This window comes from Mesorhizobium sp. M0217 (assembly GCF_040321955.1).
In the GTDB taxonomy this organism is placed as follows: domain Bacteria; phylum Pseudomonadota; class Alphaproteobacteria; order Rhizobiales; family Rhizobiaceae; genus Mesorhizobium.
In genome coordinates this window covers 166,719-221,210 of the sequence record NZ_JAMYSN010000009.1, presented here as the reverse complement: position 1 = coordinate 221,210, position 54,492 = coordinate 166,719, and the positions used below count along the sequence as shown (strand labels likewise).

At 61.8% G+C, this 54,492-nt stretch carries 53 protein-coding genes and 4 pseudogenes (1 of these 57 cut by a window edge); 19 read left to right on the top strand and 38 right to left on the bottom strand.

Going from position 1 to position 54,492, the window contains the following annotated elements; translation table 11 throughout:
- The first annotated feature begins 226 nt into the window (after positions 1-226).
- Positions 227-550 (top strand): nucleotidyl cyclase domain-containing protein, encoded by a 324-nt coding sequence (locus NKJ18_RS17290; RefSeq protein ID WP_352713554.1) that lies wholly within the window; start codon positions 227-229, stop codon positions 548-550.
- Between the two features lie 262 nt (positions 551-812).
- Here NKJ18_RS17290 and NKJ18_RS17285 read toward each other — a convergent pair whose 3' ends face one another.
- From NKJ18_RS17285 to NKJ18_RS17240, 10 genes and pseudogenes are all read right to left on the bottom strand, one after another.
- Positions 813-1,733: a DUF2493 domain-containing protein gene (locus tag NKJ18_RS17285; protein ID WP_023690439.1), complete on the bottom strand. Its 921-nt coding sequence runs from the start codon at positions 1,731-1,733 to the stop codon at positions 813-815.
- A gap of 340 nt (positions 1,734-2,073) precedes the next feature.
- Complete coding sequence (locus NKJ18_RS17280) at positions 2,074-3,111, bottom strand: DUF7146 domain-containing protein (RefSeq protein ID WP_023690437.1); 1,038 nt, start codon at positions 3,109-3,111, stop codon at positions 2,074-2,076.
- Complete coding sequence (locus NKJ18_RS17275) at positions 3,108-7,436, bottom strand: strawberry notch-like NTP hydrolase domain-containing protein (protein ID WP_352758960.1); 4,329 nt, start codon at positions 7,434-7,436, stop codon at positions 3,108-3,110. The genes NKJ18_RS17280 and NKJ18_RS17275 overlap by 4 nt, the downstream gene beginning before the upstream one ends.
- Before the next feature lie 173 nt (positions 7,437-7,609).
- A pseudogene (locus NKJ18_RS33010) lies at positions 7,610-7,729 on the bottom strand (DUF6117 family protein); the annotation flags it as partial.
- A gap of 46 nt (positions 7,730-7,775) precedes the next feature.
- The gene (locus NKJ18_RS17265; protein ID WP_023806499.1) at positions 7,776-9,896 is read right to left on the bottom strand and encodes a ParB/RepB/Spo0J family partition protein; all 2,121 of its coding nucleotides are present in this window, start codon (positions 9,894-9,896) and stop codon (positions 7,776-7,778) included.
- A 75-nt stretch (positions 9,897-9,971) separates the two neighbouring features.
- A complete protein-coding gene (locus NKJ18_RS33005) occupies positions 9,972-10,292 on the bottom strand; it encodes a DUF2958 domain-containing protein (protein ID WP_460221719.1) in 321 nt (106 codons plus the stop codon).
- Positions 10,293-10,361: 69 nt separating this feature from the next.
- A pseudogene (locus tag NKJ18_RS17255) lies at positions 10,362-11,329 on the bottom strand (ArdC family protein).
- A gap of 145 nt (positions 11,330-11,474) precedes the next feature.
- Positions 11,475-12,073 (bottom strand): annotated as a pseudogene (gene ligD, locus NKJ18_RS17250) (non-homologous end-joining DNA ligase LigD).
- 20 nt (positions 12,074-12,093) lie between these two features.
- A complete protein-coding gene (gene ligD, locus NKJ18_RS17245; RefSeq protein ID WP_155927363.1) occupies positions 12,094-12,510 on the bottom strand; it encodes a non-homologous end-joining DNA ligase LigD in 417 nt (138 codons plus the stop codon).
- Between the two features lie 1,146 nt (positions 12,511-13,656).
- The gene (locus NKJ18_RS17240) at positions 13,657-14,406 is read right to left on the bottom strand and encodes a Crp/Fnr family transcriptional regulator (RefSeq protein ID WP_023686036.1); all 750 of its coding nucleotides are present in this window, start codon (positions 14,404-14,406) and stop codon (positions 13,657-13,659) included.
- A 269-nt stretch (positions 14,407-14,675) separates the two neighbouring features.
- Here NKJ18_RS17240 and NKJ18_RS17235 point away from each other — a divergent pair, with 269 nt between their 5' ends.
- A complete protein-coding gene (locus tag NKJ18_RS17235; RefSeq protein WP_023673144.1) occupies positions 14,676-15,137 on the top strand; it encodes a Ros/MucR family transcriptional regulator in 462 nt (153 codons plus the stop codon).
- A gap of 219 nt (positions 15,138-15,356) precedes the next feature.
- On the top strand, positions 15,357-15,548 hold the full coding sequence (locus tag NKJ18_RS17230; RefSeq protein WP_023673145.1) for a hypothetical protein: 192 nt from the start codon (positions 15,357-15,359) through the stop codon (positions 15,546-15,548).
- A 575-nt stretch (positions 15,549-16,123) separates the two neighbouring features.
- On the opposite strand, the gene NKJ18_RS17225 is transcribed toward NKJ18_RS17230, so the two are convergent.
- The 5 genes from NKJ18_RS17225 to NKJ18_RS17205 form a co-directional block, all read right to left on the bottom strand.
- Entirely contained in the window at positions 16,124-16,786 is a 663-nt protein-coding gene (locus NKJ18_RS17225; RefSeq protein ID WP_023673148.1) for an outer membrane protein, read from the bottom strand.
- Positions 16,787-16,995: 209 nt separating this feature from the next.
- Positions 16,996-17,226, bottom strand: coding sequence for a DUF768 domain-containing protein (locus tag NKJ18_RS17220; RefSeq protein WP_023673149.1), 231 nt, complete (start codon positions 17,224-17,226; stop codon positions 16,996-16,998).
- Positions 17,223-17,444, bottom strand: a complete 222-nt coding sequence (locus tag NKJ18_RS17215; protein WP_023673150.1) for a DUF768 domain-containing protein — start codon at positions 17,442-17,444, stop codon at positions 17,223-17,225. The genes NKJ18_RS17220 and NKJ18_RS17215 overlap by 4 nt, the downstream gene beginning before the upstream one ends.
- Before the next feature lie 23 nt (positions 17,445-17,467).
- Positions 17,468-17,617: a hypothetical protein gene (locus NKJ18_RS17210; RefSeq protein ID WP_023673151.1), complete on the bottom strand. Its 150-nt coding sequence runs from the start codon at positions 17,615-17,617 to the stop codon at positions 17,468-17,470.
- Between the two features lie 71 nt (positions 17,618-17,688).
- A complete protein-coding gene (locus NKJ18_RS17205) occupies positions 17,689-18,567 on the bottom strand; it encodes an ATP-dependent DNA ligase (RefSeq protein WP_352462975.1) in 879 nt (292 codons plus the stop codon).
- Between the two features lie 126 nt (positions 18,568-18,693).
- On the opposite strand from NKJ18_RS17205, the gene NKJ18_RS17200 reads away from it, so the two are divergent.
- The 8 genes from NKJ18_RS17200 (at position 18,694) to NKJ18_RS17165 (ending at position 22,436) form a co-directional block, all read left to right on the top strand.
- Positions 18,694-18,879, top strand: coding sequence for a DUF3606 domain-containing protein (locus NKJ18_RS17200; RefSeq protein ID WP_023700484.1), 186 nt, complete (start codon positions 18,694-18,696; stop codon positions 18,877-18,879).
- A gap of 193 nt (positions 18,880-19,072) precedes the next feature.
- Positions 19,073-19,267 carry a hypothetical protein gene (locus NKJ18_RS17195; protein ID WP_023673158.1) on the top strand — a complete coding sequence of 65 codons (195 nt, stop codon included), beginning with the start codon at positions 19,073-19,075 and terminating at the stop codon, positions 19,265-19,267.
- Positions 19,268-19,304: 37 nt separating this feature from the next.
- Positions 19,305-19,532: a KTSC domain-containing protein gene (locus NKJ18_RS17190; protein WP_023673160.1), complete on the top strand. Its 228-nt coding sequence runs from the start codon at positions 19,305-19,307 to the stop codon at positions 19,530-19,532.
- Positions 19,533-19,991: 459 nt separating this feature from the next.
- Positions 19,992-20,624 (top strand): DUF4142 domain-containing protein, encoded by a 633-nt coding sequence (locus NKJ18_RS17185; protein WP_023673161.1) that lies wholly within the window; start codon positions 19,992-19,994, stop codon positions 20,622-20,624.
- A 75-nt stretch (positions 20,625-20,699) separates the two neighbouring features.
- Positions 20,700-21,056: a hypothetical protein gene (locus tag NKJ18_RS17180; protein ID WP_023673162.1), complete on the top strand. Its 357-nt coding sequence runs from the start codon at positions 20,700-20,702 to the stop codon at positions 21,054-21,056.
- A gap of 111 nt (positions 21,057-21,167) precedes the next feature.
- A complete protein-coding gene (locus tag NKJ18_RS17175; protein ID WP_156941436.1) occupies positions 21,168-21,536 on the top strand; it encodes a hypothetical protein in 369 nt (122 codons plus the stop codon).
- 203 nt (positions 21,537-21,739) lie between these two features.
- Entirely contained in the window at positions 21,740-21,946 is a 207-nt protein-coding gene (locus NKJ18_RS17170) for a hypothetical protein (RefSeq protein ID WP_023673164.1), read from the top strand.
- 316 nt (positions 21,947-22,262) lie between these two features.
- Positions 22,263-22,436: a DUF3606 domain-containing protein gene (locus NKJ18_RS17165; protein ID WP_023700486.1), complete on the top strand. Its 174-nt coding sequence runs from the start codon at positions 22,263-22,265 to the stop codon at positions 22,434-22,436.
- Between the two features lie 253 nt (positions 22,437-22,689).
- Here the strand turns inward: NKJ18_RS17165 and NKJ18_RS17160 are convergent, their stop codons facing one another.
- The 14 genes and pseudogenes from NKJ18_RS17160 to NKJ18_RS17095 form a co-directional block, all read right to left on the bottom strand.
- Complete coding sequence (locus NKJ18_RS17160) at positions 22,690-22,857, bottom strand: hypothetical protein (protein ID WP_155927361.1); 168 nt, start codon at positions 22,855-22,857, stop codon at positions 22,690-22,692.
- A gap of 572 nt (positions 22,858-23,429) precedes the next feature.
- A pseudogene (locus NKJ18_RS17155) lies at positions 23,430-23,722 on the bottom strand (Rieske 2Fe-2S domain-containing protein).
- A gap of 27 nt (positions 23,723-23,749) precedes the next feature.
- Positions 23,750-24,844 (bottom strand): fatty acid desaturase family protein, encoded by a 1,095-nt coding sequence (locus NKJ18_RS17150; protein WP_023685252.1) that lies wholly within the window; start codon positions 24,842-24,844, stop codon positions 23,750-23,752.
- A gap of 118 nt (positions 24,845-24,962) precedes the next feature.
- Positions 24,963-26,138: an aldose 1-epimerase family protein gene (locus NKJ18_RS17145; RefSeq protein ID WP_023673170.1), complete on the bottom strand. Its 1,176-nt coding sequence runs from the start codon at positions 26,136-26,138 to the stop codon at positions 24,963-24,965.
- The gene (locus tag NKJ18_RS17140) at positions 26,132-26,929 is read right to left on the bottom strand and encodes an ATP-binding cassette domain-containing protein (protein ID WP_023689425.1); all 798 of its coding nucleotides are present in this window, start codon (positions 26,927-26,929) and stop codon (positions 26,132-26,134) included. The genes NKJ18_RS17145 and NKJ18_RS17140 overlap by 7 nt, the downstream gene beginning before the upstream one ends.
- Positions 26,926-27,930 (bottom strand): ABC transporter permease, encoded by a 1,005-nt coding sequence (locus tag NKJ18_RS17135; protein ID WP_050587792.1) that lies wholly within the window; start codon positions 27,928-27,930, stop codon positions 26,926-26,928. The genes NKJ18_RS17140 and NKJ18_RS17135 overlap by 4 nt, the downstream gene beginning before the upstream one ends.
- Before the next feature lie 61 nt (positions 27,931-27,991).
- Positions 27,992-28,933, bottom strand: a complete 942-nt coding sequence (locus NKJ18_RS17130; protein ID WP_023673173.1) for a sugar ABC transporter substrate-binding protein — start codon at positions 28,931-28,933, stop codon at positions 27,992-27,994.
- Positions 28,934-28,988: 55 nt separating this feature from the next.
- Positions 28,989-29,903, bottom strand: coding sequence for a sugar phosphate isomerase/epimerase family protein (locus NKJ18_RS17125; protein WP_023673174.1), 915 nt, complete (start codon positions 29,901-29,903; stop codon positions 28,989-28,991).
- A 26-nt stretch (positions 29,904-29,929) separates the two neighbouring features.
- Complete coding sequence (locus tag NKJ18_RS17120) at positions 29,930-31,027, bottom strand: Gfo/Idh/MocA family protein (protein ID WP_352671924.1); 1,098 nt, start codon at positions 31,025-31,027, stop codon at positions 29,930-29,932.
- Between the two features lie 35 nt (positions 31,028-31,062).
- Positions 31,063-32,124 (bottom strand): ABC transporter ATP-binding protein, encoded by a 1,062-nt coding sequence (locus tag NKJ18_RS17115; protein ID WP_352758955.1) that lies wholly within the window; start codon positions 32,122-32,124, stop codon positions 31,063-31,065.
- Position 32,125: 1 nt separating this feature from the next.
- Positions 32,126-33,217, bottom strand: coding sequence for an ABC transporter ATP-binding protein (locus NKJ18_RS17110; RefSeq protein ID WP_023669476.1), 1,092 nt, complete (start codon positions 33,215-33,217; stop codon positions 32,126-32,128).
- Positions 33,214-34,170, bottom strand: a complete 957-nt coding sequence (locus NKJ18_RS17105; protein WP_023700493.1) for a carbohydrate ABC transporter permease — start codon at positions 34,168-34,170, stop codon at positions 33,214-33,216. The genes NKJ18_RS17110 and NKJ18_RS17105 overlap by 4 nt, the downstream gene beginning before the upstream one ends.
- The gene (locus tag NKJ18_RS17100) at positions 34,167-35,027 is read right to left on the bottom strand and encodes a carbohydrate ABC transporter permease (protein WP_023669474.1); all 861 of its coding nucleotides are present in this window, start codon (positions 35,025-35,027) and stop codon (positions 34,167-34,169) included. The genes NKJ18_RS17105 and NKJ18_RS17100 overlap by 4 nt, the downstream gene beginning before the upstream one ends.
- 81 nt (positions 35,028-35,108) lie before the next feature.
- Entirely contained in the window at positions 35,109-36,722 is a 1,614-nt protein-coding gene (locus NKJ18_RS17095; protein WP_023689432.1) for an extracellular solute-binding protein, read from the bottom strand.
- A gap of 351 nt (positions 36,723-37,073) precedes the next feature.
- On the opposite strand from NKJ18_RS17095, the gene NKJ18_RS17090 reads away from it, so the two are divergent.
- From NKJ18_RS17090 to NKJ18_RS17080, 3 genes are all read left to right on the top strand, one after another.
- On the top strand, positions 37,074-38,102 hold the full coding sequence (locus tag NKJ18_RS17090) for a LacI family DNA-binding transcriptional regulator (protein ID WP_023689433.1): 1,029 nt from the start codon (positions 37,074-37,076) through the stop codon (positions 38,100-38,102).
- A 419-nt stretch (positions 38,103-38,521) separates the two neighbouring features.
- Positions 38,522-39,412, top strand: coding sequence for an adenylate/guanylate cyclase domain-containing protein (locus NKJ18_RS17085; protein WP_352597443.1), 891 nt, complete (start codon positions 38,522-38,524; stop codon positions 39,410-39,412).
- Between the two features lie 1,008 nt (positions 39,413-40,420).
- Complete coding sequence (locus NKJ18_RS17080) at positions 40,421-40,681, top strand: hypothetical protein (protein ID WP_245260004.1); 261 nt, start codon at positions 40,421-40,423, stop codon at positions 40,679-40,681.
- A gap of 274 nt (positions 40,682-40,955) precedes the next feature.
- On the opposite strand, the gene NKJ18_RS17075 is transcribed toward NKJ18_RS17080, so the two are convergent.
- Positions 40,956-41,927, bottom strand: a complete 972-nt coding sequence (locus tag NKJ18_RS17075) for a DMT family transporter (protein ID WP_023805137.1) — start codon at positions 41,925-41,927, stop codon at positions 40,956-40,958.
- 163 nt (positions 41,928-42,090) lie between these two features.
- Between NKJ18_RS17075 and NKJ18_RS17070 the strand changes: the two genes are divergently transcribed.
- The 5 genes from NKJ18_RS17070 (at position 42,091) to NKJ18_RS17050 (ending at position 46,624) form a co-directional block, all read left to right on the top strand.
- Positions 42,091-42,678, top strand: a complete 588-nt coding sequence (locus tag NKJ18_RS17070; RefSeq protein ID WP_245263761.1) for a CGNR zinc finger domain-containing protein — start codon at positions 42,091-42,093, stop codon at positions 42,676-42,678.
- Positions 42,679-42,951: 273 nt separating this feature from the next.
- The gene (locus NKJ18_RS17065) at positions 42,952-43,155 is read left to right on the top strand and encodes a CsbD family protein (protein WP_023669466.1); all 204 of its coding nucleotides are present in this window, start codon (positions 42,952-42,954) and stop codon (positions 43,153-43,155) included.
- Between the two features lie 174 nt (positions 43,156-43,329).
- Entirely contained in the window at positions 43,330-44,817 is a 1,488-nt protein-coding gene (locus tag NKJ18_RS17060) for an ATPase domain-containing protein (protein WP_023669465.1), read from the top strand.
- Complete coding sequence (locus tag NKJ18_RS17055; protein WP_023669464.1) at positions 44,814-45,854, top strand: sensor histidine kinase; 1,041 nt, start codon at positions 44,814-44,816, stop codon at positions 45,852-45,854. Before NKJ18_RS17060 ends, NKJ18_RS17055 begins: the two co-directional genes overlap by 4 nt.
- 575 nt (positions 45,855-46,429) lie before the next feature.
- Entirely contained in the window at positions 46,430-46,624 is a 195-nt protein-coding gene (locus tag NKJ18_RS17050) for a DUF3606 domain-containing protein (RefSeq protein WP_460221718.1), read from the top strand.
- A 13-nt stretch (positions 46,625-46,637) separates the two neighbouring features.
- On the opposite strand, the gene ligD (NKJ18_RS17045) is transcribed toward NKJ18_RS17050, so the two are convergent.
- The 8 genes from ligD (NKJ18_RS17045) to NKJ18_RS17010 all read right to left on the bottom strand — a co-directional run.
- Entirely contained in the window at positions 46,638-48,407 is a 1,770-nt protein-coding gene (gene ligD, locus NKJ18_RS17045; protein ID WP_023805135.1) for a DNA ligase D, read from the bottom strand.
- Positions 48,408-48,503: 96 nt separating this feature from the next.
- Complete coding sequence (locus tag NKJ18_RS17040; protein WP_032905106.1) at positions 48,504-48,863, bottom strand: DUF4112 domain-containing protein; 360 nt, start codon at positions 48,861-48,863, stop codon at positions 48,504-48,506.
- A gap of 55 nt (positions 48,864-48,918) precedes the next feature.
- On the bottom strand, positions 48,919-49,413 hold the full coding sequence (locus NKJ18_RS17035) for a YidB family protein (protein ID WP_023682271.1): 495 nt from the start codon (positions 49,411-49,413) through the stop codon (positions 48,919-48,921).
- A gap of 35 nt (positions 49,414-49,448) precedes the next feature.
- The gene (locus NKJ18_RS17030) at positions 49,449-49,754 is read right to left on the bottom strand and encodes a DUF6894 family protein (RefSeq protein WP_023689441.1); all 306 of its coding nucleotides are present in this window, start codon (positions 49,752-49,754) and stop codon (positions 49,449-49,451) included.
- Positions 49,755-49,851: 97 nt separating this feature from the next.
- On the bottom strand, positions 49,852-51,825 hold the full coding sequence (locus NKJ18_RS17025) for a D-apionate lactonase family protein (protein ID WP_352758948.1): 1,974 nt from the start codon (positions 51,823-51,825) through the stop codon (positions 49,852-49,854).
- Positions 51,822-52,916 (bottom strand): ABC transporter ATP-binding protein, encoded by a 1,095-nt coding sequence (locus NKJ18_RS17020; RefSeq protein ID WP_023669457.1) that lies wholly within the window; start codon positions 52,914-52,916, stop codon positions 51,822-51,824. Before NKJ18_RS17020 ends, NKJ18_RS17025 begins: the two co-directional genes overlap by 4 nt.
- A 12-nt stretch (positions 52,917-52,928) precedes the next feature.
- A complete protein-coding gene (locus NKJ18_RS17015; protein WP_352758946.1) occupies positions 52,929-53,777 on the bottom strand; it encodes a carbohydrate ABC transporter permease in 849 nt (282 codons plus the stop codon).
- Positions 53,777-54,492 carry the 3' portion of a carbohydrate ABC transporter permease gene (locus NKJ18_RS17010; protein WP_023669455.1) on the bottom strand. It continues 226 nt past the right edge of the window, so the window shows 716 of its 942 coding nt (coding positions 227-942); its start codon lies off the right edge, out of view; its stop codon occupies positions 53,777-53,779. The genes NKJ18_RS17015 and NKJ18_RS17010 overlap by 1 nt, the downstream gene beginning before the upstream one ends.

Genomic DNA, 54,492 nt, shown 5'->3' with positions numbered 1-54,492 from the left:
GCGATGTTCCGTAAGTGAGAGCATTTATCTCAGCCGAAACGAAGAGCTTCGTCAGGCACGCACCCAGTCACCAGTGAGTTGCCCTGTCCCTCGTGCGGAGCGCCAGTTGCTCCGTACGAACGGGTGCGCCCGACATGGTTGACGCGATCCCAAAGAAAACCGGAAGAGCGGACTTGGATCGCTTGACCTGGGCAAATATGATCCTGACGCCTTGCAGAGGGACTGGATGGAAATCGGTCGGGTCGAGCGCAAGCTCTCGGCGATCCTTGCGGCTGACCTCGCCGGGTACAGTCAACTGATGGGCGCTGACGAAGAAGGTGCCCTCGAGCGCTTGAACAGCCATCAACGTGACCACCTCGATCCCTGTATTGCCACGCATCGCGGCAAGATCGTCGGCGACATCATCGAACAGGACGGTCACGTCTTGGGCGCGGGGGTCAACATCGCCGCGCGTCTGGAGAGGATCGCCGAGCCTGGCAGGATCTGCTTTTCCGAACGCGTGCAGGAACATGCAGCGGGAAAGATCGGCCTGCGCTTCGAGGACTCGTGACAGTCCGGCGGAGTGCCCAGAATTTTGCCTGGTATCGTCGCGCCTCATCCATTCGGCCCAGCTGAGCATTTGCCGCGAACATAACAGCCTGAGGGCTGGCCGTTTGGCGACGCCCGCTTTTGGTGAATGGACTGAACCGGGGAACCGACTGTCATGAGGCGCGAAGCCGCCGTTCGCGTCGTGAAAGACATACCTCCACATCGGTGAGATTGTGGAATAGCGGTGACCAACCTGGACTAAGATCTAGGGTCAAAGGGGGCGCTCACGAGCCGCCTAATCGATAGACCGGGATGCCGAGCTTGCGGGCCTTGTCGGCGAGGTTCTCCTGAATGCCGGTGCCGGGAAAGATGATGACGCCGATCGGCATGACCGCCAACATCTGGTCGTTGCGCTTAAAGGGAGCGGCCTTGGCGTGTCTGCTCCAGTCGGGCTTGAAGGCGACCTGCGGCACCTTGCGATGATCGGCCCAGCGGGCGGCGATCTTTTCAGCGCCTTTGCGTGATCCGCCGTGCATCAGCACCATGTCGGGGTGCTTGGCGCGGATTTGGTCGAGCTTTGCCCAGATCATCTCGTGATCGGCGGTATCGCCGCCGGAGAAGGCGATCTTGGGGCCGGCCGGCAACATGACCTCGGTTTCCGCGCGCCGCCTGGCCGCGAGGAAGTCGCGGCTATCGATCATTGCGGCGGTGAGATGGTGGTGGTTTACCATCGACCCCGTGCGCGGTCGCCAGGCAGAACCGGTGTACTGATCGTAGTGTTCGGCGGCCTGGTCACGCATGAGCTCGAAGGCGCCCCGCCGTTCGATCATGGTCTGGCCCTGGGCGGTGAGTGTCTCGAGTTCAACCGCCTTGATCTCGCTGCCATCCTGTTCGCGCTGCAGACAGCGCTGGGCCTGCTCGTTGTCTTCCAGTTGCCGCTCGATCCGTTGTACAGCTCGGTGGAAGACATTGGTGAGGGACCAGAGCAAGTCATCGAGGTCGGGTTCGAGGCGCGTGTCAGCCAGGGTGACGATGAGGGCGTCAAAGATGTCGGCCACGGCTCCGGCCACTTGGTCGCCACCGGGGAGCGGTCGCGGATCGGGCTCGTCCGCAAATGGTCGCCAGCCATAGAGCTGGAGTTCGGTGAGGATGTGATCGGTCGCAGAAGCGGCGTGGTGCGGTTCAGTGTCGTCGTGCTCTCTCATGGGGATGCTCCCGTCGGTTTGACCGCGACCCTCGCGGCCTTCATGGCGACGAGAGCCCACGGGCGGGACGGTCCGACACCCGCAGCGATGCGGAGGGCCGGAGCGCAGCGGAGGATGGCGGCGGCCGACTATTTTGCCTCGCGATGGAAAGGCGTCGCGCCCGATCGCTGCCATTCGCGACCAGTCGCGCGCGCCGGAAAATAGTCGGCCGCCGCCATTGCCTGGCCGGCCAGTTCGTGGGCCGATCGCCCTCTCGAAGGCCGGGTCTCGGGTCTCTGCCGGCGGGTCACTCATCCATGCGCCGCACCGGCACCGTGCGCCGCGCGCTTCCCCTCCCGGCTCATGCCGCCTGTGTCAGATATCGGATGCGATCTTTGCGCATGAGCTGGTCTGCAATCGAGGCCCGGAAGGCCGCAAGTCCGAAGCGGCTGAGGTCTTCGTTGAAGTCTTGCATCGCTGGCGACAGCACGATTGCATCGATTCCGGCGTCCGTCGCGCGCTCGAGCAGGCTGTCGCGGGCACCGTCACCGGCCGGATCGTTGTCGCGGATGACATAGAGCCGGCGCAGGGTTGGCGGGAACAGGATGGCGGCTAGATGGGCTGCCGAGAGTGCCGCAGCCATCGCCATATCGGGCAAGGCGCATCTGAGCGACAGCGTCGTCTCAATGCCCTCGCCTGCCGCCATGACGCTGCCGGGTGCACCGAAGCGGACGGCGTGACCCAGAAGGTCACCCATTGCGCGACGCGGCGTGTCGACGAGCGCCTTCCCGGTGCCGTCCGGTGCGAGCCAGGTGCGGTGCGCGCCGGTCAAATGTCCATCAAGGTCGGTGACAGCAGCGATCATTGCCGGCAAGGTCTCGGTCGGTCCATGATCGCCGGGCCGGTAGTAGCAGCGCGGATGGAACCGCAGCGATCCGGTGCCGGACAAAGTCGCAATGCCACGTCCACGCAAATAGGTTTCCACGAGGGTGCCGATAATGGGCTTCGACATGGCGACCAGTCGGCGAGCCGCTTCCGGAGATCCAATGGGGACCTGCGTGATCGGCGCGGCCGGTCGGGGTGGCATGGCATCTGGCATAGCGAGAAACAGGCGCGCCTCATTGGCGACGTCCCGGAAGTTGACCAGTCCGAGGGATTCGCGGATGACGTCGAGCAGGTCGCCATGCTCGCCGGTAGCGGCGTCGGTCCATTTGCCTGGCGGTCCCTTCGGGGATGGCTGCAGACGCACGAACGTCGAGCGGCCCGGCGCATTGCGGACGTCGCCGACGCTCCAATAGTTGCCCTGGCGACGGCCATTGGAGAGGTAGTGGCGGCACACCGCCTCGGCATGTTCGGCGAGGCGGTGTGCGAGGTCGGATGCAGCGTGACGCGGAATCATGCAGCCTCCCGCTCACTGACCCGCTCGATTGGGAAGCGGTCGAGCACGCGCTCCAGCACGGCGAGCCCGTTGGCGTCGATCGGCACGAACATCCTGAGCTTCCACGAAATGATCTCGTGGAAGAGACCGTAGGCGGTGAGGCGCTCCCGCATCATGTCGGTGAAGCCCGACAGTTCGATGCGCCACGCGCCCATGACGCGGCTGCGGCGAAGCTGGAGACCCTCGGCGAGATCAAGGATCGTCCGCCCGTCGATCAGCGCCGCGAGCGCCTGCTCGGGCGATAGCGATGCGACGCCTGTCACCGTGGCGTTGGCGGCCCAGGCCGGCGTGACAAGGCGACCAACTATGCGCTCGCCCTCGTCGGTCTGAAGTCGAAAAACGCGGGTCGACTCGTTTGGCAGACGCTTCCAGATCGGCAACAACAGGCCCGTCACCATGTGCAGCACGGCATCGGCAAACTCGGGAGTCTCGGCGACCTCCGCATTCCATGCTGCAGCGAAAGCTTCACGGTGGGCCTCGACCCAGCGGGTTTCGCCCATAGCCTTGAGCGGCATGTTCTGGCCTTCCATTGGCCGGATCAGGCGGACCCGCGGCTCGATCTCGCCGTCGTCGAGCATGATGCTGGTGGTTGGGATCTGCACGGCGGCGCGGCCAGATTGCTCGTTGATCAGTAGGATGGCGCGCAAATCGCGAAGGTGATGGAGCGCCGCATCGAGCATGACGGGCCGATTGCGCTTGCGCTGGGTGATCGTCAGCAGCCGCGTTTCGGCGCCGGTGCGCGGATGGGCGTAGATGACCTGCCGGTCGGTGATGACGAAGCTCTCGGCCCGCAGGGTCTCCAGCCCGGTGTCATAGGTGCCCGAGGCGATGGCGCCACCGATCCGAGCGGCCAGAAGCTGCTCGAAGGCGCCGAACAGCACGCCCTGCACTTCGATGGTCAGCGCCAACAGGCGATTGAGGAAGGTGGTGATCGGCGGCAACTCGTCCTTGATGCCGTTGTTGTCCATCAGCTTGAGACCGGTCGCCGCCTCGAAACGCTGGAGTGTGCAACCCTCGACCTTGCCGCGTACGATCAGGAGATAGAGCTGCCGCAAGGCATCGCCGGCATAGTGGCTTTCAAGATTGTCCTCTGGCCGGAACAGCCCTTGGCCACCGGTCTGGCGCTGGCCGCGCGTGATTGCGCCCAACGTGTCGAGACGGCGGGCGATCGTCGAGAGGAAGCGCTTTTCCGCCTTCACATTGGTCGAGATCGGCCGGAACAGCGGCGGCTGCGCCTGATTGGTCCGATGCGTGCGGCCCAGGCCCTGGATGGCGGTGTCGGCCTTCCACCCGGCTTCGAGCAGATAATGCACACGCAGCCGCGTGTTCCGTGCCAAGAGTTCGGCATGGTAGGAACGACCCGTCCCGCCGGCGTCGGAAAACACCAGAACGCGCTTCTGATCGTCCATGAAGGACTGCGCCTCGGCCAGATTTGCCGACCCTGCTCGGTGCTCGACGACCAGGCGGTCGCGCTTGCGCACGATGCGGCGCGAGCGGCCAGTGACTTCGGCGACGAGGTCCGCGCCGAAATGTTGGACGATCTGGTCGAGCGCGCCGGGGACAGGCGTCAAGCTGGCGAGTTTCGCGATCAGCTCGTCGCGCCGGGCGACCGCCTCGCGGCTCTCGACCGGCTGGCCATCGCGGTAGACCGGGCGCGACGACAGATTGCCCTCCGAATCCGTGAAGGGCTCGTAGAGCTGCACCGGGAAGGAATGAGCGAGGTAGTCGAGGACGTATTCGCGCGGCGTGATGTCGACGCGAACATCGTTCCATTCCTCGGTCGGCAACTCGGCCAGCCGCCGCTCCATGAGCGCCTCACCCGTCGAGACGATCTGGACAACGGCCGCATGGCCCTCCTCCAGATCGCCGGTGATGGATTTGATCAGGGTCGGTGTCTTCATGCTGGTCAACAAATGGCCGAAGAAGCGCTGCTTGGCGCTTTCAAAGGCGCTGCGCGCGGTCGACTTGGCCTGGGCATTGAGCGTGCCGGTGCTGCCGGTGATGTTGGCCGCCTGCATCGCAGCATCGAGATTGTTGTGGATGACGCCGAAGGCCCCAGCGTACGCGTCATAGATGCGGACCTGTTCGGGCGTCAGCTCATGCTCGAGCAGTTCGTATTCGACACCGTTGAAAGAGAGCGAGCGGGCGGTATAGAGGCCAAGTGCCCTGAGGTCGCGTGCCAGTACTTCCATCGCCGCCACGCCGCCAGCCTCGATCGCCTCGACGAACTCGGCGCGGGTCGAGAATGGAAAATGCTCGCCGCCCCAGAGGCCGAGCCGCTGGGCATAGGCGAGATTGTGCACGGTGGTGGCGCCAGTCGCCGACACATAGACGATGCGGGCATTCGGCAGGGCGTGCTGTAGCCTCAGGCCGGCACGGCCTTGCTGGGAGGGAGCGGCGTCGCCGCGTTCGCTCTTGCCGCCACCGGCATTTTGCATGGCGTGCGCCTCGTCGAAGATGATGACCCCATCGAAATCCGGACCCAACCATTCGACGATCTGCTTGACCCGCGAAAGCCTCTCGCCGCGATCGTCGGACCGCAGCGTGGCATAGGTGGTGAACAGGATGCCGTCCGCCAGCGTGATCGGCCTGCCCTGCGGGAAGCGGGAGAGCGGGGTGACCAGCAAGCGCTCCATGCCGAGCGCGGACCAGTCGCGCTGCGCATCCTCGATGAGCTTGTCTGACTTGGAGATCCAGACGGCCTTGCGACGGCCCTGCATCCAATTGTCTAGGATTACGGCGGCGGACTCGCGGCCCTTGCCTACACCGGTACCGTCGCCGATCATGAAGCCTTGCCGGAAGCGCACGGCCCGCGCCGCGTCATCTGCCGCCGCGCTAATTACGTCAAAGGTATCGTCGAGCGTCCAGGCGCCGGCGAGATACTCGGCGTGAGCATCGCCCGCATAGATGACGGTCTCGAGCTGCGCGTCCGAGAGCAGGTCAAGGACGTTCTTCGGCAGGCGCGGCCGATAACTCGGCTTGGGCGGCGCGACCGAGGCCATGGCCGCCGATTGCACGAGTTGGGTGGGGTGCGGCTGCGCGCCGGGAATGCGGATCGCCTGAAGCGCGTAGTCCTCGTAGATGGCGTCGCTGATGTGGCCGCCCTCGGCGGCCTTCCAGTCGAGCACCTGATAGGCGAGCTCAACGGCATCGGGATCAGTGAGCGGTGGCCGCGGTGTTATTCTTGCCGTGGGACCAAGATAGCCGCGCACTGTGCGGGGTGCGGCCGACGACGATGTGGGAGTTGCACCTGCGGGTATGGTGACCGGCAGCCGTGCCGGCACATGCTCGCCGACCCATGCGATCAGCGTCGCGGCATCCGGGGCAACGCCCTGATCTGCCGGGAACACGTCCGGATCGTCCGCCGGCACCCGGTCGATGACGGTGAGGCGTGTCGGAAAGGTCGTGCCATGCTTGGCGTAGGCCGAGCCGTCGATGGCGGCGGAGAAGACGATGCGGCCACGTTCCTGCAGGCGAGTAAAGGCGGCGGTCCAGGCCGGGTGGTCGGGCGCGAAGTTCGCACCGGTAATCGTCACCAGCCGCCTGCCGGGCGCAAGGCGCGCCAGGGCCGAGGCGATGTGCCGCCAGGCCGCGTCGGCCATGCGGCCCTCGACGTTGGCCATGACCGAAAAGGGCGGGTTCATCAGCACCACGCTGGGCACGGCGCCGGGATAGAGATGGTCGTCGATCTGGGCGGCGTCGAAGCGGCTGGCGCAGACGGCCGGAAAGAGGCCGGAGAGAAGTGCCGCGCGGGTTTCGGCAAGCTCGTTGAGAATGAGCGAGGCGCCGGCTATCTCGGCCAGGATGGCGAGCAGCCCGGTGCCGGCGGAAGGCTCCAGCACACGGTCGGCCGGCGTGATGGCAGCGGCCGTTGCGGCGACCATGCCGAGCGGAATCGGCGTCGAGAACTGCTGGAAGGTCTGTGCTTCTTCGGATCGGCGGGTATGCGTCGGCATGAGCCGGGCGATCTTCGACAATGCTGACAGCCGGAGAGCCGGAGACGCGGCCTTGCGGAACAACGCCTTTCCGTACTTGCGCAGGAAAAGGACCGTCGCAGCCTCGCAGGCATCGTAGGCCTGCTTCCAGTCCCAGGCGCCGGCGGCGTCGGAGGCGCCGAATGCGGCTTCCATCGCCGCGCGCAACTTTGGCGCGTCGATGCTGTCGCCGCGCTCGAGATGGGGAAGCAGAAGGCCGGCGGCGGCGAAGATAGCGCCGGCTGCACCGGTTTGGGGGAGCGGGAGCGGCGCGGCTGCGGGAACTGCCACAGCGGGCGAGATCATGTACATGGTGTGAACCTCGGGAGAGCGGGGACAGGATCGAGCCGCGCGGCGCTCTCTCTGGACCGTGCGGATTCAAAACCATCCCGGCTCGCCTCTCCCTCTCTGGCCTCCACCGAAGCCAAAATGAAACAAGCGCCCCGCCATGAGGTGGAGCGCTTGCCGGTATCAACCGATCTCGATCATATTCCGCCGTCAGGCCCCGACTTCTGTAGGAAACCATTGGCGCTGTCGGGATCGGGCGGCAGGTAGGCATCATAGGGATTGCCGTCGGCAAGATGAGCGAACGGCGTGAACTCGTAGTGAAGAAGAAAGGGCCGAGCGACCCGCGCCACTCCGCCGACGGTGCTATCCGGCGGCGACCGCGTGTGCGGCAGTCTCATGGGTGGCCGAGCCGTCCTCGTCATCACCGGCCAGGAATTCGGGGAGGTCAGCTTCCTCGCCCACATTCGGCCGGGCGGCGTCATTGCCGCGAAGGCGGAGCGGTTCGGGTAGCCAGCCACTATCGGCCAGGAGGCGCTCGGCCTCTTTGGCCATGTCGGCCTTCTTGAGATGGTCGATAAGCTGGGCGGCCTGGTCGCCGGCGCCTTCGCGCACGGCTTCGAGAATGCGGGACTTGGTGACGCGACCGAGATAGTTATCCACCGTCGGCCGCCAGCCGGCATCTACCATGTCAAGCCCGGTGGCACGGGACAACCGATCGGCTTCACGCCGGCGCTGATCGAGTCCATGCTGGGAAACGCCGCTGCCGTAGGGATTGGGTCGTTCGAACAAGGCGTTGATCCCATAGCTGACGCAATGCGCCAGCAGCGTCTGCCGGCTTGCTTCATCGAGTCCGTCGAGCCACGCCCATAGGGCCTCGTCGTCATCCAGTGGAATGTCGCTCTTCCATGCCTCATGGCGCTCATGGACGGCCTTGGCCGCAGGGCTGTCCTTGAGACCGACGTCCTGCCACGGCAAGTGGACATGTCGGACGAAGGCCTCGACGCAGCCGATGGCGGAACGCTGACCGAAGGTGTCGAGGACGAGCCGGTGCAAGAGCGCCGTGATGGCCACATGCTGGTTCTCGGCCAGTGCGTTGCGCAGCGCCAACGTGCGATGGGCAGTAAGTTCGATGACCAGGCGCTCGGGTAGCGGCTTGATGGTGTCGCCGTCATCCTCCTCAGGCTCGGACGCCTGCGCGCCGATGGTGATAATCGCGCGGGCCGAAGGATTGTGTCTGCTGTCTTCGTTCTCGGTGGCGCAACCTGGCTCGGCCGAGTGGCCGTCGACCGCCTGCATCGCTTCGTCCTCGGGGCGCACATGGGCCCGATCGACGACGAGATCGCCATCACGATCGATGCTGATGAACACACCGGCGCGGGCGATCTCGGCCCCATCGTAGTGCATCGGCCGGCTCTCGAAGGCCTCAAGCGCGGTCTCGATTTGACCGAGGCGCTGATCGACATCGTCGGGGAGTTCGTCGGATTCGCCATACTCGGCTTCCAGCCGGTCGTACTCCGCCCGCAGGGCTTCGCGTTCCGCCCGCTCCGCGTCGGTCAGACCGACGGGGGTGCCAGCGATTGCCCGCAGACCGTGATTGTACCCGTAGGGCAGATCGGCATCGACCACGATCCACTTCCAGCCCTCCGCCGCGATCTCGTCGGCGATCGACTTCAGCCTATCGCCGACCAAGCGGTCGAGCAGAGCGGGGTCCTGCAGCCAGCCGCCATTGTCGGCCTCGAACAGGTCGCGCAGCACCACGCCGCCGGCAGCGACATACGCGTCGACACCGACGAACAGCGCCCGGCGATCGCTTGCCCGCACAGTGGTCTCCGTCAGCAGGCGCCGGATCTGCTGCGGCTCCTTCGACCAGGAGTTTTCGAGCGCCTCCCAGACCTGCTCCTGACGGGCGTGATCGTCGGTCACGGTGAACGCCATGAGCTGCTCGAGCTTCATGCCATCCTGCTCGTAAATCTCCTGCAGCTTGGCCGAAACCCTGGCCAGCCTGAGGCGCTGCTGCACGAATGTTGCGGAGACGAAGAAGCGTGCGGCAATCTCCTCATGGCTCGCGCCCTGGTCATGAAGTGTCTGGAAGGCGCGAAACATGTCGAGCGGATGTAAATCTTCGCGCTGAAAATTCTCGGCCAGCGAGTCCTCCTCGATCGGGACCGCGCTGTGGGCGTCGCTTATGACGCAGGGAACTGGCTCGGTCTTGCTTATGCGCTTCTGCTTGACCAGCAGTTCCAGCGCGCGATAGCGGCGCCCGCCAGCCGGCACCTCAAACATGCCGGTCTCGTTGCCCTCGCCGTCCAACACTGGCCGGACGTTGAGGCTCTGGAGCAGGCCGCGCCGGGCGATCGACGCGGCGAGGTCCTCTATGGTTTCCCCGCGCTTGATGCGCCGGACATTGGACTGGCTCAGCATCAGCTTGTTGAAGGGGATGTCACGTGAAGCGTTGAGGGTGATCTTCTGCTTGGGCGTAGCCATGTGGACTATCTCCGCGACGGGCGGCCGAAACTCTCTCGTCCTCCAAACCCGTCAAAAAAGACGGGCGCAGCCCTCTCACTCTGAGGACTGAGCCGCACCGAAGATCCAGAGGTGGGGACAGGGCCGCAGACACGACTGCGCATCTGCGGCTTGCGGATTACAAGCTGAGATCTCACTCGCCGTCTCGGCCAGATTGGCCGGCATGGTCGAGTTGCGTTCGGCGTCGCGAAGGTTTCCGCCCCGGCGGACCGCCTCTGCCCAGACGGAAATCGGCAGGTCGGTGCCAAAGAGCATGTCCCGCTCGATGCCGATGCCGAAAGGCAGCCGGATCGACGTCATCTCGAGCGCGGTTGCGAGCCAATTCCTTCGCCGAGTTGATTTGAAGAGCTTCACCACCCGTACGTGTTCGGCGTCGCGATCGCGGCTATTGGCGAGCAGGCACGCGCAGTTCCTCGGTGAGAACGATCATGCCGCCCTCTTCTCGATTTCGACCTCATCGACGCTGGCGGGCCCTGCCCTGGTTCCGTTGTCGGGTTGCGGAAGGAAGGCGAGCAACCAGTCGGCTGCCTTGCTGGCTTGGGAGGCGGCACGCACGATGGCTCGGTTGTCTTCGCGCAGGACGTCGAGCCAGGAGGCCAGGTAATCGGCGTGGCGCACGGTCGGCGCAATACCTCGCGAGGCGCAGCAGAAGGCTGCGTTCATTTCGGCGACCAGTTCCTCGAAAGCATATCGCTTTGTGCCGAAGGCGCAGCCGAGGTCACGGCCGACGCGGGAGGGATGGCCGGTCGCATGGCCAAGCTCGTGCAGGGCGGTGCGGTGCCAGTCAATGGTCTCGAAATACGCCTGCGGAGGCGGCACCTGCCGTAGTCGTGCGCCGGCACATAATAGGCGCTATTGCCGCCGATGCGGAAATCGATCCCTGTCGCCTTGATCAGTGCCTCGACGGCCGGTTCGATCAGTCCGGGCTCTGGTGCGGGCGGAAACACCGCCAGATCGTCGGGCAGATTTTCGCATTGCGCGACGTTGAAGACGGTGAAGCGCTTCAGAAACTGTATGGCCCGTGCTGCCTCGCCGGTCTCCCGCGCGCGTTTCTTCTCGTCGTCAGGGATGAAGCGGTCAGAATAGACGACGGTGGTCCCGTGTTCGCCCTTGCGGACATGGCCGCCCAGCGATAGCGCCTGGCGGAAAGTCAGCCAGCCCTGGACGGGAAAGCCATGCTCGACGACCGCACCCCACAGGATCAGCACGTTGATCCCCGAATAGGCACGGCCAGAGGCGGCATTGGCCGGCATGGCGAGGGGTGCTTGCTCCGCCGCCGTGCCCCAGGGCACCCAGGGAAAGCGCCCAGCCTCCAGCTCGGCGATGATCTTGTTGGTGATGTCATCATAGAGGCTTGCCCGGTCGGCGCCGGCGCGAGCGTAATGTCTGGACATCTGGTTTCTCCGCGACGGGCGCCGGAGGCCTCTCCTCCAGCTCTCAACCCGTCACGGCAAACCGGTCCGTACTCTCGCTCTAGAGGCTAGCCCAGGCCTCGAAGGGGGACGCTCCCGGACTTGGGGCAAAGGCGGTCCGCGCCAATCAGTAGTGTCGCTGACCTATGGTTATTGCTGCCGGACTGCGTGCCGAATGCGGTCGGTAAGCGTTTGTGCGACGTCGAAATAACCTTCCCAGGCTTCGCGCACCTGAGCCCGCGCGGCGGCGGCGAAGACATCGAAGCCGTTGGCGTTTTTCGCAGGTGGGCAACTCATCCCAGCTGACAGGCACCGCGCACGACGCCCCCGCGCGTGCCCGAGTCGACCAGGGGCAGATTGCAGTGGAGCCCTGGCCGTTGCGCAGGTAATCGAGAAACATTCGGCCCTTGCGCTTCGCCTTGCTCATATTGGCGACGAAGCGCGACGGATCTGTACGGGCCAGCAGTTCGGCGAAGTCCTGGCAGAAGCTCTTGACCTCGTCCCAGTCTGCCTCCGGGAGGAGCAGGACGACCACATGAACGCCCTTGCCGCCGGACAGCAACGGCCACGACTGCAATCCAAGCGCTTCCAGAATGCTCCGAATGTCGAGGGCTGCCTGCTTGACGGCAGCAAAGCCCAAGCCCTGTCGGGGTCGATGTCGAAGATCATGCGGTGCGGCAGATCCGGCTGCTGGCGACGGCTTCCCCAGATGTGGAATTCGAGCACGTTCGTCTGGACGCCCGCGATCAGCCCAGCCAAGTCATCGACCACGAGATGCGGCTTTCCTTACCGGACACCTTCTCCAAGTGGCCATCATGGATGGCCCTGGGCACGCCTGGCAGGTTGTGCTTCTGAAAGAAGGTCTGCTGCAGGTCGCCGTGAGTATCGCGCACCAGCGACAGCGGCCGATCCTGAATGTGCGGCAGCATCTTCTCGGCGACCACTGCGTAGTAGGCGGCGAGCGTGGATTTGGTCACCTTGGTGCCTGGATACATGACCTTGTCCGGATGCGTCAGCTTGACGCCGACAGCAGCGGCGATCTCGTTGCCGGATCGAGATTGGCCGAGTCTCTGGGCCGTTTGCGCCTTTTGTTGAGAGTGCCGTCTACTCGGACATGAGGAACTCGGATACATGTCAATACGCTGCCTGGGATTCGGTTCCATGCCCAAGCACCGCGCCGGCGACCGTCGGCGCTCAAGGAAGAACGGCGCATAAGCCGCAGTCCTGCGCGCGGCCGCAACAGCGGACAATTGTCACGCGCAGGACGGAGGAAATTCGCCCCCCGCCGCGGGCGGTGAACAGGACAGCCGTAGGAGCGTCAGCATAGCGCCGGCCGCAGGACGGGACGCGGGACCGACTGTCCCCGTCCGCGGTGGTCCGCATGTTTTGGTTCGAAGCCCACCGGCTGAGATCGCGCAGTTCAGTTCTCGACAGTCCGACCGCTGATCCGCGATGATGCAAACAGGATTGAACCACACCAGAGCCGAGTTTGGCTGCAAGAAATCGATCTGGTCTTGCACCCTTTCGGCTTCTTCCTCAATTGCGTTGCAGCTTGTGAATTCCAAGCCTGACAGGCCCTCCCCTGTCACAACTCGTGCAGAAAGCGCTCGCTCGACCGAACTGAGAATGCGGCTTTTCCATTGCGCTCGATGAGGCGTTTTGCCGTTGCATGGTGCGAACATGATCTGCAACAAGCTCGCAACACATGCCACTCGCGAAATGTCGAGCGCCCATACAGGCCACCGTGAACGCTGCCAGGCGCTCTCAAGCGTCAACGCCGGTTGCTGTTTAGCTGGCGACGTCCTTTGGCACGCTTTCGGTCGGAGAAAAGCGAATATCCGCCGTCCTCCCGAAATCTGCAGCGACGCATGAGCCCCGGGCTTGACCCATTGCGTCGCCGAGATTTATTCCCTTGGGCGCCGGCATGGTGTGCCCCAGGAACCTCTTCCACAGTCGCTAGCCAATAGCGGGGCTCGAATTGATGCGGCTGAGCCCACAAATTGGTCGATCGCGCGGCCAATCGAAAGCCATGAAGAGAGGTGGAAACCCTGTAGTGCCGAAGTATCACGTTGAGGGGATGGATGGTGCTACGCAGACGGCCATACGGACAGTCAACGCCCATGTGGGCCGGTAAGCATCCGAATGCACTCTGCGCGCAAGTGAACCCCTTGCGCTAACGCTTCGACGCGCCATCAAAGCATTGACCATGTTGGGGGGCGATCGCACCGCTGATGGCCAGCGAAGGCCAACAAGTGGTCCGGCTACCCTTGGAGCCAATCCGCATTTCTGGCGATTTTTCCCTGGAGCAATCAGTGCATTGACATGAACTCGGCCGTTTTATTGTTCCTTGCTGAGTGCAGGTAATCGTGCCGGAACTCAGCAAGAAAGGCCAGTCCTTCCCAATCATGGATGGTCAATTGGCCATTCACAAGTGATGTAAGGTGCTTCTCCCGAAGAGACTTGAGCGTGCGGTTGATGTGGACTGCCGACAGCCCTGTCGCCTCGCCAAGGTCAGCTTGAGTCACACCAAAAGCGCAGGTTTGATCGGACGCAAGTCCGGCATCTTCCATACGTAGCATGATTTCACAGAGAAGGTGGGCCACTCGGCCAAGCGCTTGGCGCTTCCCGACATTGACCACCCATTCGCGAAAAATCGATGCATCAACCAGTGTCGTTCGCCAAAGATTTGCCGCCAGCCTGGGGTGGCGTTCGCAGAGCAGCCGGATAGCCGAGTGATCTATGAAGCCAACACTGCAAGCGCTCACCGTTCGAACGTCGCTATCCAACAGATCGAGGTGCAGGCTCAACAGATCGGGCATGTCGCCAGGCACATGATAAGCAGTGACCTGACGCTTCCCGTCTCCTGTTACCTTCGAGGTGCTGGCTAAGCCAGCCAGGACCATTATGCACCGGGACGGCTGGTCGCCTTCCCGGACCAAGTTCTGGTTTGCGCCAATCGCAACGATCCTTATTCTTACCGCGTCGAGAGCTTGACGCTCACCTGACGTGAGGGTGAAGGCACGATGGAACTTGGCGGTTAAGGGGCTTTGATAAAGCATGTCGGCTCTCCGTTTGGGCGGGAGCGCTATGGTCTCTCAGTCACCCGCGGCCAGCAGAACGCGAATGATGCCCGACCTTATATCATAAACACCGGACCGACTTAACCTGTGATAAGTCTGGCACTGCTTCCGATGGTCCTTTCCCCATCGGCAAACACAGGCTCAACAGGATTGGTGCTTACGAGGGAAGCGGCCCATCATCGGGCCTCGAGTTGCGCAGCTGCGGCAGCAGCTATAATAGATCGTTCTCAAATTCGAGGACTCACACCATGACCGACGCCCCCGACCACGCCGCTGAACTGGTTGAACTCACGGCGGATGTGGTATCCGCGTACGTCAGCAACAATCCCGTGCCGGTCGCGGGCTTGGCGGACCTGATAGCCTCAGTGCACGGGTCGCTGTCTGGGATTGGCCATCGCGTGGCTGCCGCGACCGAAGAACCAGTGCCTGCGGTAAATCCAAAAAGGTCAGTATTTCCCGATTACATCATCTGTCTTGAAGATGGTAAGCGGTTCAAAACCCTTCGGCGACATCTGCGCGTGGATTTCGGTCTCACTCCTGACGCGTATCGAACGAAGTGGAACTTGCCATCCACTTATCCGATGGTCGCTCCCAACTATGCGGCCTCACGGTCTGCCATGGCGAAGTCGATCGGTCTGGGTAGGAAGGCACCGCAGCCCACGGCAACTGCAACGGGCAAGGCAAGGCCGACGGCTAAGGCTAAAGCGTAGCTTCCGCGATCACACCATTACCACCGCGGCACCAATCGGCGATGTATGCATCGCGGCGGACCTGTCCGCTCTTGGCCGGTGCCCACCCAGGTTCCCCAACCCATGGCGCCGGCCATTTGTGGCCCACACCTCAGCTTCGTATTGCTGCCCAATCTTTTCTTGTTGTAGGCCGCTTACGACGTTAATCTCCGCTTGGCCTGATTGCTGGGAGGCAACGCCATGGCTGACATAATTCCAATTCGCAAAGCACGCCCTTGTGTCGAAGTTGGCAAACCCTGTGGCGAGTGGTTTGTCCGCGTGATCGAGGAAGACCAGGAACTCACCCGATCATTCAAGCTCGAATCCTATGCCGTGGCCTTTGCAGAAGGCCAAAGGTCGCGTCTGCATCTCAACACGTTTTCGCGGCTGTAGAGCAAGCCTATGCAGAGGTCCGCAGGGTTACTGGCGAATTTGGGCGATAGCATCGAGCCATCGCCGGCCACATTGCGACCATGGAAACGCGACAACTGCACCAATAGCTCAAGTCGTTGCCATCGAGATCGGAAATCGCCAGCGCGGAAATGGTGATGGGCATCCTCGTCTATCGAGAGGTTGAACTGCGCCGCCGGCGGGGGACGGGCGGCAACGTGCTGCCCTTCCCCGGTCTCGGGACTCCACCTATCCAGCACTAGGCAGCGACGCCGGACCTGTAAGAGGCCATCGGATAGCGCATCCCTGTCGGTGATTGTTCACGTTCTTGAGCAGCACTTCATGCGGATCCTGCACGGCCTGGTGATTGTCGCAGATCGGCGACAATCGGGCCGACGATTGCCTTGTGCAGCCGTTCCGCCTCGATCTTGAAGCGGGCGAGCTGTTCCTGCGAAACGTGTTGTGAGGGGTTTTCGTCTTGACCATGGTAGCGAACTCCGTTGAGGGGATCGCCGCAAACGGTTCTTGCACAAAAAAGCCCGTCGCGGTGAGCGACAGGCTATTATGACATCAGGGGATTAGAACTTGTAGGCGATGCCGAAGCGAACCTCGTTGGTCTTCAGATCAACGTCGGCATTGACCAGACCACCAAAGGATTCTGTACCGAAGTCGGTATAGCGATACTCGCCTCGCAGCAGCAGATTGTCGGTCATGGCATAATCCAAGCCCACGCCTATCGTCCATCCTGTGAATGTATCTCCGAACGAAGGTCCGCCTCCATTATTACTTATGTCGACATCGCCAAACGCAACGCCACCCGCAATATAAGGAAGAAAGCGATCAACGGCATATCCTAGGCGCAGTCTTGCCGCCGCACTCCAGTTGAGTTCTTCGGTGGCGATGCCGCCCGGGATCGGGATACCAGGAGCGCTGAAGACTTGGCCGCTGCCATCAACATTCGCATATACGACGTCCAGCTCCGCGCCAATCACAATGTTATTGGACATCTGATAGTTGTAACCGGCGTAGACGCCACCAAGGAACCCGTCGGGATCTGTGTCGACAAAGCCCGGCCCACCGATTTCGTCTATGTTGCCATTCCCCCAAGCATAGCCTGCCTGTAGGCCGACATACCCACCCGTCCAGCTAAAGACCGGCGCGGCTTCTGCAACGATGGCATCGGCAGCATACGCCGACGAAGCCAGCAGAGACAACGACAGACCAAGAAGCAGCTTCTTCATAGGTGATCTCCTGTAACTAACCTTTTTGGTAGCAGAGCGCGCCGATTGATGCAGTTGTTTTTCTGCCACAGTTGGCCGAATTCAAATCGGCCGCCCGCACTTACATGAGAACCTTATGCCAACTCGCTGGTGGCGATCGGATCGCCCCTCGCCACAGTGGGCAACTGCTCGGCCACCCAAACTGTCCGGAACCTTCAGGCCGGGAACACTCATTCCGGTATCCCAGAATTAACATCGAGGAGGGTACGATAAAGGCTGTCGACCTCCTTGTCGTCGAACGCCTCGGTCAGCTCGCTTTCCGCAATCCCCTCAGCCTCCGCGTCGGCGATTAGGCGCTTTGCGAGCTGCTCGATCTCCGCTCGCTCTTTCGGCGCACCGGCGTCGGATAGATCGTGTTTTTTTATCCATTGGTTCAAAAATAGGACGGCCGGCTTGCTCATTCGGAAACACCTGGGGCAAAGTGCACGACGGCATCGACCAGCGTCCGATATAGGCTATCAACCTCTTCGTCGATCTCTTCGCGCTCGATCGTCAAGGCTTTAGCGTCGGCATACAATTTGTGTATGTACTCACTTACCGAAACGGCGTCGGTTTTAGCCGTTTCGGGGAAATTGTTGCCGATCCAGCGATCGAGAAAGTTGACGCCGCGTGTGCTCATGAAGCCTAAGCTCGATCCAGCGGTTAGGTTCCAGCAGGGCGCTCGACGGCAGCTTCGTCGACCTCGGCTTCCATTTCGTCGTTGACAGTCTTGGTCTTGCCGAAGGCGGCCACCGGCTCACCGTCAAAGCCCTGCAGCCACGCGTCGGCATGCTCTCCCCAGTAGGCTGGCACCGCACGTCTCCTTGCCATCCTTGCTCGCTTGGGCGTACATCCAGGCGTAGGTGGCGCGCTCCTGATCTTTCCTAGCCACGGCCATCTGTGTCATCCTCTCGGAAGTCCTGCAGTGAGGCGTGGCGCAGGTCATCCTCGCCGCGCAGGTGCTTTACGCGGCCGATCAGCCCCGGCTTGACCCATTGCGTCGCAGGCCGCTTCATGACGCCCTTGGGCGCCGTGCCTGGGTGCTCTTGGACGCGTTTCCATAGCCTCTCGCGCATTTCCCGGTTCAAGGTGACGAACGCGCTGCCGACATAGCGCCCTGTGCCCCGCTCGGCCATGAGAGCGAAAGCCGGCTTGCCCGCTTCACGCTCGACGCCGAGCAGATCGAACTCGTCGATCGCATAGCACTTGGCCTTCAGCCAGTTGGCTGACGGACCGCTGCGGTATTTGCTGTCCTTCCGCTTCGACACCATGCCTTCAAGTCCGGCTTGGTCGAGCAAGTGGAGGATCGCCTTGGCTTCGCCGGGCAGAGGCTCGCTGAACTGAATACGCCGCCCGGGCTTGATCATGCTGGCCAGGATCTCGCGCCGCACCTCAAGCGCCATGTCGCGCAGATCGTGCCCATTGAGGTGCAATAGATCGAAGGCGACGAAATAGAGGTCTTGCTGTCGGCGGGTGATCGCTTTGCGCAGATCGCCGAAGTCCGAAAGGCCAGCTTCGTTCAAGACGATGATCTCACCGTCGACAATCGCGCTTTCGGCACCAAGACTCTTTGCCTCCCCCACCAGGTCGCGATATTTCGCAGTCCAGTCGTGGCCGTTGCGCGTATAAATGCGTGTGCCGTCTTCATCGATGATCATCTGCGATCGGTAGCCGTCGAACTTGACCTCGTGGGTCCAGCCTTCACCCTCGGGAGGGTTCTCCACAAGGGTCGGCATCAACGGCTCGATGAACTTCAAACGCATGCACTGATCCGCCCTCCGGCGATTCAATAAGATTGAGCTAAAATAGTTCCGAAACCGGAAATCAGCCTCTTGGGTGCAACAAACACGTCAACTCGGCGTTGCGGGATGAGCGAAGGAGGAATCGATATGGCCGACGACAAGAGCAAGCGGGACTTTCGCGATCGGGACCGGGTCTCGGCCGATGAGGATTATGAAGTCGAGTATTTCGCAGCCAAGGCCGGGATCACCCCGCAGCAGGTCAAGGAATTGATCGCGAAGCACGGCAACCAACGCGAAACGCTGGAGCGAGAAGCGAAGGCTCTGCGGAAATAATGACCAGGCTATCGGATCTCGGCAGACCAATAATTGGGCACCGACATGAAGGCCCGCCCGCGAGCGAACTCGCGCATTTCCTCCCTTGCCCTGTTTGCGGGCAACAGATCGATATGCGCGATTTTCGCCAGGTCGCTTATCATGCCGATCCGGATCACGATCAGCCTCTCGAACTAGACGCTTAGGAACACAAGTGCCGAAATACCACGTTGAGGAAATGGATGGCGATACCGTGACGGCTACCCACATCGTGCACGCGACAACGCCGATCAGGGCGGCGCGGGAAGCGACGGAGCGCGACGTCACCCTGCGCACCAGCGAACCCATTTGGATCAGGGTTGCCGACGAGAAGCGCGGGCACGTCTTCGAATACTGTTTCAGCCTGTAGCTGGCGATCCAACCCGGCTGAGTTTGGATGGCATACCATGCCGTCGACTTCGATACGCAAGTTCGACTATGACCCGAACACCAGGGTTCTCTCGGTTTGGTTTGTAGCGAGCGGGAAGCATTACGAGTTTTTGGACGTACCTGCTGAGGCCGTTGCCGCGTTCAAAGCTGCCTTTGCCAAGGGCGTCTATTTTAACAGCCACATCCGCAATCGTTATGCATTCCGGCTCGCGGCAGGGAGGGCAGCAGCCGCATCGGGCGATTGACAGAATTTCAGATTCGAGGCGGCCCGCGCCATCGCAGGGGAGCAACTGTGCGAATTGACCAGGTTCCGAGGGCAAACGAAAAGCCGGCCGGCCGGGCCAGCGGGCGCGTATTATACTAAGCTAGGTGCTGGGCCTATTTGCCCATCATCATCGCAGTTTTGCAGAAGTTTTCATGGACCTGTCGGACAGGTCTGCCACGACGCGTGACCCACGGCGACGGGTCGGCAAACAGCGCACTCCTGCGCATCCACTGGGCTTACGAAGTCGGTCGGCTGCTCTGCGATCATAGTGCCTTGTCGGAGAACCGCGCTGAGCTCCGCGCAGTCACCGGTCCTGCAATACGGCCGGATCTATGATCAAAGCGCTGAGCAGGAGCCATTCGGGGTCTACGCCTGCCGCCCGGTATTTATTGTCACAAAAAGGGGAACAACGGCAGCTCGGCCGTGTTGGGAGCACAACATGCATTTCGTCAAAGTGCTTTTGGCTGCGATCGCCATCGGTCTCATCAGCCCGGGGGCAATGGCTCAGACCGCGACGACGTCCCCGCAGGAATTTGTCAAAGCAGCTGCGAGTTCAGACATGTTCGAGATCCAGTCGAGTGAGTTGGCGCTGCGGAAATCGAAGACATCACGAGTGAAGGAATTCGCTCGCATGATGATCAAGGACCACACGAATTCTTCCAAGCGGCTCATTGCGGCGGCAAAGAAGGACGACGTCGCAGTGGCACCGGAGATGACAAGCAAGCATGCTGCCCAATTGGAAGCATTGAGCAACGACAGCAGCGGGGCGTTCGATAACGCCTACGTCGACGCCCAGGTTGCAGCGCACCAGGAAGCCCTGACGCTGATGACCTCCTATGCGGAAAACGGTCAGGAAAAACATTTGGCGGCCCATGCGAAAAAGACCGCGCCGGCTCATCCGGCAGCATTTCAAACATGCCCAGCAACTGAGCAAGAGCGGTTCTCAGGGCTGAGTGGATCTGGCCACGACGTTGGTTCTTCGCGGCGCTGTGGAGTCTGTGCCAACCCTCTGGCACTGCCTCCGCCCCCAGGGACGCTGCAACCTTCAAGCGGTCGTCGATGCAGGCTCTAAAGGGTGCGTCGCTCAGGTAGTCCGGCGTGCAAGCACCAGCGTCGTCGAATTTGCCAAACGAACAGGAGACCTGACATGCCAAAGCAAAACGAGACCTCGCATTCGAGACGAAGTGACTTCGCCAATGATGAACCCATTCGCCCGGAGGATGCCGCCGTGTTGGACAGCCCCGTGGGCCACGAAGACAGGCACGGCGCGGAGCCAGGTTTCGGGGGAGCCGACGATGTCGACCAGCCGATCGGCGCAAGGCCCCGCAGCGAAATTACCGGTCGTCATGATGAAGGGGCACGCGCCAATGAGACGATCGACGGCTTAAGCGAAACCGAGGAACTGACCCGCAGCTACGCCGAGGACATACCAACCGGTGACAATGATGAGGAGGAGGAAGACATCCCTGTCTTCGAAAGAGGCCGAAGCAACACCGAACTCTGAGCGCGCCAGGTTGAACCCCGCACGGTGAGGAACATGACAATGAGCACATTCGGACTTCGGGTTGCGTCTTTGGGGCTCCGGGCTTTTTTGGGACTGGCGGCCTCGCTGACTTTGGGCGTCGAGGCATCTGCGCAGACAAGTCAGCCCGCGCAGCAATCCGGCGACTCGTCGCAAACAGCCAAGCAGGGTCGACTGCCGGCGCAAGGATCGTCGCCGACCGCCAAGGATGATGTCGGCGTTGACGTCTCGCTCGGCCGGCCGGAGGTGAAGCAACAGGTTGCAAGACATCTGGGAGTGGCTGAGACCGAGTTGCCACTGGCGGTGCACGTGCCGATCGCGCTCGCTTCGCAAGTCTGCGGGCAAGAGGTATTTACCGCCCGCGCCAATGTAAACCGAAGCTGCACCGCGACGAAATTCATTCCGGAAATCGCCGAGGCGGCACGCAACCATCCACAAACCTCCGCGGTACCGGAGCAGTAGCACCGAAAATGTCCGAACCCGGCGCGACGGTCGTGCCATGCTTACCCGAGGGTAGCGCTCCAACCCGGGGTAAATCAGCCAGCCCCACCGCCGTCTGTTTTTGGCGGCATGCATGATGGCGTTCGCCGCCATCTCTTAACCAATGTGAATGCTGTTGCTCCGCAGCCACGCTACGAGATCCTGTCCGAAGCGGAGGCAGGCAGATGCCACTGGAATCCCTGATCGATCAATATGTGAGCAGCCGCAAGCGGCGGGGTCTTTTGTCGATACGGCACGCTCTCGAGGCGTTGAAAGAGGCCGTTCCGGCGCTGTCGATCGGCGAAAGCCATCTTGTCAATATGATCGCCGAGCGAGCGCTCGCCTTTGGCCTCGCCATCCACTTCGATCATTCCGGCGAGAATGCCGGGTAAGACATCCACGAGCGTCTGCTGATGCTAAAGGACGAGGAACTCGGTGTTCGCGTAGCTTCATTGCCTGGTGGGCGGATCTTTCCGAGGCTGCTCCCATCCGTGTTCTGGGCGGGTGGTTAAAGTCGCCGAAGCGATGCCACGGCGTGCACCGAGCCCACCCCGGCGTTGGACAAGCTCCCCCAGCTTTCGCCAGTTGGAGCTTTCGTCTACTCGCAGCAGCCCTAGCGAGGCTCGATCAGCCTCCGCGTTGGGCGGTCTCGGGTTTTGCTCCAGCGGGCGGTTCGGGCCGGCGAATTGAGGTTGAAAGGAGAAGATGATGACGGACAACAAAACCGAGCGTGATTTTCGCGACAGGAACCGGGTCTCGTCCAACGAACGCAACGAACTCTTCCATTTTGCCCAGCAGAACGGCATCACGCCTGAGCAGGTGATGGAGCTCATCAAAGCCGCCGGGAATGACCGCGCCTCGTTGCGGCTGCGAAGGAATTGAAATCAGATTCCCGGGGCGGCTCGCTTACGGCATGAAGCCTCGCTGCCGAGGAGAACCTTGAGCCGTGGTGAGAATTTGAGTGTAGCATCATCCTGACGCACACGCGGAGCAGGTCGAGCGTGAAAGTGAAAATTGTACCCCTGCCCAACATGCGGCAAGCGCTGGAGGTTCGAGGCTGCGCAGATCGGCTATGGTCACCCCGAACCATAATCCACTCCAACCCGAGTCCTGGACGCACGGCGTGGCACCGAGCCTACTTCCTGCCGTCGTTCAATAATAATCCCGCGCCGCAGTCAGCCAGCGAGATCACCGTCGTCTGCCGGACGCGTGTCGGCTTCCAAACTGACAACGCACAGCCTTTGTAGCGACGCTTTCCAGCCACGATCACCTGCGCAGCTTTGCCGCGCTCGCTGCGCACCAATAAATCCCATCTCCTTCCCTCACACTGATCTTGTTCAGGCGGTCGTTTTGCCGCTGCGGTAGGCGCTGTCCTTCCGCTTCGATCGCGGTAGCGCCCAGTATCAACGCTGCCAGATCAAACCGCACAATCAGCACCTCAAAGCTGATCAGCAGAAGCAGCAGTGAATCAGGACCTCGTCGATCAGGGTCAAAGGGCCAAGCACATATGTCTGGGCACGGTGACCGTGGCATAGCCGGCGCTGCAATGACGGCGTCGGTGCCCGTCTTGTGGAGCCGGAAAGCCCAACTTAGAAAACAGTCGGCGGTGCCGATCTCGAAGAAATTCTAGCCCGGCACGGTGAACAGGCTGGGGGCCGCATCGCGATCTAGGGTTCAGCACAACTCCGGCGGCATCGAGACGATCGACCTCAGCCCGGTCGGCGGCCCTCGGCCACGTCCATGACCAGCACGCGCAGCATGGTCAGCTGGCGCTTACCCTCCATGGCGCGCCCGTCGGCGACGGTCTGTCTCTTTCGGCTCAGGAAAACGTCACTCTGAGTTTGCTAAACGCGGTGCTGGAGCGGTTACCACGCGTCAGATCTGGATCATCACCTTGCCGGCCTCGATTCTCATCGGATAGATCGCGAGCTTGACGCAGACCGGCGCGCCCTTGACCTGGCCGGTCGCAGAGCGGCCAATGTGCTTCAAGGCATTCGATGACGTCGTCGATCACCAGCCCTTCGGCTAGATGCGCCTTCTCATGGGTCCAATATCCGTCGGTGGCGAAGAGCTCGTCATCGGGCGAGCGGCAAACCGCGAGGATCGAAGCAGATGACATCCTCTTCCTCGATGTCATCGACCGCGCACGCTTCAATCCAGTCGGCCATCTCCGGCTCCCGCACCATCCGCTATGGCTATTCAGCCGCCGCCGACATATCCACCTGGTGAAATTCGCCGCGATAGGGTCTGGCTGTCGGCGGCAATTCGCGCTTGAGATAAAAATCCTCGTACCGCAGCTGCTTCAGCAGCACCGGCCAGACCTCGCGATAGGCATGCCACATCGACGGGTTCGCTACCGGCAGGTCGTGCTTGATCAGCTCGTGCAGCCTCGGCAGCGCATGATAGGGCACCATCGGGAACATGTGGTGTTCGACGTGATAATTCATGTTCCAGTAGATGAAGCGGCTGACCGGGTTCATGTAGACGGTGCGGGTGTTCAGCCGATGGTCGACCACGTTGTCGGCCAGGCCGATATGCTGCAGCAACCCTGTCAGCACCATGTGCCAGCTGCCATAGAGGCGCGGCAGGCCGATCAGCACCAGCGGCAGCAGCGACCACGTGAACAGCGCCAGCCCGACTGTCGCCGCATAGATGGCGACATGCCAGCGCGCAGCGATCACCGCCTTGTGCTGCTCCATCTCGGGGATATAGCTCTTCTCTTCATCGGACAGCTTGCCGAACGCCTGGCGCACCAGCGCCGGCAGCGAATAGCGGAAATCGAGAATACCGGTGAAGGCGAGCGCCGCCCGCAGCAGATCTGGGGGGCGCATGACGGCGATTTCGGCATCGCGGCCGACGATGATGGTATCGGTGTGATGGCGGGCATGGCTCCAGCGCCATTGCACGGGGTTGCGCATCAGCATGAAGCTTGAGATCTGGTAGACGACATCGTTCATCCAGCGCGTCCGGAACGCGGTACCGTGGCCGCATTCGTGCCAGCGCGAGTCGCTGGACGAGCCGTAAAGCACGCCATAGACGAACAGGAACGGCACCACCCACCACGTGGCCCAGAACCATACGATGCCGGCGGCCGACACCAGGATCGCGGCGACCCAGATGATCGTGTCGCGGATCGCCGGCCCGTCGGAGCGTTGCATCAACTCCTTGATCGCCTTGCGCGGGACATCGGTGTGATACCATTCGGCCGAAGCCAATCCGGTCTCAATGGCGCGCTTGGTGCTTTCACCGACCAGGCTGTAGTCGCGCTTCCTGCTTGCCGTCATCGTCATCTCCGCTTTCCCGCCTGCGCTCCGCAAGGGCCGCCTGGGGCCGGCCGGGCCGCGCCTGCTTCCGTATTCCGGCGCACTTCCCGCCCGCCGCGGCAACCGATCGTGCGTTTCAAGCCGGTCACGCCTGCAGTCTCGCAAAAGCGCCCGACGGCGCAGGGTAATCCTGTTGCGGCTGCCGGGCGATCGACCCTATCCTCGCTTCCGCTTGGGCGATCTGGCCGGCACCGTCGAGCACCCGGAACACGGCGTCATAGGAGCGGCTTTCGCCATGGTCCAGCCAGATCATCTCGCCCCGTTCGCGCGCGGCGAGATTGCCCAGAACATGATGCGTCGAAGGTTCGATTCCCAACGCATATAGGCCGGCCTGGAAGTTCTGCCACTGATAGGTGCAGGGCAGCTGATCCTTGCGGGTAACGACCTCGAAGCCGAGGCCCAGGTGGTCATTGACGACGGCCACCGGCACCTCGCCCGCCGCATCGGAGCCAAGCTCGTGCTCCCAGACCTGCTCGCTGAACCCCAGCTGCGGCGCCGGCACGGTTCGGTAGCCGACTTTCTGCGCCTCGTAGCGTTCGCCGGCGTGCGCCGCCCAGACGACATCCCGGATCGGCGCCAGGTAGCGCGAACCCTCGTCGAGCAAGGGATGGCTGACATTGACGTGATAGAAATACATATGCGGCGTGCGGCTGAAACCGTGATTGACGACGCGGTCCGACAGGCGGATCTCGCTGCCGCCGACATCGGCCTCGATGCGGCGCAGCAAATGGAGATCCTCGCCGAACACGGTTGCCTGCTGGACGATGCCTTCCGCCCACAGCACGCAGCGGTCGCCGTCCCAGGCCTCGCCGTAGCCGGTCAGCCGCGCCGGCACGGTGCCGATGCGGCCATGCAGCGAGTGCAATACCCGCTTGCGCCCGGGATAATTGTAGCTTTCGGCCGGCACGTCTTGCCGGCCCAGTATATGATCGAGGCCGCAGGTGACGAGCAGCCCCGAGAACGACCGGCCAAAGGCGAAACCGTCCTCCCCTTCATGCTCGTGCAGTCCGGGGTGGCGAAAGCCGCTCGGCGAATGCCAGCCGATCGCCTGGCCCCGGAAGTCGCAATCGGCGATATCAAGCGCCCGGTCGACCAGCGCCGTGAAGCGCAGGCCGGAGCCGGTGCGGAACTCGAGCATCCGGATGCCGCGCTCCACGCCGTCGCCGAGCGTCATAAGCCGCACACCGGCAAACTGCGACAGCATGCCGGACCGCTCGGCCACCTGCCTTCGCGACAGCGTCTTGCCGTAAAGCTCTACCATGCGACGTCCTTCACTTTGCCCGCCTCCTTGAGCAAGGCCGACATGTCGGCGCCGGTGATGATGCTTTCCACCGTCAACAGGTCGGTGTCGGCGACCGTCTGTTCCGCGACGATTTCGCCGCGGCGCATGACGATGATGCGGTCGGCGACCTGGAACACGTGGTGGATGTTGTGGGTGATGAGCAGCACCGAGTGGCCGGCGTCGCGCACCTCCTTGACGAAGCGCAGCACGCCGTGGGTTTCCTCGACGCCAAGATTGTTGGTCGGCTCGTCGAGTATGATCACCTTGGCGGCGAACTGCATGGCGCGCGAGATCGCGATCGATTGCCGCTCACCGCCCGAGAGCGTGCTCACCAGTGCATCGGCATCGAGCTTTTTCGAAATGCCGACCCGCTTCAGCAGCGCCGAGGCGGCGTTGCGAAGCTTGGCGAGATCGAGCGGCGCGAACACGCCGAGCCAGCCGAAATTGACCGGCTCCCGGCCCAGGAAAAGATTGCGCGCGATGCTGAGGTCCGGCGCGAGCGATGTGTCCTGATGGATGGTCTCGATGCCGAGGTCCATCGCGTCGCGCGTCGAGCGGATCGATGCCTTCTCGCCGCGCACGAAGATGTCGCCGTGGTCGGCCGGGAAGACGCCGGAGATCGCTTTGATCAGCGTCGACTTGCCGGCGCCATTGTCGCCGAGCAGGGCAACCACCTCGCCTTCGTTGAGGGTGAACGAGGCGTTCTTCAGCGCACGCACGTTGCCGAAGGACTTTTGCAGGTCTTGCAGACGCAGCACTTCCATCGTCAGCTCCTTGCGGCGTTCTTCTGCAGCAAAGCGTGCAGGATGAGCATGGCGAGGATGATGACGCCGACGAAGATGTTGTATGCCAAGCCCGGCACGCCGATCAGCACGATGCCGTTGCGGATGGCGCGCAGCATCAGCGCGCCGACGATGGTGCCGAGGATGGTGCCGCGCCCGCCGGTGAGCGCCGTGCCGCCGACCACCACCATGGCGATCACTTCGAGTTCGTAGCCGGTGCCGGCCACCGGCGAGGCGGCCGAAATCCGGAACGCGCTGATCATGCCGGCCAGCCCGGCCACCACCGAGGTCAGGATGAACAGCCAGATCTTGACCGCGTCGGCCGGCACGCCGCGCGCCACCGCTGCGTTGCGGTTGCTGCCGATGGCGCTGATCCAGTTGCCGAGCTTGGCGTAGCGCAGGATGTAAATCGCCAGCAGCGACAGGCCGATGAACCACCAGAGCGAGGTGTAGAACCGGAACGAGCCTACATTGAAGCTGCCGGCAAGCAGCGTGACGAAGAAGCCGGGCTGGTCCCACGACTTCAGGGGGAATCCCTGCGTGATGTAGAGCGCCGCGCCGCGCACGACGAGCAGCATCGACAGCGTGACCAGGAACGAGGAAATGCCGATCTTGGTGACGATCAGCCCGTTGATGGCGCCGATCGCGATGCACAGCACAAGCCCGGCCAGGAGGGCGACGCCGATGTCGATACCGCCATTCTGCACCAGCAGCATCACCACGACGGGCGCAAGGCCGAACACGGCGCCGACCGACAGATCGAACTCGCCCGCCGTCAGCAGCAGCGTCATGCAGAGAGCGATGATGCCGAGCTCGGGCAGGAACGCCATCATGTTGGATATGTTGAGCGGCGACAGGAAGTTGCCGTCGGCGATGGCGAAAACCACGAGCAGCACGATGAGGATGATGAGCGAGGAGAATTGCGGCGAACGCAGCAGCGCAGACCTGCCCTTCGCTCGCTGCGTGTCGTCGTCTGCTGTGATTGCCATATCTGTCAGGACCATGCGTTTCGTCCGGCGCCCGCCATTTCGGGGCGGGCGCCGATTGTCGTCACTTGTTGTAGAGTTTCAGGATCGGCTCGACGCTCGAGGCGTCGTAGAGGCTGAATGTGTGAATGTCGTAGCCGACCGGCTCGCCAGAGGCCGCAAGCCCGAGCAGCGCCACCGGCATGAAGCCCTGCGCCGACGGGTACTGCCAGGCCGCAGCATTGACGAAGCCGGACTTGACCGCCTCGGCCGTCTCCTTTGAGTTGCCCCAGCCGACGACCGGGACCTTGCCGGCCGACACACCGGCCCCGTCGAAGACGCGTTTGATGCTTGCTGCCACGGAATCGCCCAGTGCAATGATTGCCGGCGGATTGTTGGCGACCATGTAGTCGGTCATCTTGGCGATGATGCCGGCCGGGTCGGTGCCGCAATCGACCACGTCGTACTTGATGCCGAGCGGATCGAAGACGCTGGCGATGCCCTCGGTCTCGAGCTGCTGGTAGCTGGCGCCCGGCACTTCGACCGGCAGGAACACCTTGTCGCCCTGCTTCACCATCTTGTGGTCGACGAGATACTTGGCCCAGATGACGCCCGCTTCCCTGAGGTCGGCCCCGACATAGGCCTGCCGCCCGGTCGCCGGATCATCGGTGTTGAAGAACACGATCGGTATGCCGGCGGCCTTGGCGGCCTTCACCTCCTCCGTCCACAGGCCGGGCTGAGCCGAGGTGGTAGCGATGCCGTCCGGCTTGGCGGCGAGCGCCGAGTTGAAAGCCTCCTTCTGCGCCGCCATGTCGCCGCCGCTGAACGAGATCTTGCAGGTCACCTTGAGCTGGTCGCAGGCCTTGGTCGCGCCGGCATTCCAGTCGATCCAGAACGCGTCCGAAGGGCCACCATGCGACAGCAGATAGAAGGTCTTCTGGCCGTCCTGCGCGAATGCCGGCAGGCTCAAGGAGACCCCGGCTACCAGCGTTGCCGCGGCAGCCACTTTCAATGCGAATTTCAACATTCATTCCTCCCTTGGTTGGAGTTGCGCCGCCATGCGCCGGCGGCGCAACCGGCGCTCACAGCCCGTTGGCGCGGAACTTCCCGTCGAGGAATTTCTTCGCGCGCGGCACGTCGTCTTCCGAGAGATGCTCGATGATGACCGGGATGTTTGGGTGCTTTTCCGCCAGCCGCTGGAGATAGAGATCGTAATTCAGCGAGCCCAGCCCGGGCGCCGGCAGCTCGATCTCGCCGACGCCGCGGAACGTGTGGCTCTCCATCGCATCCTCGTCGCCGATGTCGGCATGCTTTTCCGACTTGTCGCTGCCCGAACGCTTGACGTCCTTGGCATGCGCGATCTTGATCTTGTCGGTCAGCGTATCGAACACCTGGTTCAGGATCTGGTCCATCCGGTCGATGTTGTGGGTTTCGAAATAGTTGGTCGGATCCATCAGCAGGCCGAGGCCCGGATGGTCGACCTGGGCGAACATCTTCACCGTCTCCTCGACCGAACCGACGACATTGTTGACATAGGTTTCGAGCAGGAACACCGCCCCATGGTCGTAAGCCGTCTGGGCAAGCTCCGAGATCACCTTGCGGCATTCCTCGAATCCTTCCTCGGTCTTGTTCTTGGGGTGATGCACCCAGTCGGATTCGGTGTTGTAGGTGCCGGTCTCCGAGATCACGTAGGGCGAGCCGAAGGCGCGCGCATTGCGGATGATTTCCTTGAGATAGCCGACGCGCTTGTCGCGCTCGACTTTATCGGGGTGGATAATGTTGGTGTAGCCCGACACGCAGCAGATCGGCAGGTTGTTGTCGCGGAAGACGTCGCGCACCTGCTTGGCCTTTTCCTCAGTGATCTGCCCGGCCGACAGATCGATATCCCTGAAATGCAGGTCGAGCTGCACCGTGTTGAAACCGAGCCCGCGGATCTTCTTTGCCGTCTCTTCGAGCCCGTACGGGAAATAGCCCGTGAAAATACCTGCCTGCATCATGATGTGAACTCCTCCCTGTAAGCGATTCAGTTGGCTGATTTTATCGAGATTTCGGAAAGCTTGACGGTGCGGCCCTCGTCGATCGAGCGATAGCCGGCTTCGACCAGCGCCATCGTCTTGACGTTGTCGGCCACCGATAATGCCGGCGGCGCGCCTGTCTTCACCGCATGCTGCAATTGCTCCATCACGCCGATGAAGGCATGCGGGAACCACATCGTGTCCCAGCTCGGGCTGACCCATTCGCCGCCGGTCGTCTCGGTCGAGGCATAGGTCAGCGTCGAGGCCACGCCTTTCGGCCAGCCGATCGTGCCTTTGGCGACACCCTTGGTGCCGTCGACGCGCCAGTTGATGTGCTGGTCGTCCAGATAGCCCTCCTGGCGCGGTCCGGACCAGACATCCTCCAGCGACACGGCGAGCACGCCGGAGGGAAAGCGCAGCGTCGAGACGGTGATGCCGTCGCTATGCTCGAATGTCGTGCGCGGGTCCTTGCGTGTCAGGGTGGTGATTTCCGAGGGATCGCCGAACAGGAAGCGCAGCACGTCGAGATGGTGCACGCTCATATTGGCCAGCGTCAGCCGGTCGTAGTCTTGAAGGAAGGTCTGCCAGTGCGGGATCGCATGCATGTCGATCTGCGCAAAGACGATGTCGCCCAGCGCGCCGCTGTCGATGATCTGCTTCAGCACGCGCATCGACTGGTCGTAGCGCATGTTCTGGTTGACCGAGAGGATCTTGCCGGACTTTGCGGCTTCGTCGCGCAGTTTCACGGCTTCATCGACCGACAGCGCCAGCGGCTTCTGCGCCAGGATCGCCTTGATGTGAGGCTGCTTCAGCGCATGGCGGATCAATGCCGGCTGCTGGTCGGGCGGAAACGCCAGGTCGACGATCTCGACCTCGGAATCCTCGATCAGCTGTTCCGGTGTGTCGTGGACGGTCGGAATGCTCCAGCGTGCAGCTACCTTCTCGGCACTGGCCTTGGTGCGCGAAGCGATGGCGACGACTGGGAAACCGGCCTGCGCATAGGCGGCAAGATGGCATTCGGCCATGATCATGCCGGCGCCGATGCAGCCGATACGGTATTCTTTCGTGCGGACCTTCACGTCCGGCTCGAAGCCTTCGCTCGCCATGTCTTCCTCCCGCAATTCTGTTTTCGCAGCCGCGATCATCTCGCCAACGCGCCTCCGTCCTGCCCGAAATAATGCACCCGGGCCGGCTCGCAGGATATCGCTACCACCGCATCCGGCCTGATGTCGGGCTGGCCGCGCAGCAGCGCCTTCAGCCGCGCCTCTCCGGCGGCGAGCGTTACCACCGTGTAGCCGCCAAGGGGCTCGACCTCGAATACGCGCGCCGGGCGGCCAGCGCCCCCTTCGACCCAGGGCCCGACCTTGATGTCCTCCGGCCTGAGCCCGATTTCGATCGCGTCGGCCGGAGCAGCGCGATCGTCGATGCTGACCGTGCCTTCGGCGGCCTCGAGGCCATCTTCGCCGCGAACGGATTTGAGGATGTTCATCATCGGCGAACCAAGCAGTCGCGCCACATAGGTGTTCGCCGGGCGGTCGTAGATCTCGGACGGGGCGCCGATCTGTCGGATCCTGCCATTCTCCAGAATGGCGATGCGGTCGGCGATCGACATCGCCTCTTCCTGGTCATGGGTGACGTAGATCAGCGTCTTGCCGAGTTCGCGCTGGATGCGCTTGAGCTCGACGCGCGTTTCCTCGCGCAGCCGCGCATCGAGCGCAGAGATCGGGTCGTCCATCAGATAGGCGTTCGGGTCGCGCACCAGGGCGCGGGCTATGGCCACGCGTTGCCGCTCGCCACCGGAAAGCTGCGCCGGCGGCTTGTGCAGAATATGGCCGATGTGGAGCTTGGCGGCCACATCGGCGACACGCGTTTCGATCTGGGCCTCGGCGACCTTGCGCTCGACCAGCGGGAAACGCACATTTTCGCGCGCGCTCATATGCGGGAACAGCGCCAGGTTCTGGAACACCATGGCGACATTGCGCTCGGCCGGCGAGACGGTGTTGACCGGTTTGCCGCCGATCAGGATCTCTCCGGCGTCAGGCGTCTCCAGCCCGAGCACCAGGCGCAGGATTGTCGATTTGCCCGCCAGCGGCGGCCCGAAGAAGCAGAAGAATTCGTTGTCATTGACGGTGAACGAGGCGTCGTCGACGGCGAGCGTCGTGCCGTAACACTTGCTGACATTGCGAAAGACGATATCGGCCATGTCAACCTGCCTTCATCGCAATGCCGCTGCGGGCATCGAAGACACGCACGGACGATGCCACGGGGGCGACGACGGCAAGCTCGCCGATCGACAGTCCGACAGCATTGTCGAACACCGCCTTCACGGCGGTCTCGCCATCGCCGAGATGGACGATGGTCCTGGCGCCGATCCGCTCGACGAAGCTCACCGGCATGGCGAGGCCCTGCCCGCTCTGCACCAGCGACACCTGTTCGGGCCGGAAGCCGTAAAGCACCTCAGAGCGCGATCCGCGCAAGGTGGCGGCCAGCGCATCCGGCAGCGTCGGCGTGACCCCCAGTGGCCCGAGATCGACCACCAGGCCCCGGTCGCTCTCCGCCGGCCTTCCCTTCAGCAGGTTCATGCCCGGAGCGCCGATGAAGCGGGCGACGAAGACATTGGCTGGATTGTTGTAGACTTCCAGGGGCGTTCCCACCTGCTGCAGCACGCCGTGATCCATGACGGCAATGCGGTCGGCCATGGTCATGGCCTCGAGCTGGTCATGGGTGACGTAGACCATCGTCTGCCTGAACTGGCGCTGCAGCTGCTTGAGCTCGGTCCGCATTACCGCCCGGAAGGCGGCGTCGACATTGGACAGCGGCTCGTCGAGCAGGAAGATCGCCGGCTCCATGATCGCCGAGCGTCCGATTGCCACCCGCTGCAGGATGTTGACCGAGAGCCGGTCGGCCTTGCGGTCGAGCAGCGGCGTCAACTGCAGCAGCTCGGCGACGGCGCCGACGCGGCGGTCGATCTCGGCTGTCGCCGCACCGCGCATCCGCGGCCCGTAGGCAAGGTTCTGGCGCACCGTCATGTGGGTGAAGATGGCGTAGTTCTGGAAAACGAAGCCGACGCCGCGGCGGCCCATGGGCACGCCGGCCATGTCGCGCTCGCCAAACAGGATCTTGCCGCTGGTCGGCTCTTCCATGCCGGCGATCATGTTCATCGTCGTCGACTTGCCGCAGCCCGAAGGCCCGAGCAGCGCCATGAACTCGCCATCGGCGATGTCGAGGTCCATGGTCTTCAGCGCCGTGAACTCGCCAAAGGTCTTGACCAGGTTGCGCAGCTGGATCGCGCTCATGCCGGCACCAGCCTTGCGCGCGCCATGCGCTTCATGGCGAATACGGCAACGATCGAAAGCACGACCAGGATGGCCAGCGCGATCGCCGCCACATAGCCCCAGATCAGGTCCTGCGTCGTGACCTTGTAGATGTAGACGGAGATCGTCTCCGTGGCGACGCCGGGGCCGCCGCCGGTCATGATGTAGAGCGTGTCGAAGATCTTGAAGTTCTCGATGACGCGGATCGCCAGCGCGATGATGACGATCGTCTTCATCTTCGGCAGCACGATGGTGACGAAGCGCTGCCACGGGTTGGCGCCGAGCAGGGTCGCCGCCTTGATCTGGTCCTGCGGCACGCCGACCAGGCCGGCAAGCAGGATCAGGAACATCAGCGGCGTCCACTGCCAGATATCGGCGATGATCACCGCGATCAGCGCCAGTGTGGGGTCAGACAGCCAGGCGATGGTGACGCGGGAACCGCTGAGTGCCGACAGGATGTCGTTCAGCGGCCCGCCCGACTGGAACAGCATGAAGAACATGTAGCCGGCCACCGCCGGAACCACCATCATCGGCATCAGCAGGATCGAATAGAAGACCCGCTTGCCCGGAAAATCGTCCGCGAACAGCGTCGCCAATGCCAGGCCAAGCAGGAATTCGACGGGCACGCACACGACCATGACGATGGCCGTGCGCCTCAGCGCGCTCCAGAAGCGCGCATCGGCGGCAAGGTCGGTGTAGTTGGCGAAGCTGTTCCACATCTCCCATGCGTTCCACCAGCCGAGGCCGGAGAGCGGCGACCAGTCGGTGACGCTGATGTAGAGCTGCATCAGCAGCGGGAAGACGGAGATGAAGAGCACCAAAACCTGCGCCGGCAGCGTCAGCCGGAATCCCAGCCGCGCTCCCTCGTCCCGCAGCGCGGGCTTGCCAAGCGCGGCCTTTGCGTCCTTCGAGACAGTCACGGTCACCGCGCTCATTGCTTGAGCGCGCCGAACGTCAGTCCGCGCACCAGATGGCGCTGGATGGCGATGCCCATGATGACCGGCGGCACCGCGGCGATAAGACCGAGCGCGGCCTTGGCGCCATAGAGCTGCCCGGTCATCGAGGAGGACAGCGAGGCCATGTAGACCGGGATCGTCACCCATTCACGCGTCGTCAGCAGCAGCGCGATCAGATAGTCCGACCAGTTGAGGATGAAGACGAAGAGGGCGGCGCTGGCCAGCGGTGCGCGCATCATCGGCAGCGTGATGCGCGTGAAGACGCGCAGCCGCGAACAACCTTCGACAAGCGCCGCTTCCTCGATCTCGCGCGGCATGTCGTCGAAGAAGGTCTTCATGAGCCAGAAAGCGAACGGCAGGGTGACGATGCCGTAGATCAGGGCCAGGCCAAACCAGCTGTCGGTGAAGTTCAGGAAGGCCCACATGATCATGACCGGGATCATCACCGCCATTGGCGGAAACAGCCTGAGCTGGATCAGCGCCAGCGGCAGGTTCTGGCCGGAGCCGAAACGCGACAGCCCGTAGGCCGCAGCCGTGCCCGCCGACATTGCGATCGCCGTGCCGAACACCGAAGACAGCAGCGACGACAGGATCGGCTTCAGCGCGGTGCGGTCGAGCGCCACGATCAGATTGTTGTTGGACTCGCCGAAGACGAACTGGAAATTGCCGAGCGTCGGGTTCTTCGGCCACCATGTCAGGTCGGCGCCGGTCGCCGACCATTCGGCGATCGGCTTGAAGGCCATCGACACCATCCACAGGATCGGTACCAGCGTCACCGCCATCGCCGCGAAGATCGCGGCGTAGCGGAATATCTCGAAGGGGACGGAACGCTTCATCTGGCTGCTTTGCTGGTGGCGTTGACTGCGGCGGGGAGGAACAGATGCTCCTCCCCTCCAGCGCTGATCCAGGGAAACGGATCAGCTGATCGGGTCGAGAACCGTCGGCCAGGCCTCCTTGTTCGTCCTGATGGCTTCGAGCAATTTGTCCTCGCCGATGCGGCGGGCGATCTTCTTCCACTCCGCTTCCGTGTCGGCCATCGCCTGTTCCGCTGTCTTGGCCTTGGTCAGCGACGCCATCAGATTTTCGTCCAATGCGTTGTGGAAGGCGGTGGCGCCGGGATAGTTGATCGTCGGCACCGTGCGGGCGACGGTCTCGCGCACCACGTCGATGTGGTAGGCGTGGTAGGTCTGGCGCACCAGCGGATCGGAGAAATCCGAGAGCCGGAACGGATCGAGATAGCCGCCCGGATTGGCGCTCATCCAGGCATAGATGCGGGCGGAGCCCAGCCACTGCAGCAAAAGGTAGGCGACCTCCTGGTTTTTCGACTGCGACGAGACCATGCCGGTCAGCGAGAACCACAGCACGGAACGGCTGATCAGCTTGCCGTCGACTTCGCGGCCGGGCGGCAGCATCGAGCCGATCTTGCCGGTGACGGCAGAATCCTTGTTGCCGGCATTGTCGAGGAATTTCGGCAGGTTCGAGAAGGCGCAGGTCATCGCCGCGCCGCCCTTGGCGAAATTTCCATACTGCTCCGGCCAGCCCCAGGAGATCGCGTCCGGCGAGTGATGAACCAGCGAGCCGACATATTCGTTGGTGGCGGCAATGCCGTGCTCGGAATTGATCAGCGGCTTGCCGTCGTCGCCGAACAGGAACTGGTTGGGCGATGCCATCGAGACATAGCGCTGATACCAGTTGGTGTAGCCCCAGCCCTGGTTGCGCAGGTCGGTGGAGCCGAACAGGCCCTTGTCGGGCCGCTGGAAGAAGCCCGCGATGTCACTGTGCTGCTTCCAGGTCTTCGGCGGCGCCAGATCGTAGCCGAATTTGTCCTTGAACGCCTTCTGCTCGGCAGCGTCGCCGAACAGGTCGGTGCGGTAGACCCAGGTCTGGAAGTCGCCGTCCAGCGACACGCCATAGTTGGACCCGCGATATTTGTTGAGCAGCGACACGCCCTTGGCGCCGTCGACATAGCCGGTCTTGGGATCGTCCCATTCGGGCTTGTACTGGGCGACGAAGTCGTCGAGCTTGGCGATGCCGCCGGTCTCGGCAAGGTCGCCGAGGCGGTTCCATTCCGTCGAGTAGATGTCATAGGCCCCACCCTTGGTGGAGATGTCCTGCATCGTCTTGGTGAATTCCTGGCCGTTCGGCAGGCCGACGATCTCGATCTGGATGCCGGTTTCCTTTTCCCACAGCTCCTTGATCGACGGCGCACCCGCCGGGAAAGGCTGTGTGAGTTGACCAATCGAGCCATCCGACAGGCCAAGCACGATCTTGGCCGGCGCCTTGCCTGCTCCCTTCAAGGCCTTGGCCGCCTCAACGGCACGGCCTTCCGGCGTCTCGGCGCCATATTGATAGCGCTCGGCGCCCTCGAAACCGGTGGGGCCGCCTACCATGCCTGGCGCCAGCGCGTCGGCCGCAACGGCACGGCCGGGACGGATGAATTGCGGTGCGATACCAGCCGCAGCCACGAACGCCGCCGCCTTTCCTCCGGACGCCAACAAGCCGCGTCGCGATATGCGGATCAAATCAGACATTGGAATTCCTCCCTCAGGCCCGATGTTTCCTCCACGAGCCCATCTGAGGGATATTGACGGCAGCACCGGAAGGCTGTCAACATCATAAATACTCAAAATACATCGTAACACCGCAACTGCGGAGAAAATACGTCATGCAAAGGTCGACACACCGGCTCAATGCCTCGATTTGATGGGAAATCTGCATTCGTAGCACGGGACGTATCACGACGCGATTTAGCCCAACCTCCTTGCGCATCGGCTAAGGCTGGATACATCATTTTCCATCAGAATCGCTGATGGCTGGCAGCTGTGGCCGTCGGACGGGCTAGCGGCATTGTGCGATCTGATGCATTGAGGAGATGAAAGACGGTGCGTTCCACCTTGACTGACATAGCCCGGGAAGCCGGCGTTTCCGCCGCCACCGTCGACCGCGTGCTGAACAACAGGCCCGGTGTGCGGGCGCGCACGCGTGAGATCGTGCTCGAAATGGCGCATCGCCTCGGCTACATCGCGGAGGGCCCGAACGGAGCGCCGCCCAGGCCCTCACCTGGAGAGGTCATCCGTCTCGACTTCGCTCTGCCGGCCGGCACCAATTCCTTCATCAAGATGCTGCATCGACACATCGAGGCGCAGGCCTTGGCGCGCCCCGATCTCGACGTCCACATCGCCACCATAGAGGGCTTCAACCCCGACCGGCTCGCCCGCCTGCTGCAAGAATTGCGTGGACAGACACAAGGCGTCGGCGTGATCGCGCTCGATCATCCAACGGTGCGCGAGGCGATCCGCTCGCTGTCGGCCAATGACGTCAAGGTGGTGACCATCGCCTCCGACATCCTGCATGTTCCGAGAGTGGCCTATATCGGCATCGACAACCGCGCCGCGGGGCGGCTGGCCGGCTATCTGCTCAACCGCTTCATGGGATCGGAACGCCCAAGCAAGGTGGCGCTGTTCGCCGGTTCGCTGTCCTACCGCGGCCATGAGGAACGCGAGATGGGATTCCGGCACATCTTGACCGAGGAGTCGCCCAATCTCAAGATCGTCGAGATGCGCGAAATGCTGGATGACCGAGAGAAGGCTTATTCAGAAGCATCAGCGCTTCTGGACCGGCACCCCGATCTTGCCGCGATCTACAATGTCGGCGCCGGCAACACCGGCATCGCTCGGGCGCTCAAGGAGCGTGGACGCGCCAAAGACATTCTCTTTCTCGGCCACGAGGTGACAGACGGCACCAAGGAACTTTTGTTGGATGGGACGCTCGATGCGGTCATAGATCAAAATCCGCGCGTCGAGGCGCGGGAAGCGCTCAACATTTTAAGCCACTCTGTCAGGCACCTGAACTATGAACCGCATCAACCACGACTTCAGGTCATCTTCAAAGAGAATATACCTGAAATCTGATCAATGGATCCGTGATCGTATGGCAAAGCACAGCGTTGGCGTCGCCACCGGTCCCAAATACGAACGAGAGCCCGAATGATCTCGTCAAAGCCGCCGATCTGGCACTATTCCGTGCGAAGTCGGAGGGCCGAGATCGGGTCGTGGTTGATGGTGCATGAGAAGGCCGTCGCCCGTTGCAACTCGGTCAGCCTTTCCGAACCTAAAAAGACCAAGTCCACTCATAGCACCGAAGTCGCGAACGATTGGGGCGAAGACGGTTCTGGATGTCGCCGGCACGAAGCCGACGAATGGCATACGCCCGTCCGTCCGCCACGATCACCTGAAGCATCGCCCCGATCAAAGGCGCTCGAGCAGATATGTTGCAGGCGACCTCGTGTGTTATACACGCACGCTGAGTTTTCGGGTCGGACACGAGATCGATGGATCAGGAGACGCTTCTTGCCGCAGTCCTCTTAGCTGATGTCGTGGGCAGCACGCCGCTCTATGAGCGGATCGGAGACGATGCCGCTCTACAGCAGGTCTCGGATTGCCTGGACACAATGCGCGAGATTGTCGCCAAGCACCGTGGTGATTTCATTTACTCGAAAGGCGATGACATACTCAGCCTCTTCGAGAGCCCGGAAATGGCGCTGAGGGCCGTCTGCCAAATTACCCATCAACTGACTAAAGGGCCGTTGAGCGCCCGCATCGGATTGCATTTCGGGGCGGTCATTCGCGCGCGGGGCGCGATATTCGGTGACGTTGTCAATGTCACCGCAAGGTTGTCCACCACGGCGAACCCCGGAGAGGTGCTGATCAGCCAGAGCTTCTGCGAAGCCCTTTCCCCGAGAAGCCGCAAGGGCCTGCGGCTCCTCGACAAAATGGCCTTGAAGGGGAAGCAAGAGTTCTTCGATGTCTATACCCTGTGGAGCGACGATGAGGCCCCCGGTACGCAGATCACCAGCCATGGCGCCACTACAGATAGACGCTCGGTCCTGCCGCGGCAGATTCATCTGGTCATCCGCTACAGAGATCAGCTGCGATCCTGTCGAAACGGCGAATCCGTGACAATCGGCAGATCGGCGGAATGCGACATCATCGTCGAGCGGCCCTGGGTATCGAGGCGCCACGCCGCCTTCACCATATTGAATGGCAGAGCTCGGCTTCTCGAACGAAGCTCTTCGGGCACATTTGTGTCCATGGGACTCGGCCATGAAGTATTCGTACGCCGTGAAGATATTATCCTCTTCGGCTCCGGCGTCATCTCGCCTGGAGTGAAGTCGGCACTCGACGAAGCCCAGCTTCTTCACTACGAAATTGTCTCGGATTGACCCGGCCCGGCTACTAGCTCGACCGGTTTAGAGCTGGTTCGCTGGCGCCCTCAATGTCGCGCCGTACTCTTTGACAGCCATTGGAATCGACCGTTCATAAATGTGCCAAGGCCAATCCAGGAACGCTCTCGAAGTTGGGCTGCGAAGAGCTGACTTCCGTTTCCCTCGCTGAGTTCGACGGAGCCGCGGCCGGTGCATCTCCCTCGCAGGATGCGGAGTTCTACCTGCTCCTAGGCGACATTCTGCAGGTGGATGGCTTCGGCAGCAAGCTGGCCCGCTCGATCGGTGACGCGATAGGTCTTGCCGCGAGGGGATTGTGCTGGACTGTCGGCCAGACAATGAGCTGGCGACGGGAGCGGCCGGCTGAAGCGGGATGCCCGGACCATCCCTGCCCTGTGTCGCCTCGATATCCCCAGGTGCTGAAGGTCAGCACAGGCTGTTGCAGCCCGGGGTCGACGAACGCTTCATCAGACCATTGCGCCGCAATAGCTCCTCGACCACCTGCGAAGGCTCGCGATTGGGCTACCGTCACGAAATTGGCGCAGAAGCGCAGACCACTGACATATCGCGACGTCGAGATGGAGCTCGATGCCACCGTGTTTGCAGCACCGGGGAGATTCCTCTTGGGCCGATCGAGTTCAAGTTGCTGCGCCACATGCTCGACAATCCTGAAAGGTGATCAGCCGTGATGAATTCATCGCAGCTGGCTGCTCGCAGAAAGCCAGTGTGAGCGCCCAGGTGGTCGACGTTCACATGAGCCAGTCGCGAAAGTTGTTGAAGCAGTCGTCGCAGAGTTGCCATTCGCACCCTGCGGCTTGCCGGCTATTCTCTCGAAGACACTGCGGGCTGACGATCTCGGCGATTGGGTTCAGAAAGGTCGCTGCGTGAGGCCGCAAGGGGACCGACCCAATGGGAAAGGTCTTGGCAGCTAGGGGACTTAACGCGACCGACATTGCAGCCGGGCGCTGCTCTAATCGAGAGAAAGTCTGGGCGTATAGAACAAGCGACATGAGCGTGTCGGATTGTTTGCATTCAAACGACCTTTGCGACGTTATCCGTGCCTTCGCCTTGCTGGTGCCGGAGGAAATCATGACGTCGCCCGACAATTCGGTCGAACTCGTTCGCGACAAGAAGTGGACGGTCCGCATCACCGCCTACGGCAGCACCCTGACGTTTCCGTTCGAAGCAGAAAGCTATGCACGTTCTTATGCCGATGGTCAGGCATTCCGTCTCGGCGTTCAGGTGGCGGAACTGAAGCGATGCGGCTGACACTTTGTCGACGCGTTGGCGGATAGCCTGCATCGCGATCGGAACGAATAGTTCGCTGATTGCAGCCTCGCGATTTCCATCAAATCCCGCCTGCAATCTTGACAGCAACTCGGCAAAATCCCTCGCCGACTAGTGTTGTCATATGAGCTGGAGCTTTCCTCGCCGCCGGTGGTAGGCGGGATACGCTGCCGGGACAGCCCTCTTTTCGCATAGACGCGAACCTTGTGCTTTTCCGTCTCAAGGCTGATTGGCGGCTGGATGCGCGCGCCGTCTTTCATATTCTGCCATCAGCCCGCGCGGAGCGTGGAATCAACGGCGGGGAAGCGGATGATGTTTCCTGTTTGCGCTCGCGTAGCGCAAGAAACGCTGCGAAGAGCATGATAGCCATGCCGATGATGTCGATCAGGCTAACCTCCTCGCCGTAGGTGATGATGCCAAGCACGACGGCAATGACGGGTGAGACGAAGGCAAATGCTCCGGCGCGCGAGGCGCCGATTTCGTGCAGGAGCCGGATAAATAGAGTGTAGCCTATGAACGAACCAAACAGCACGAGGAACAGCCACCCGACCCAGGCCGGCCAGCCCCAATTGCCTTTTAGAGCCGCGGTCGCGCCTGGCTCCACAACGAGTGAGATGAGAATTAGGAATGCGCCCCCGAAAAGGGTGGTGAAGCCGGCGATGAAGTCCGATGAATATACCTCAAGAAGCGGCCGCGCGAGCACCGAACCCCATGCATAGATTAAAGCTGCCGACGCCACCGCTGTCATCGCCAGCAGCCGGAGCCCCCTGCCCTGCTGGTCTGCGTGTGTCCAACTAGCATAGGCTTCGGGCCCGAACAGGACGCACAGACCGGCCGCACCGAGCAAAATCGCAAAGAGCCTGCGGCCGTCATAGCGTTCGTCCCCCAGAAGCAACGCAAACCCAAGCAGCGTGACGGGGGTCAGCGAAAGCTCAAGAACAGCCGCGGTGCCCGTATCGACGTAGAGCATGCCCCAAAAGAGTGGGCCATAGCAAAGCGGAATCATGAACAACGTAACAACGAAAAGACGCGGCCAACTCCTTTTCGCCACCCGTGGTAGAGCAGCGCCCCTTAGGCGCGTCGCGCTGAGGATCAGCAAGCCGGCTACTGTAAAACGCGTGCCTGCGAACATCAGAGGCGGCACGGTGGCGATCCCTGCCTTGATACCGATCCACGTGGTGCCCCAGATCACACATAAAACCAGAAATGTCGCTGTGTTGCGGTTCATCGGAAGCAGCCTTCGCTGGGCGTTGTTGGTTCGTCGTAACGGCCAAAAGAGGTTTATTTCGTTACAACGGCCTCTTGCCAATACGGTTCCGCCAACCGATGTTTCCGGGATGGATGGTGCGAAGACTATCGTCGACATGCGCATGGTTGGCGGTCACCCCTGCTTGGACTTCGTCAACACGGTCGACGCGCGACGCGATGTGTGGGGGCCAGACCTCTTGCAGACCTATGCCGACCTGGTCGTCTGGGCTGGACGTGCCGATTTGATCGACGTCGATGAGGCGCGAGCACTGCTCGCGGAGGCTTCCGCCCGCCCGCTCCTTGCGGAGGCGGCATTGGAAAAGGCCAAGATTTTGCGCGAGGCCGTTTACGCGGCTCTCCAGGCCGAGGCGGCAGGCGCCCGGGTGCCGGACGATGCCTTGCAAATCGTGCGCGATGCAGTCGCCCTAGCCCTGCCGAAGCGCTCGCTTTTCCCGTCCGGCGACCGCCTCGCTTGGCAGTGGACCGACGCAGCCAGTCTGAACACGATCGGCCACCGCGTGGCCTTTGAGACAGCCGAGTTTTTGGTGTCCAGGAATGACCGCCGCCGCGTGCGCGAGTGCACCGGGCCGAACTGCGGTTGGCTTTTCATCGACACCTCGCGTGGCGGGCGCAGACGGTGGTGCTCGGATGAGAGCTGCGGCACACGCAGCCGGGTAAGGCGCTTCAGGGCAAAAGCCGCAGGGAACATGGCTCCCGACAGCAAGAATTAGTATCTGACGCCAGGCTTGGATGACCAACGCAGCATAGTTGGCTTCACGCTATCCCTGTCGCTGTTTGTCCAACGAAGCTGGTCTCGCGAGCGACTGTGGCCAAGAGTGTGGAGAACACAGCCGGCGCGGCAAGCCATCATCGCGTTCCAGAGCGGGTTGCTTCGGGGCCGCCTACCTCGCCACGCTTCGATCGGTCGATCTGCTCAAACTTGACGGGAACTCCGGTAGCGTTACGGCGTTTTTCTCAGTCCGAAACAAACAAGGATAGGTGCCATGGACTGGAACCGTGTCGAAGGCAATTGGAAGCAGGTAAAGGGCAAGGTCAAGGAACAGTGGGGCAAACTCACAGACGATGATCTGGACCGTATTGCCGGTAACCGCGATCAGTTGGAAGGCAAGATTCAGGAGCGCTACGGCATTGAGAAGGACCGCGCTCGGCGCGACATCGATGACTGGTATGGCCGGCAAGGCTGGTAGGTCGCCGGTTCCAAACTGAACTTGAAAAAGGGCTCCGAGAGGTACGGCGCCCTTTTTTGCCGCGTTTCTTGTCGCCTTTTCGTGAGTCTCACGACAAGGGCGCTCACCGAGAGACGTGGAACCGCGAAAGGTGCCCGTCGTTATCTGGTTCTCGAAATTACATTGGGGGATTAGTTGGACAGAGACGACGCCTCGGCGATCACAACTGGAGTTAGCGGCCTCGACTACATTCTTCGTGGCGGCTACGCCAGGAACCGCTCCCATCTCATCGAAGGGAAACCAGGTTCTGGAAAAACCACTCTTGGCCTCCAGTTTTTGATCGAGGGCGCCAAGAATGGCGAGACATGCCTTTACATCACTTTGTCAGAAAGCAAGCGCGAACTGCTCTCGGTTGCTGGCCGTCACGGCTGGGATCTGAAGGGGGTGCAAATTCTTGAACTTGTGCCGCCGGAGCTCAGTTTCGATCCTGCGCAGCTACAGACATTGATCCATTCCTCGGAATTGGAACTCGGCGAAACCGTGCAGTCTGCCATGGCCGAGATCGGACGCGTCAGACCCGATCGCGTGGTGTTCGATTCGCTCTCTGAAATTCGACTTTTATCGCAAGGGTCACTGCGGTATCGGCGCCAGGTGTTGGCATTGAAGAGCTTCTTCATGCTCAACAATGTGACGGTGCTTATGCTCGACGACCTGACCGCTGAGCAGGATGACCTCAATTTGCATTCGATCAGTCACGGCGTCATTCGGATGGAGCAGCTGTCGCCCGTCTATGGTGGAGAGCGTCGGCGGCTACGCGTGATCAAAATGCGCGGCGTGCAGATCCGGGGCGGCTTTCACGATTTCGTCATTCGCCCAGGCGGCGTTATCGCCTATCCGCGGCTCGTTGCAGCCGAGCATGAGGTGGCCGAGCATGATACGCCGGCCATGAGCAACAACCGGATCGACACCCTGCTTGGCGGCGGGCTGGCCCGTGGTACCAGCACGATGCTGATGGGGCCGTCTGGCGTTGGCAAGTCTACAATTGCCTGCACCTATTGCTATGCCGCACTCGAGCGTGGCGAGCGTGTGCTGGTGCTGTTGTTTGACGAGACAAAGCGCATCTTCTTGGCGCGCGCCGCCGGGCTCGGCATGGACCTGGAGCCGTTTGCCGAGGACGGCACGCTGATGCTTGAATCTGTCAATCCGGCTGAGCTTTCACCAGGCGAATTGTCTTCGCGCATCCAAGCGGCCGTCGAAGAATCCAATGTGCGGATCGTCGTGATCGACAGCCTAACTGGCTATCTCAATGCCATGTCCGAAGAACAACATCTGGTGCTTCAGATGCACGAGATCCTCACCTATCTCAATCAGAAGGCAGTGGCGACGATCCTGCTGTTGGCCAATCACGGGCTGTTTGGGCAAACGGCAGCGCCGGTCGACATGACCTATCTCTGCGATTCCATCATGCTTCTGCGCTTCTTCGAGAACGCAGGTCAGTTGAGACGCGCGATTTCCGTTGTCAAGAAACGTGTCGGCCCCCACGAAGAGACGATTCGTGAGTTTAAAATCGGCGGTAACGGCGTGGCCGTAGGTGAGCCACTGGAACAATTCCGCGGCATCCTGATGGGATCTCCGGAATTTGAAGGCAAGCCGACAGACCTTCTGAGGGACAAGGCGTTATGATGTCGTCCAGCCCCGCCGTTCTCGTGCTGGCGCCGCTTGGCCGTGACGCGAGGATCGCGGCCTCCATCCTGGCTACAAACCAGATTGCCTCGCGTGTGTGCGGCAGCTTGGAAGAGGCAGTGCCGCTTCTCGACGAGGCTCAGTGCCTTGTCGTGGCCGAGGAGGCCCTGCTCAGTTCCGATCGAACGCAGTTTGCGGCCTGGCTTGAAGCCCAACCCGCATGGTCGGATTTTCCGATCGTGCTTCTGACGATGCGGGGGAACGAAGTCGACACGCGGATGGCATTTCTGGACCGCTATCTGATCGTGCTTGAACGGCCATTTCTGGCTTCGAGCCTCGCCAACTCGGTGCGCTCCGCCTTGCGTGCCCGCGCCCGCCAGCGTGAGGTCCAGTCCTACATCGAACAGAAGCGGGAGGTCGCCGATCGGCAGAAATTGCTCATCCGCGAGCTGCATCACCGCGTCAAGAACACGCTGGCCAACGTTCGCGCCATGATGGGCGCGACGGCCAAGTCGAGCGGCAACGTCGATGATTTCGTACGCGATTTTTCAGCCAGGCTCGTTTCCCTGGCCCAGACCCATTCGATGCTTACCGACGATTATTGGCAGACTGCCTCCCTGCACAAGCTGCTCGAAAGCGAGCTTGACCACTATGAGACGCGCGACAGGCCGCGTATCGTTCTGGAAGGCCCGAACGTAGCGCTAGTCGCCGACATTGCGGTCCCTGTCGGGATGGCTTTCCACGAACTGGCCTCCAATTCGTCGAAGTTTGGCGCGCTTTCGCAAACGGGAGGCCGCCTTGATGTCCGCTGGTCGTTAGGCGGGTCCGGCGATACACAGATCGTCAATCTTGACTGGCGGGAACGAGATGGGCCGAAAGTCGAGCAGCCCAGTCGCCGGGGGTTTGGCACGACACTTCTGGAAAAAGTCGTGACCGTGCAATGCAACGCCAAGATCGAATTGAACTACCATCGTGACGGCTTGCAGTTCACCATGGCCTTGCCGTTGCGAAACACGCGCCTTGTGCCGGCTTACTGAGCGGCAACGGAAAGGCTGGCTGGGCGCCGCGATAGGGATTAACTGAGCGTCACTCGGCAGGCTGGTCTAGCGCTTTAGCCAAAACATCAGTTCCGAAAAAGACCGCCTCTATATCTCCCATATGCCTCTGCAACATTGCGAGAGCTCCGGCGTGGTCTATGCGGCCGACCTTGGTGATGAAGTCGAACTCGTGCCGCGGCGCTGTGACCCGGGTCATGCGTCCTAGACGAAACTTTGGGCTCCCGGAGCGCAGTTTTGTCGCCTTCGTGGTCACCCCCCGCCATTTTGCTCACGATCCTCGTTGATAGCCCGGATGCGCATCTGAATCATCCGCGACCCGTCTGGGTTCCGACTGGCGTCGTAAAAAACCAAGAGGCCCGCAGACAGGCTCGATCGACGGTCAGCTATCCCGAACAGCAAACGAAACACCCTCGCCTTTGGCCAACCAACTTTCGCCAGATCACCTTCGCAATGCCTGCGGCCCCAGTACGGTCGGACAGCCCGCGCTCTGGCGGCCGAAGTGAGGCGCCGGGAACATACAACGTCGGTCGTTGTTTCTCTGATCAGGAGGAAAGATGATGGCAGACGATAAGAGCAAGCGTGATTTTCGAGATCGCAATCGTGTATCAGTCGATGAAGATTATGAGGTTCGCTATTTCGCCAAACAGCATCGTATCACGCCAGAACAGGTCCGCGAACTAATCAGAGAACACGGCAACGACCGGAAGAGGCTCGAACGCGAGGCAAGAAAACGGGCTGATATCGGCTGATGGTCGCGACGCATCACGCGGCTTTTCGACGAGCGGGCTTGAAAGGCTGCGCGAGCGTGAAAACGTCTGGCCGGATGCCCGCCTCGACTTGCTTCCATGTGACCGGGTGGGCAATTGGGAAGCCGGGCCGCGCTCGCGGGGAAAAAGCGCCTATTGCGGTATTGCCCCGTCCGTTGCGGAGATAGTCGAGAAAGATCCGGCCTCCTCGGGCTGCGGGGTCAGCTGACAACAGGTATCGGTCAGGATAGGTATCAACCAGACGGTGGGCGAGCGACTTGGCCAGTTTCCGGGCGCTGTCATGGGTCATCTTCGCAACGAGCGGGGCCATCAAGTGGATGCCTTTGCCGCCAGTGACCTTTGGCCAGCTCTCCAAGCCTGCCGCTTCCAAGATGCCCCGTAGCGCCAGCGTGGCCTCGATCACAGCGTCCCATGGCACGCCTTCTCCGGGATCGAGGTCGAGGACGAGCCGGTCCGCATGTTCGATGTCTTCAATCGTCGCGTTCCAAGGATGAAGCTCAACGGCATCCATCTCGACCAAGCCAAGCAGACCATCCATGTCATCTATCCATACCCGAACGCCTTCGCCGCCTTCGCGCTTTTGAACGCGGAGCTGGTGCACGGACGACGGTATCCGAGGTAGCGGTCCCTTGTGATAGAAGGTTGCGCCGGAGGCGTGGCGGACCAGCTTCAGCGGTCGCCGAACGAGATGAACTAGAACTTGATCAGCGACCCGCCGCCAATAGTCTGCCAGCTCTTCCTTGGAAGGTGCAACCGCATCGGGTAGCAGCTGGAGAATGTTCTCGCGCGGGACGCCGTGTTGTCCTTCCGACCTCCGCTTGGACGGCGATGGAGGCTTGGGCGGGATTGCCTGAAGGTCCTCGCGGAGTCCCTTGAAGACCGCCTCACGCAAGATGCCCCGGTCCGACACGCCACTGAATTGCACCTCGGCAAGAACGTCTGGTTCGACCCATGTCGCCTTGGGCTTCTTGATCGGCTCCGACAGCGGTGACTTGGCGATTACAAGCGGATCAAGCCGCTCCCTAACGCGCCGGGCTGCGTCCAGCGTATAGCCGGTCTGGGCCTTCCCGGCATAAAGCAGCCGGTCGCCCTCTCGCCTGCCGATGTACAACGATGCGATGCGGCGCGGCTGCGCGCCAAGTTTCTCGACGAAAGCCACGATTGGAAAAGTGTCGCTCTTGACACATTTGACCTTGACCCAACTGGTCTGGACGCCCGAGCGGTAGTGAGCATCCGCTCGCTTGGATACGATTCCCTCTATGCCCATCCGGCAGGCATGGTCGAACATATCCTTGCCGTTCACCTCCAGATGCTCGGCATAAGTCAGGGTTGGCTCGGTTTCGGTCAGCAGCTTCTTCAGCGCAGCCTTGCGCTTCACTAACGGTTGTTCCCGTAGATCACGGCCATCGAGGTACAGGAGGTCGAAAGCGTAGAGAGTCATCCGCAGCGAACTTGGGTTGCCCAGCTCACGTTCCAGGGCTTGATAGTCCGGCAGGCCGGTGTCGCCCAGGACGACAGCTTCACCATCGATGATAGCGGATTTGACCGGCAGGCTTGCCGCGGCCTGAACAATCCTCTTGTAACGGTGGGACCAATCGTAGCCGCGACGCGTGAATGCTCGCGCCTTTCCGCCTTCAACGACCAGCTGCGTCCTGTAGCCGTCATATTTGATCTCGTGAAGCCAATCTCCGCCTTCGGGAGCTTTCTCGACCAGTGTGGGCGATTGGAACTCGATGAACGAAAGCCGGTCAATGGCACTGGTCATATGCTCGCGACTCCAGGAATCGCGACTCAAGCCCCAGCGCCCCTGTCGGTTCCGAGCCTTTTAGAAGAATTGCATCGCGACGATTGGTTATCCGCCTCACTTGTTGATGTGACGGCGCAGCAGAGTGATGTTGCGATTGTTCGCCTTAAAATAGACGTCGAAGATCGAGCCGAGAATTGGGACACTTCCTACGAGCGTATCCAGCAGCACGTTGCCTAGCATGCGGGCGACCAACCCATTTCCGGCACCGACGTTTCGAGCTCGCAAGACGATGTAGGCCGAGACAATGCCCGTCGCCGCATCTCCGAGTACGGGAACCAGACCTACGAGCGCATCCAGTCCAAAACGAATTGATGTGCCTGGAATGCGCCAGCGGGAATCGAGTAGCGCGGCCAATAGATCCAACTCGGCAAGTACGTTTGCTGTATGACCATCGTGACCGCCCTGCCCGATCATGCCAACTCGCGCGCCAGTACGATTTAGTATCTCTCCCTGATGGATAGCCGTCACCTTAGATATCGCTTTGACCGCCTGAATTCGCTTGCGTCCTGTGCGATGGCACGTCGTCGAGCAAGGTCGTCTCACCGGAGCTTTTCGGCGCCTCAACGGGCAATTCACCAGTAGGCGTCATTTTGCTGACGGCCTCAGGCAAATCTCGCGTGATCCGGCTTATGAGCTCCTCGCGCGAAAGGCCGGTCTGCATCGAGAGGGAAGTCAGGGTGTCTTCGTCTATGGCTGCTTCCACCTCGCTTGGCTGGATCGGCTCGTTCGGCCCGGTGCCTACCCACGAATCGACCTTCGATCCGGCGCCTGCCCCTCTGAACCGGTCGAGAATATCGCCAAGCGCGGTCCCCGAAACGCCTTTTGAAAGCTGATCCAGAATCCCGCCTTGCGGATCATTTGGGTTGCGATCGCCCGCTCCACGGATCATGTCGCCGATCTTGTCGCGATTTTGGTATGCCAAGACGCCGAGCATCGCGATCGCCAATTTTCCCAGGTTAGCCATTGGTACCTCCACTGTTCAATGACAAGGGCTCAACATCACAAAAGTTCCGACCGGCGACGATCTAATTGAATAAGGGCCGGCATATCGACACAGACGTGAGCGGTGCTGCCTAACCGGCTTGTTTCCGTTTGCGGTGCGGCTTCGGCCTCGCAGACGTTGATCGTGCAAAGCTCGTTGCCTGCCTGATCGCGCATGCGCACTAACCATCCGGTCATATCGTCATCGCCCAGATCAGCCAACAGGCCGATTCCGCAACGGATCGCTTCGGCGCGAGCGGCCTCAAAACTTGGCGTCTCGGCAGGCGGAACCTGGCGAGCCTGGTCGCCGTCGCGATAGTACAACGTATAAGCGAGATGGATTCCACGCGCTGCCTTAGAGTATGGAACTACCACCCTCATCTTTACGGGGGTTTGGCCAAACAGCGAACATCGGCTAGGCCTAAGACGATCGATCGAGGTCGACTCGCGCGACGGCGTAGGCGCCAAGCGAGATGCTTTGATCATCCAGCGGTCTTGCGGAACTTTCCATGAAGTCGGGATCGGTTGCCGCCCGCTCGAACTGCTCGGCGCCGAGAAGAGCAATGCGGGCGCTGCTCGGCGAATCCGAAAGCCGCACAGATTGCGTCTTGGCGGTAAGGTTAGCGACCCACAGGGTCACGCGGCGATCTTGTTCAGCCGCGATCGTGGCGACGCCGTCAGCGCCGGAAGTTCGTACGGACAGCAAGGTGGCTCCGCCGAGCTTTGAGAGACCAGCCAAGACATGGAAAGCGGGATAGACCGTTGGGCCATCCTGCTGGTCATACCATGGCTGCACGAAATCAGCCTTCCTATGGATTTGGCCAAAGGGGCCGGCGAAGTCACCGAACGCGACGGCCTCGATTCCTTCGCGAGCGCAGGCCGCGAAATATCCGACAGTCCAAGCCGCATTGAACAGCCCGCGCTGACGAGGATCAATGCGCGATAGACAGACGCGAGCGTTCGCTTCATTCGGCGCAGTGGATTTTCCGTATGGGTTCTCACGGCAGCCGAGCTGGATGGGACCGATACGCAGTGGCAAGCGTTCCCCCATGAAAGCATGCGCGGAGCGGATTAGATGGGGGATTGCCTGAAGTGTCTCCATCACCGAGACATCATCTGCGGCGTGCACGCTTGGACAGGTGGTGAAGGTCACGTAGTCGAGCGCTTCGGCTGGCGGACGCTTGCGGTTGAGTTCGGTGAAGTAAGCGGCCATGCCGCCGCCCAGCGCGATGCCCGGGAAAGCCCGGCGAGCGGCGGAGTAGCTTTCGTGGAAGCTGGGCATAGTCGGCCACGGTGCTCCCGGCTGTACGGATGTCATGTCCTGCGCCGGAAAGACGGAGACAGCTTCTAGTTTGAGGCCGAGTGAGTGGACAGCATCCGCGACCGGCGCCAATTCGCCGAATGGATCGCGCGTGCCCTTGGTGATAATCTCGAGGACCACTCCAGCGCCGGTCAGCCGTGCGAGCGCGGCGTAGCTTTCTAGTTCGTCCTGGCCGTGTGCGATCCGGAGATCGACCTGGCAGACCATCCACTGGGGAGCCATTCGTCGTAGGAGCTCGGGGGTTTCGAGCGCGTGCTTTGCCTCGTCGGCGGCGACGCCGACGCCAGTGCGGGGCACTCGGCCGACCGGTCCGCCGATCGTCAGGTTGATGAGTGGATTGCGATTTTCAGACGTCCCGGCAGGGAGCGTTCCTGACACGTGAAGCCGGACGGCCTGCGTGAATTTCTGGCCCCTGGGCGGTCTGTAAGGCCACGGGCGACGCAGAGGGCGGACATATGTTTTATACGAGGCGTCAGACCAATTGCGTTGGTCCTCCATCTCAAAGGCATCACCCTCCATGGTGCATGTCGCCCAGATCCCAGGCGCGATCTCGTGCGACAACGCCCGGATGTCGGTGAACGGACATTTTGGATCGATGTGGTCCGGCAAGAACGATAGCTCGTCGTGACCATCCTCATGCAGCACCTTTATCGGCTTGCCGGCTAAGCCCTCGATCGGATGAAGGACGACGAAGCCGGTCCGATTCGTCAAAAGGTCGGTCTCGGGCTCTGCCTCCGCCACAAACGACAGCGCACCATCGCCACGGCCTGAGACGCGCGCCCGGTAAATCAGGCGGCCGGATGTTGCAGCACATGTTGCACGGTATTCAATGGCGAACGCATCCGGCCTCTCGTCGATCCGCAGATCATCGAGAACGGTGGTACATGTTCCCCAGTTTTCGTCCCGTACAAGAAACGAGATTCCGCGCAAGACCTCGATCGTCCCAACGTGGATGTAACGCAACGCCCCATTGTCGAACGCGACCGACAAGGATCCGGCGCGCAGCGTGCGCAGCGGTGCCTCGAGCTCTTCGGTGCCACACAAGCGGACTGCCAGGGAAGCTGCCGAGGTCAAATTGCGCGCTCCGTCGTGGCGTCGAAGATCGAGGCCCGGTTCATGTTGATGTCGATCGCAAGCTTCTCGCCCGGACGGCTGACATCGTGCGCCTGCAGCTCAGCCATCACCGGCGCGCCGGCCAGTCGGAATGTCGCGTAACTGCGCGAGCCGGTCGGCTGCAGCAGGTCGATCGTTGCCTCATAGCGAAACGTGCCCTGCTCCGGCGTTGCAGTGTGCGCACGAGTGAGGTGTTCTGGCCTCAACCCGAGCAGCACCTGCTGTCCGTCCGCGACGCCCTTCAGCCCCCTGCCGCGCGCTAAAGGCAGCAGTGCATCCGCGAGCCGGATGGCAGCGGCGCCTGCGTCCAAGGCAAGGGTACCTGGCAGGAAGCTCATCCGCGGCGAACCCAGGAACCCAGCGACGAACGTTGAGGCCGGGTGCTCGAACAACTCGAGTGGCGCGCCCTGCTGCTCTATCAACCCGTCGCGCATCAGCACGATGCGGTCAGCCAACGTCATCGCTTCGATCTGGTCATGGGTGACGTAGATCATCGTTGTCGCAATGTCCTGGTGAAGGCGTTTGATTTCGCCGCGCATTTCGTCGCGAAGCTGTGCGTCGAGGTTGGACAGCGGCTCGTCGAACAAAAAGATGCGCGGGTTGCGGACTATGGCGCGGCCGATGGCGACGCGCTGGCGCTGGCCGCCGGATAATTGGCGCGGAAAACGCCCCAGCAACGGAGTGATCCCAAGCATGCGTGCCGCCTCGGCCACGCGCACCTCGACCTCTGGCTTCGGCATCTTGCGAGCCTTGAGGCCGAAGCCAATGTTCTTGGCCACGCTCATATGCGGATAGAGCGCATAATCTTGAAACACCATTGCCACGTCGCGATCGCGCGGCCGGAAATCATTGACCACCTCGCCGCCGATCTCGATCGTGCCTTCCGATATCTCCTCCAGGCCGGCGATGGTCCGGAGCAGCGTGGACTTGCCGCAGCCGGACGGTCCAACCAGAACGGTGAACTGGCCGTCGCGAATGTCCAGGTCGATGCCGCGCACGGCATGGAACGCGCCGTAGCGCTTGTGCAAGCCGGTAATTTTGACTTCGGCCATGCGGGAGCTTTCCTAACCGCGAACGGCGCCGAGCGTCAGCCCGCGCACCAGATGACGTTGAGCAAGGACCCCAAGGGCGATCGATGGCACAAGGGAGACGATGGCAAGGGCCGCGGCTTCGCCATATTGCGCGCCCTGGAAGCCGATGAAGGCGCGGAAGACCGTTGGCAGTGTAAAGGCAGTTCGGCTGGACAAGATCAGAGCGAAGAAGAACTCCGTCCAGCATGCAATGAAGGCGAAGACAGCCGCCGCGACGATGCCCGGTGCTGCGAGCGGCACGGCAACGCGCCAGAACGCCTCCCATCTCGTGCAACCATCGACGAGGGCCGCCTCCTCCATCGACTTCGGCATGCCGCGGAAATAGGCGAACATCATCCACACCGAGACCGGCAGCGTGAAGACCGTATAGGCGATGATCAGGCCGACATGAGTGTCGTAGAGCCCGACCTGGCGATAGATCAGGAACACCGGCAGCACGATCCCGATCGGCGGCAAAAAGCGCTGCGACAGCACCCAGAAAGACAGATGCTTGCCGCCGGTGTCGTAGCGCGCCAGGCTATAGGCCATCAGCGTGCCGAGCAGCGCCGAAAGCACCGTGGCCGAAAGCGAAATAATCAGGCTGTTGATGAGCCCGTCGAGACCACGATAGGCGAACAGCGCAGCTTTGTAGTGGACAAGCGTCGGAGCGGCGGGGAACCAGACAGGCGGTACGGTGAGGTAGTCGTCGCTGGGCTTGATGGAGGTGTTGAACATCCAGTAGAGCGGCCACAGCACGAACACCAGGAAGAACCCCAGCAGCAGAATTCGGCCGATCGGCAACGACCGGCGTTTCCTGCGGCGGGCGGGCGCGACGGCGGCCATCAGACCGGTTCCACCTTCAAGAGCCGACGCACCAGCAACGTCACGATGAGCGCCGTAAAGATCAGGAACAGCCAACTTCCTGCTGTTGCCTGCGACAGATGAAACTGCGTGAAGCCTATGGTATAAAGATAATAGGAGGCCGTGTAGGTTTGTGTTCCTGGGCCACCCCCTGTCATGATGAAAATGGTATCGAACATACGGATTGCGTCGAGCAGACGGAAGGTCAGCGCCAGCAGCATCATCGACCCGAGATGCGGGAGCGTGATCGCCCAAAAAACCTGCCAGGCGTTGACGCCGTCGAGTTCTGCCGCCTCATAGAGATTGGGTGGGATTGCGGTCAGCCCGGCGAGCAGGATGACGAACATGAACGGCGTCCACTGCCAGACATCGGCGATGATCAGCGAGACGTAGAGCCACGGGCGCTCCGTCATCCAGCCGATCGTAACCTCCTGCCCCAATAGTTGCGTCAGGACATAGTTGGTCGGTCCAAAAGGCCGCTGTAAGAGCAGCGTCCAGGCTTGGCCGACGATGACCGGGCTGATGAACAGCGGCACGATCAGGATCGACATGATCACACCGCGGCCCGGAAAGCTGCGCACCATTGTCAGCGCCACCAGGAGGCCGAGAACGAATTCTATAGCGACGCTGATGCCCGACAGCGATGCTGTCAGCAACAGCGACCAACGTGCTACGGGATCGAACACGACCCGCTCGA

Bases quoted from the DNA above. Each gene is read 5' to 3' on its own strand.
- NKJ18_RS17165 (WP_023700486.1), top strand. From the start codon at position 22,263: ATGACGGACAACAAAACCGAGCGTGATTTTCGCGACAGGAACCGGGTC.
- NKJ18_RS17280 (WP_023690437.1), bottom strand. From the start codon at position 3,111: ATGATTCCGCGTCACGCTGCATCCGACCTCGCACACCGCCTCGCCGAA.
- NKJ18_RS17230 (WP_023673145.1), top strand. From the start codon at position 15,357: ATGGCTGACATAATTCCAATTCGCAAAGCACGCCCTTGTGTCGAAGTT.
- NKJ18_RS17115 (WP_352758955.1), bottom strand. From the start codon at position 32,124: ATGGCCGATATCGTCTTTCGCAATGTCAGCAAGTGTTACGGCACGACG.
- NKJ18_RS17290 (WP_352713554.1), top strand. From the start codon at position 227: ATGGAAATCGGTCGGGTCGAGCGCAAGCTCTCGGCGATCCTTGCGGCT.
- NKJ18_RS17015 (WP_352758946.1), bottom strand. From the start codon at position 53,777: ATGGCCGCCGTCGCGCCCGCCCGCCGCAGGAAACGCCGGTCGTTGCCG.
- NKJ18_RS17080 (WP_245260004.1), top strand. From the start codon at position 40,421: ATGAGCGTGTCGGATTGTTTGCATTCAAACGACCTTTGCGACGTTATC.
- NKJ18_RS17145 (WP_023673170.1), bottom strand. From the start codon at position 26,138: ATGGTAGAGCTTTACGGCAAGACGCTGTCGCGAAGGCAGGTGGCCGAG.
- NKJ18_RS17100 (WP_023669474.1), bottom strand. From the start codon at position 35,027: ATGAAGCGTTCCGTCCCCTTCGAGATATTCCGCTACGCCGCGATCTTC.
- NKJ18_RS17185 (WP_023673161.1), top strand. From the start codon at position 19,992: ATGCATTTCGTCAAAGTGCTTTTGGCTGCGATCGCCATCGGTCTCATC.
- NKJ18_RS17095 (WP_023689432.1), bottom strand. From the start codon at position 36,722: ATGTCTGATTTGATCCGCATATCGCGACGCGGCTTGTTGGCGTCCGGA.
- NKJ18_RS17055 (WP_023669464.1), top strand. From the start codon at position 44,814: ATGATGTCGTCCAGCCCCGCCGTTCTCGTGCTGGCGCCGCTTGGCCGT.
- NKJ18_RS17220 (WP_023673149.1), bottom strand. From the start codon at position 17,226: ATGAGCAAGCCGGCCGTCCTATTTTTGAACCAATGGATAAAAAAACAC.
- NKJ18_RS17035 (WP_023682271.1), bottom strand. From the start codon at position 49,413: ATGGCTAACCTGGGAAAATTGGCGATCGCGATGCTCGGCGTCTTGGCA.
- NKJ18_RS17105 (WP_023700493.1), bottom strand. From the start codon at position 34,170: ATGAGCGCGGTGACCGTGACTGTCTCGAAGGACGCAAAGGCCGCGCTT.
- NKJ18_RS17205 (WP_352462975.1), bottom strand. From the start codon at position 18,567: ATGCGTTTGAAGTTCATCGAGCCGTTGATGCCGACCCTTGTGGAGAAC.
- NKJ18_RS17180 (WP_023673162.1), top strand. From the start codon at position 20,700: ATGCCAAAGCAAAACGAGACCTCGCATTCGAGACGAAGTGACTTCGCC.
- NKJ18_RS17130 (WP_023673173.1), bottom strand. From the start codon at position 28,933: ATGTTGAAATTCGCATTGAAAGTGGCTGCCGCGGCAACGCTGGTAGCC.
- NKJ18_RS17240 (WP_023686036.1), bottom strand. From the start codon at position 14,406: ATGCTTTATCAAAGCCCCTTAACCGCCAAGTTCCATCGTGCCTTCACC.
- NKJ18_RS17110 (WP_023669476.1), bottom strand. From the start codon at position 33,217: ATGAGCGCGATCCAGCTGCGCAACCTGGTCAAGACCTTTGGCGAGTTC.
- NKJ18_RS17020 (WP_023669457.1), bottom strand. From the start codon at position 52,916: ATGGCCGAAGTCAAAATTACCGGCTTGCACAAGCGCTACGGCGCGTTC.
- NKJ18_RS17135 (WP_050587792.1), bottom strand. From the start codon at position 27,930: ATGGCAATCACAGCAGACGACGACACGCAGCGAGCGAAGGGCAGGTCT.
- ligD (WP_023805135.1), bottom strand. From the start codon at position 48,407: ATGACCAGTGCCATTGACCGGCTTTCGTTCATCGAGTTCCAATCGCCC.
- NKJ18_RS17050 (WP_460221718.1), top strand. From the start codon at position 46,430: ATGATGGCAGACGATAAGAGCAAGCGTGATTTTCGAGATCGCAATCGT.
- NKJ18_RS17190 (WP_023673160.1), top strand. From the start codon at position 19,305: ATGCCGTCGACTTCGATACGCAAGTTCGACTATGACCCGAACACCAGG.
- NKJ18_RS17235 (WP_023673144.1), top strand. From the start codon at position 14,676: ATGACCGACGCCCCCGACCACGCCGCTGAACTGGTTGAACTCACGGCG.
- NKJ18_RS17040 (WP_032905106.1), bottom strand. From the start codon at position 48,863: ATGATCGGGCAGGGCGGTCACGATGGTCATACAGCAAACGTACTTGCC.
- NKJ18_RS17085 (WP_352597443.1), top strand. From the start codon at position 38,522: ATGGATCAGGAGACGCTTCTTGCCGCAGTCCTCTTAGCTGATGTCGTG.
- NKJ18_RS17215 (WP_023673150.1), bottom strand. From the start codon at position 17,444: ATGAGCACACGCGGCGTCAACTTTCTCGATCGCTGGATCGGCAACAAT.
- NKJ18_RS17120 (WP_352671924.1), bottom strand. From the start codon at position 31,027: ATGGCGAGCGAAGGCTTCGAGCCGGACGTGAAGGTCCGCACGAAAGAA.
- NKJ18_RS17125 (WP_023673174.1), bottom strand. From the start codon at position 29,903: ATGATGCAGGCAGGTATTTTCACGGGCTATTTCCCGTACGGGCTCGAA.
- NKJ18_RS17075 (WP_023805137.1), bottom strand. From the start codon at position 41,927: ATGAACCGCAACACAGCGACATTTCTGGTTTTATGTGTGATCTGGGGC.
- ligD (WP_155927363.1), bottom strand. From the start codon at position 12,510: ATGGAACCGAATCCCAGGCAGCGTATTGACATGTATCCGAGTTCCTCA.
- NKJ18_RS17285 (WP_023690439.1), bottom strand. From the start codon at position 1,733: ATGAGAGAGCACGACGACACTGAACCGCACCACGCCGCTTCTGCGACC.
- NKJ18_RS17275 (WP_352758960.1), bottom strand. From the start codon at position 7,436: ATGTACATGATCTCGCCCGCTGTGGCAGTTCCCGCAGCCGCGCCGCTC.
- NKJ18_RS17150 (WP_023685252.1), bottom strand. From the start codon at position 24,844: ATGACGATGACGGCAAGCAGGAAGCGCGACTACAGCCTGGTCGGTGAA.
- NKJ18_RS17065 (WP_023669466.1), top strand. From the start codon at position 42,952: ATGGACTGGAACCGTGTCGAAGGCAATTGGAAGCAGGTAAAGGGCAAG.
- NKJ18_RS17265 (WP_023806499.1), bottom strand. From the start codon at position 9,896: ATGGCTACGCCCAAGCAGAAGATCACCCTCAACGCTTCACGTGACATC.
- NKJ18_RS17225 (WP_023673148.1), bottom strand. From the start codon at position 16,786: ATGAAGAAGCTGCTTCTTGGTCTGTCGTTGTCTCTGCTGGCTTCGTCG.
- NKJ18_RS17170 (WP_023673164.1), top strand. From the start codon at position 21,740: ATGCCACTGGAATCCCTGATCGATCAATATGTGAGCAGCCGCAAGCGG.
- NKJ18_RS17200 (WP_023700484.1), top strand. From the start codon at position 18,694: ATGGCCGACGACAAGAGCAAGCGGGACTTTCGCGATCGGGACCGGGTC.